54 protein-coding genes and 2 pseudogenes (2 of these 56 running past the window's edge) are annotated in these 55,611 nt (G+C 66.9%); 25 read left to right on the top strand and 31 right to left on the bottom strand.

All coding sequences use genetic code 11. From position 1 onward, the window contains the following. Both IPV08_RS05775 and IPV08_RS05770 read right to left on the bottom strand, forming a co-directional pair. Positions 1–119, bottom strand: the 5' end (the start) of a protein-coding gene (locus tag IPV08_RS05775) for a DUF1993 domain-containing protein (RefSeq protein ID WP_207411115.1). 445 nt of this gene lie to the left of the window's left edge; only the first 119 of its 564 coding nucleotides appear in the window; its start codon is at positions 117–119; the stop codon falls past the left edge of the window. 94 nt (positions 120–213) lie between these two features. Then, complete coding sequence (locus IPV08_RS05770; RefSeq protein WP_207411114.1) at positions 214–1,323, bottom strand: hypothetical protein; 1,110 nt, start codon at positions 1,321–1,323, stop codon at positions 214–216. Positions 1,324–1,534: 211 nt separating this feature from the next. Here IPV08_RS05770 and IPV08_RS05765 point away from each other — a divergent pair, with 211 nt between their 5' ends. Beyond that, on the top strand, positions 1,535–3,865 hold the full coding sequence (locus tag IPV08_RS05765) for a Tex family protein (protein ID WP_207411113.1): 2,331 nt from the start codon (positions 1,535–1,537) through the stop codon (positions 3,863–3,865). A 223-nt stretch (positions 3,866–4,088) separates the two neighbouring features. Here IPV08_RS05765 and IPV08_RS05760 read toward each other — a convergent pair whose 3' ends face one another. The 7 genes from IPV08_RS05760 to IPV08_RS05730 form a co-directional block, all read right to left on the bottom strand. Next, positions 4,089–5,435: an L-serine ammonia-lyase gene (locus IPV08_RS05760; protein WP_207411112.1), complete on the bottom strand. Its 1,347-nt coding sequence runs from the start codon at positions 5,433–5,435 to the stop codon at positions 4,089–4,091. 297 nt (positions 5,436–5,732) lie between these two features. Continuing rightward, positions 5,733–6,290 carry a DUF4337 domain-containing protein gene (locus tag IPV08_RS05755; RefSeq protein ID WP_207411111.1) on the bottom strand — a complete coding sequence of 186 codons (558 nt, stop codon included), beginning with the start codon at positions 6,288–6,290 and terminating at the stop codon, positions 5,733–5,735. A gap of 102 nt (positions 6,291–6,392) precedes the next feature. Next, entirely contained in the window at positions 6,393–7,439 is a 1,047-nt protein-coding gene (locus tag IPV08_RS05750; protein ID WP_056422852.1) for a sulfate/molybdate ABC transporter ATP-binding protein, read from the bottom strand. Positions 7,440–7,443: 4 nt separating this feature from the next. Further along, positions 7,444–8,358: a sulfate ABC transporter permease subunit CysW gene (gene cysW / locus IPV08_RS05745; protein ID WP_210348228.1), complete on the bottom strand. Its 915-nt coding sequence runs from the start codon at positions 8,356–8,358 to the stop codon at positions 7,444–7,446. After that, positions 8,351–9,208: a sulfate ABC transporter permease subunit CysT gene (gene cysT / locus IPV08_RS05740; RefSeq protein WP_056423334.1), complete on the bottom strand. Its 858-nt coding sequence runs from the start codon at positions 9,206–9,208 to the stop codon at positions 8,351–8,353. Before cysT ends, cysW begins: the two co-directional genes overlap by 8 nt. A 320-nt stretch (positions 9,209–9,528) precedes the next feature. Beyond that, positions 9,529–10,551: a sulfate ABC transporter substrate-binding protein gene (locus IPV08_RS05735; RefSeq protein ID WP_348646085.1), complete on the bottom strand. Its 1,023-nt coding sequence runs from the start codon at positions 10,549–10,551 to the stop codon at positions 9,529–9,531. A gap of 788 nt (positions 10,552–11,339) precedes the next feature. After that, entirely contained in the window at positions 11,340–11,528 is a 189-nt protein-coding gene (locus IPV08_RS05730; protein ID WP_244478192.1) for a NepR family anti-sigma factor, read from the bottom strand. Between the two features lie 395 nt (positions 11,529–11,923). On the opposite strand from IPV08_RS05730, the gene IPV08_RS05725 reads away from it, so the two are divergent. Beyond that, on the top strand, positions 11,924–12,145 hold the full coding sequence (locus tag IPV08_RS05725) for a hypothetical protein (protein ID WP_018045985.1): 222 nt from the start codon (positions 11,924–11,926) through the stop codon (positions 12,143–12,145). A 301-nt stretch (positions 12,146–12,446) separates the two neighbouring features. Here IPV08_RS05725 and IPV08_RS05720 read toward each other — a convergent pair whose 3' ends face one another. Then, a complete protein-coding gene (locus IPV08_RS05720; protein ID WP_056422839.1) occupies positions 12,447–12,842 on the bottom strand; it encodes a hypothetical protein in 396 nt (131 codons plus the stop codon). Between the two features lie 72 nt (positions 12,843–12,914). After that, positions 12,915–13,370, bottom strand: coding sequence for a helix-turn-helix domain-containing protein (locus IPV08_RS05715; protein ID WP_056422836.1), 456 nt, complete (start codon positions 13,368–13,370; stop codon positions 12,915–12,917). A 68-nt stretch (positions 13,371–13,438) separates the two neighbouring features. Here IPV08_RS05715 and IPV08_RS05710 point away from each other — a divergent pair, with 68 nt between their 5' ends. Then, the gene (locus IPV08_RS05710) at positions 13,439–14,224 is read left to right on the top strand and encodes a cation transporter (protein ID WP_207411110.1); all 786 of its coding nucleotides are present in this window, start codon (positions 13,439–13,441) and stop codon (positions 14,222–14,224) included. Between the two features lie 198 nt (positions 14,225–14,422). Here the strand turns inward: IPV08_RS05710 and IPV08_RS05705 are convergent, their stop codons facing one another. From IPV08_RS05705 to zapE, 3 genes are all read right to left on the bottom strand, one after another. Next, complete coding sequence (locus tag IPV08_RS05705; RefSeq protein WP_207411109.1) at positions 14,423–16,774, bottom strand: molybdopterin cofactor-binding domain-containing protein; 2,352 nt, start codon at positions 16,772–16,774, stop codon at positions 14,423–14,425. Beyond that, a complete protein-coding gene (locus IPV08_RS05700; protein WP_056422827.1) occupies positions 16,771–17,250 on the bottom strand; it encodes a (2Fe-2S)-binding protein in 480 nt (159 codons plus the stop codon). Before IPV08_RS05700 ends, IPV08_RS05705 begins: the two co-directional genes overlap by 4 nt. Positions 17,251–17,724: 474 nt before the next feature. Beyond that, positions 17,725–18,870: a cell division protein ZapE gene (zapE, locus tag IPV08_RS05695; protein WP_210348227.1), complete on the bottom strand. Its 1,146-nt coding sequence runs from the start codon at positions 18,868–18,870 to the stop codon at positions 17,725–17,727. Between the two features lie 88 nt (positions 18,871–18,958). Between zapE and IPV08_RS24910 the strand changes: the two genes are divergently transcribed. The 4 genes from IPV08_RS24910 (at position 18,959) to IPV08_RS05680 (ending at position 20,538) form a co-directional block, all read left to right on the top strand. Next, positions 18,959–19,087 (top strand): hypothetical protein, encoded by a 129-nt coding sequence (locus IPV08_RS24910; RefSeq protein WP_280136528.1) that lies wholly within the window; start codon positions 18,959–18,961, stop codon positions 19,085–19,087. Positions 19,088–19,202: 115 nt separating this feature from the next. Continuing rightward, positions 19,203–19,793: a GNAT family N-acetyltransferase gene (locus IPV08_RS05690; RefSeq protein WP_207411107.1), complete on the top strand. Its 591-nt coding sequence runs from the start codon at positions 19,203–19,205 to the stop codon at positions 19,791–19,793. A gap of 111 nt (positions 19,794–19,904) precedes the next feature. Beyond that, a complete protein-coding gene (locus IPV08_RS05685) occupies positions 19,905–20,198 on the top strand; it encodes a hypothetical protein (protein WP_207411106.1) in 294 nt (97 codons plus the stop codon). Between the two features lie 121 nt (positions 20,199–20,319). After that, positions 20,320–20,538: a hypothetical protein gene (locus tag IPV08_RS05680; protein ID WP_056422815.1), complete on the top strand. Its 219-nt coding sequence runs from the start codon at positions 20,320–20,322 to the stop codon at positions 20,536–20,538. A gap of 12 nt (positions 20,539–20,550) precedes the next feature. Here the strand turns inward: IPV08_RS05680 and IPV08_RS05675 are convergent, their stop codons facing one another. From IPV08_RS05675 to IPV08_RS05665, 3 genes are all read right to left on the bottom strand, one after another. Continuing rightward, positions 20,551–21,237, bottom strand: a complete 687-nt coding sequence (locus IPV08_RS05675) for a spermidine synthase (RefSeq protein WP_207411105.1) — start codon at positions 21,235–21,237, stop codon at positions 20,551–20,553. Positions 21,238–21,350: 113 nt separating this feature from the next. Beyond that, entirely contained in the window at positions 21,351–23,024 is a 1,674-nt protein-coding gene (locus IPV08_RS05670) for a formate--tetrahydrofolate ligase (RefSeq protein WP_207411104.1), read from the bottom strand. 237 nt (positions 23,025–23,261) lie between these two features. Beyond that, entirely contained in the window at positions 23,262–23,483 is a 222-nt protein-coding gene (locus IPV08_RS05665; RefSeq protein ID WP_056422806.1) for a heavy-metal-associated domain-containing protein, read from the bottom strand. A gap of 285 nt (positions 23,484–23,768) precedes the next feature. On the opposite strand from IPV08_RS05665, the gene IPV08_RS05660 reads away from it, so the two are divergent. Together IPV08_RS05660 and IPV08_RS05655 are read left to right on the top strand one after the other, a co-directional pair. After that, complete coding sequence (locus IPV08_RS05660; protein WP_207411103.1) at positions 23,769–25,250, top strand: EAL domain-containing protein; 1,482 nt, start codon at positions 23,769–23,771, stop codon at positions 25,248–25,250. Positions 25,251–25,353: 103 nt separating this feature from the next. Continuing rightward, entirely contained in the window at positions 25,354–26,268 is a 915-nt protein-coding gene (locus IPV08_RS05655) for a TIGR01459 family HAD-type hydrolase (protein WP_207411102.1), read from the top strand. Between the two features lie 43 nt (positions 26,269–26,311). Here the strand turns inward: IPV08_RS05655 and IPV08_RS05650 are convergent, their stop codons facing one another. Together IPV08_RS05650 and IPV08_RS05645 are read right to left on the bottom strand one after the other, a co-directional pair. Beyond that, positions 26,312–26,845: a protein phosphatase CheZ gene (locus IPV08_RS05650; protein WP_056422799.1), complete on the bottom strand. Its 534-nt coding sequence runs from the start codon at positions 26,843–26,845 to the stop codon at positions 26,312–26,314. Positions 26,846–26,900: 55 nt separating this feature from the next. Further along, positions 26,901–27,284 carry a response regulator gene (locus tag IPV08_RS05645; RefSeq protein WP_018046001.1) on the bottom strand — a complete coding sequence of 128 codons (384 nt, stop codon included), beginning with the start codon at positions 27,282–27,284 and terminating at the stop codon, positions 26,901–26,903. A 277-nt stretch (positions 27,285–27,561) separates the two neighbouring features. Between IPV08_RS05645 and IPV08_RS05640 the strand changes: the two genes are divergently transcribed. After that, positions 27,562–28,575: a bifunctional riboflavin kinase/FAD synthetase gene (locus IPV08_RS05640; RefSeq protein WP_207411101.1), complete on the top strand. Its 1,014-nt coding sequence runs from the start codon at positions 27,562–27,564 to the stop codon at positions 28,573–28,575. 37 nt (positions 28,576–28,612) lie between these two features. Here the strand turns inward: IPV08_RS05640 and IPV08_RS05635 are convergent, their stop codons facing one another. The 3 genes from IPV08_RS05635 to IPV08_RS05625 form a co-directional block, all read right to left on the bottom strand. After that, positions 28,613–29,383 (bottom strand): anti-sigma factor, encoded by a 771-nt coding sequence (locus IPV08_RS05635; RefSeq protein ID WP_056422795.1) that lies wholly within the window; start codon positions 29,381–29,383, stop codon positions 28,613–28,615. 90 nt (positions 29,384–29,473) lie between these two features. Then, positions 29,474–30,115 (bottom strand): sigma-70 family RNA polymerase sigma factor, encoded by a 642-nt coding sequence (locus IPV08_RS05630; RefSeq protein WP_207411100.1) that lies wholly within the window; start codon positions 30,113–30,115, stop codon positions 29,474–29,476. A gap of 49 nt (positions 30,116–30,164) precedes the next feature. Beyond that, positions 30,165–31,274, bottom strand: a complete 1,110-nt coding sequence (locus IPV08_RS05625) for a patatin-like phospholipase family protein (protein ID WP_246747814.1) — start codon at positions 31,272–31,274, stop codon at positions 30,165–30,167. Positions 31,275–31,699: 425 nt separating this feature from the next. Here IPV08_RS05625 and ispG point away from each other — a divergent pair, with 425 nt between their 5' ends. Together ispG and IPV08_RS05615 are read left to right on the top strand one after the other, a co-directional pair. Beyond that, positions 31,700–33,013, top strand: coding sequence for a flavodoxin-dependent (E)-4-hydroxy-3-methylbut-2-enyl-diphosphate synthase (gene ispG / locus IPV08_RS05620; protein WP_207411099.1), 1,314 nt, complete (start codon positions 31,700–31,702; stop codon positions 33,011–33,013). Between the two features lie 359 nt (positions 33,014–33,372). Continuing rightward, on the top strand, positions 33,373–35,310 hold the full coding sequence (locus tag IPV08_RS05615) for a potassium transporter Kup (RefSeq protein WP_207411098.1): 1,938 nt from the start codon (positions 33,373–33,375) through the stop codon (positions 35,308–35,310). Between the two features lie 433 nt (positions 35,311–35,743). Here IPV08_RS05615 and IPV08_RS24470 read toward each other — a convergent pair. The 6 genes and pseudogenes from IPV08_RS24470 to IPV08_RS05590 form a co-directional block, all read right to left on the bottom strand. Continuing rightward, positions 35,744–36,193, bottom strand: a pseudogene (locus IPV08_RS24470) (cell wall hydrolase); the annotation flags it as partial. A 202-nt stretch (positions 36,194–36,395) separates the two neighbouring features. After that, positions 36,396–37,235, bottom strand: coding sequence for an aldo/keto reductase (locus tag IPV08_RS05605; RefSeq protein ID WP_207411096.1), 840 nt, complete (start codon positions 37,233–37,235; stop codon positions 36,396–36,398). A gap of 59 nt (positions 37,236–37,294) precedes the next feature. Next, positions 37,295–40,192: a preprotein translocase subunit SecA gene (secA, locus tag IPV08_RS05600; protein ID WP_056422778.1), complete on the bottom strand. Its 2,898-nt coding sequence runs from the start codon at positions 40,190–40,192 to the stop codon at positions 37,295–37,297. A 158-nt stretch (positions 40,193–40,350) separates the two neighbouring features. Beyond that, positions 40,351–40,587: an aspartate dehydrogenase domain-containing protein gene (locus tag IPV08_RS25045; RefSeq protein WP_348646084.1), complete on the bottom strand. Its 237-nt coding sequence runs from the start codon at positions 40,585–40,587 to the stop codon at positions 40,351–40,353. Between the two features lie 26 nt (positions 40,588–40,613). Then, positions 40,614–41,101 (bottom strand): annotated as a pseudogene (locus IPV08_RS25040) (aspartate dehydrogenase); the annotation flags it as partial. Between the two features lie 212 nt (positions 41,102–41,313). Next, entirely contained in the window at positions 41,314–41,658 is a 345-nt protein-coding gene (locus IPV08_RS05590) for a hypothetical protein (RefSeq protein ID WP_207411095.1), read from the bottom strand. Positions 41,659–41,890: 232 nt separating this feature from the next. Here IPV08_RS05590 and IPV08_RS05585 point away from each other — a divergent pair, with 232 nt between their 5' ends. Then, positions 41,891–42,823 (top strand): peptidylprolyl isomerase, encoded by a 933-nt coding sequence (locus IPV08_RS05585; protein WP_207411094.1) that lies wholly within the window; start codon positions 41,891–41,893, stop codon positions 42,821–42,823. A 96-nt stretch (positions 42,824–42,919) separates the two neighbouring features. On the opposite strand, the gene phbB is transcribed toward IPV08_RS05585, so the two are convergent. Both phbB and IPV08_RS05575 read right to left on the bottom strand, forming a co-directional pair. Next, positions 42,920–43,648 carry an acetoacetyl-CoA reductase gene (gene phbB / locus IPV08_RS05580; RefSeq protein WP_056422767.1) on the bottom strand — a complete coding sequence of 243 codons (729 nt, stop codon included), beginning with the start codon at positions 43,646–43,648 and terminating at the stop codon, positions 42,920–42,922. 204 nt (positions 43,649–43,852) lie between these two features. Further along, positions 43,853–45,034, bottom strand: a complete 1,182-nt coding sequence (locus IPV08_RS05575; protein ID WP_056422764.1) for an acetyl-CoA C-acetyltransferase — start codon at positions 45,032–45,034, stop codon at positions 43,853–43,855. Between the two features lie 338 nt (positions 45,035–45,372). Here IPV08_RS05575 and phaR point away from each other — a divergent pair, with 338 nt between their 5' ends. Then, positions 45,373–45,987: a polyhydroxyalkanoate synthesis repressor PhaR gene (gene phaR / locus IPV08_RS05570; RefSeq protein ID WP_056423315.1), complete on the top strand. Its 615-nt coding sequence runs from the start codon at positions 45,373–45,375 to the stop codon at positions 45,985–45,987. A 113-nt stretch (positions 45,988–46,100) separates the two neighbouring features. Next, positions 46,101–46,376, top strand: a complete 276-nt coding sequence (locus IPV08_RS05565; RefSeq protein ID WP_207411093.1) for a hypothetical protein — start codon at positions 46,101–46,103, stop codon at positions 46,374–46,376. A 110-nt stretch (positions 46,377–46,486) separates the two neighbouring features. On the opposite strand, the gene rpmF is transcribed toward IPV08_RS05565, so the two are convergent. After that, positions 46,487–46,675, bottom strand: a complete 189-nt coding sequence (gene rpmF / locus IPV08_RS05560) for a 50S ribosomal protein L32 (protein WP_018046018.1) — start codon at positions 46,673–46,675, stop codon at positions 46,487–46,489. A gap of 330 nt (positions 46,676–47,005) precedes the next feature. Here rpmF and IPV08_RS05555 point away from each other — a divergent pair, with 330 nt between their 5' ends. The 10 genes from IPV08_RS05555 to IPV08_RS05510 all read left to right on the top strand — a co-directional run. Next, positions 47,006–47,395: a helix-hairpin-helix domain-containing protein gene (locus IPV08_RS05555; RefSeq protein WP_207411092.1), complete on the top strand. Its 390-nt coding sequence runs from the start codon at positions 47,006–47,008 to the stop codon at positions 47,393–47,395. Between the two features lie 107 nt (positions 47,396–47,502). Continuing rightward, positions 47,503–48,129 carry a ribonuclease D gene (locus IPV08_RS05550; RefSeq protein ID WP_207411091.1) on the top strand — a complete coding sequence of 209 codons (627 nt, stop codon included), beginning with the start codon at positions 47,503–47,505 and terminating at the stop codon, positions 48,127–48,129. A 281-nt stretch (positions 48,130–48,410) separates the two neighbouring features. Next, the gene (locus tag IPV08_RS05545) at positions 48,411–49,175 is read left to right on the top strand and encodes a hypothetical protein (protein ID WP_056422751.1); all 765 of its coding nucleotides are present in this window, start codon (positions 48,411–48,413) and stop codon (positions 49,173–49,175) included. Next, positions 49,172–49,912 (top strand): LptA/OstA family protein, encoded by a 741-nt coding sequence (locus IPV08_RS05540; RefSeq protein ID WP_207411090.1) that lies wholly within the window; start codon positions 49,172–49,174, stop codon positions 49,910–49,912. The genes IPV08_RS05545 and IPV08_RS05540 overlap by 4 nt, the downstream gene beginning before the upstream one ends. 47 nt (positions 49,913–49,959) lie before the next feature. Further along, on the top strand, positions 49,960–50,802 hold the full coding sequence (gene lptB, locus IPV08_RS05535) for an LPS export ABC transporter ATP-binding protein (protein WP_056423310.1): 843 nt from the start codon (positions 49,960–49,962) through the stop codon (positions 50,800–50,802). Between the two features lie 516 nt (positions 50,803–51,318). Beyond that, complete coding sequence (gene rpoN / locus IPV08_RS05530; RefSeq protein WP_207411089.1) at positions 51,319–52,866, top strand: RNA polymerase factor sigma-54; 1,548 nt, start codon at positions 51,319–51,321, stop codon at positions 52,864–52,866. 136 nt (positions 52,867–53,002) lie between these two features. Beyond that, the gene (gene raiA / locus IPV08_RS05525; protein ID WP_056422745.1) at positions 53,003–53,614 is read left to right on the top strand and encodes a ribosome-associated translation inhibitor RaiA; all 612 of its coding nucleotides are present in this window, start codon (positions 53,003–53,005) and stop codon (positions 53,612–53,614) included. A gap of 219 nt (positions 53,615–53,833) precedes the next feature. Further along, on the top strand, positions 53,834–54,301 hold the full coding sequence (gene ptsN / locus IPV08_RS05520; RefSeq protein ID WP_056423307.1) for a PTS IIA-like nitrogen regulatory protein PtsN: 468 nt from the start codon (positions 53,834–53,836) through the stop codon (positions 54,299–54,301). Then, complete coding sequence (locus tag IPV08_RS05515; RefSeq protein ID WP_056422741.1) at positions 54,298–54,639, top strand: hypothetical protein; 342 nt, start codon at positions 54,298–54,300, stop codon at positions 54,637–54,639. Before ptsN ends, IPV08_RS05515 begins: the two co-directional genes overlap by 4 nt. A 79-nt stretch (positions 54,640–54,718) precedes the next feature. Next, positions 54,719–55,611, top strand: the 5' portion of a protein-coding gene (locus IPV08_RS05510; RefSeq protein ID WP_207411088.1) for a Wadjet anti-phage system protein JetA family protein. 532 nt of this gene lie beyond the right edge of the window; only the first 893 of its 1,425 coding nucleotides appear in the window; its start codon is at positions 54,719–54,721; its stop codon lies beyond the right edge, outside the window.

Genomic DNA, 55,611 nt, shown 5'->3' with positions numbered 1-55,611 from the left:
CGCGCCGAAAGCAGACCATTGGCCGGATCCGCCATCTGATGCTCTGCCTTGTCCAGCAGCCCGGCCAGCGTCCGCAACATGTTCCTGTAGGTCGGTACCAGAAGGTTAGTCAGCGACATAATCAGTCTCGCGGCGACGGCTACTTCAAGGCCTACCCTATTTCCGCGAGAGCGAACACCATGAGTCGAGGCCCACTTTTTCCCATTCCGACCCCTACGGCCCCACCCGCTTCCGCACCACCATCTCCCCTCGAAACAAGAACTTCTGCGCGCGCTTGCCCGTGTCCACCTCCGTGGTGAAGACGTTGCCCCGACTGTCCACGGCGAGGTTGTGGACCCAGTGGAAGTCGCCGGCCATGCGGCCGTTGCGGCCGAAGGCGCCGAGCACTTCGCCGGTGTCGCGCTTGAGGGTGCGGACCTCGTTGTTGGCGCCGTCCGCATTGAGGAGGTAGGTCTGGTCGGGGTCGGGCCAGAGCGCCAGTTCCCAGACCGAGCCGTTGGCGCGGGTGGTCTTCTCCACGAAGAACTCCTTCACGAAGCTGCCGTCGCGGCGGAACACCTGGACCCGGTCGTTGGCCCGGTCGCAGACATAGACCAGCCCGTCGCGGGCGATCTGGACGCAATGGACCGGGTTGCGGAATTGCTGGGCCGGGGCGGCGGCCGGGTCGTAGGCGGGCAGGGTCTCGTCGGTGGGCGGCTTGCCGTAGGCGCCCCACATCCGCTTGAACGCTCCGGTCTCGGCATCGAACACGATGACCCGGTGGTTGAAGTAACCGTCGGCGACGAAGAGCTCGTTGGTCTCGGGGTCCACCTGCATGGCGGCGGGCCGTCCGAGGCGGGTCGTGTCGAGGCTGTTGGTCTGGGGACCCTGCTTGCCGATCTGCAGGACGAATTTCCCCTCCGGCGTGAATTTCAGGATCAGCCCGTCCTGCTCGCCATTGCCGGCGAGCCAGACGAAGCCCTTGTGATCGATATGGATGCCGTGCTCGTTCTGCGGCCAGTCATAGCCTTCGCCCGGCCCGCCCCATGACCTGACGAGGGTGCCCGCCTGGTCGAAGACGAGCACGGGCGGAGCGGGGTGGCAGCATTTGGTACGCGGCGGGTTGAGACTCGCGGCCTTCTCGTCATCGGTGAGGGAGCGCGGGCGCTGCACCACCCAGATCCGGTCCTCGGCATCCACCGCGACGCCGGACGCCTGACCCATGATCCAGTTGTCCGGCAAGGGTTTAGGCCAAGTCGGATCGACCTGGAAGGTCGGGGGCTCTGCTGCGGCCACGCCTGCGAAGGCGACGGCGAGCACGGCCAGACCAAGCCTGAGCCTCATGGCATTTCTCTCCCAAACCCGTTTTTTGTTGAAGTAAGTCTCCGCCGGGCGTGGACCTTTGTCCATCGGCCGCACCTGACCGATCGGTATCGACACGCGGCATTTGTCACCAGGATCGGCCTTCGAGAATCCACCGGATCACCCCTCCGGTTTGACCGCTCTCCGGCCCGGCCTGTAGACACCGCGGCCCCTTCACGCGCGCGAGGATTCCATGGCCGCCATCACTGCAACCATCGCGGCGGAGCTCAAGGTCGCCGAGCGGCAGGTCGCTGCCGCCGTCGAACTCCTTGATGGCGGGTCGACGGTGCCGTTCATCGCGCGCTACCGCAAGGAGGTCACCGGCGGCCTCGACGATTCCCAGCTCCGCGATCTGGAGGAGCGCCTCGCCTATCTGCGCGACCTGGAGGCGCGCCGCGCCGCCATCCTCGAGAGCATCGACGGCCAGGGGAAGCTCGACCCGGCCTTGAAGGCCCGTATCCTCGGTGCCGACACCAAGGCGCGGCTCGAAGATCTCTACCTGCCGTTCAAGGTGAAGCGCCGCACCAAGGCGCAAGCCGCCCGCGAGGCCGGGCTCGGCCCCCTCGCCGAGGCGCTGCTCGCCCATCCCGAACGCGCGCCGGAACAGGCTGCCGCCGCCTTCGTCGATGCGGGCAAGGGCATCGCCGACGTGGATGCCGCCCTGGAAGGCGCCCGCACGATTTTGATCGAGCGGTTCGGCGAAGACCCGGAACTGGTGGGCGCCTTGCGCGACACGGTCTGGCAGCGCGGCCGGATGACCTCCAGCGTCAAGAAGGGCAAGGAAGCGGCCGGCGAGAAGTTCGCCGACTATTTCGACTTCTCCGAACCACTCACGCGCCTGCCCTCGCACCGCATCCTGGCCCTGTACCGGGGCGAGAAGGAGGACATCCTCGACCTCGACATCACCGACGCCCCCGGCGACGTGGCCGAGAAGGGCGTGCCCTCCTGGCAGGAACTGCGCATCGCCCGCGCCTTCCGCATCGGCGATCATGGCCGGCCGGGGGACCGCTTCCTGATGGAGACCGTGCGCCGGACCTGGCGCACCAAGCTGAAACCCGCCCTCGACACCGACCTGCGCGGACGCCTGAAACAGGTGGCCGAGACCGGGGCCGTGAGTGTCTTTGCCGGAAACCTGCGCGACCTGCTGCTTGCCGCCCCCGCCGGTGCCCGGCCGACTCTCGGCCTCGATCCCGGCTTCCGCACGGGGGTGAAGGTCGCGGTGGTGGATGCCACCGGCAAGGTCGCGGCCACCGACGTGATCTACCCGCACGAGCCCCGCCGCGACTGGAACGGCGCGCTCGTCGCGCTGGCCAAGCTCTGCCGCGCCCATAAGGTCGAGCTCATTGCCATCGGCAACGGCACCGCCTCGCGGGAGACCGACAAGCTCGCCGCCGAACTCATCGCCAAGCAGCCGGAACTGCACCTCACTAAGGTGATGGTGTCGGAGGCCGGCGCCTCGGTCTACTCGGCCTCTGCCTACGCCAGCGCCGAATTGCCGGGCCTCGACGTGACCCTGCGCGGGGCTGTCTCCATCGCCCGGCGCCTGCAGGACCCGCTCGCCGAACTGGTGAAGATCGAGCCGAAGGCCATCGGCGTCGGTCAGTATCAGCACGATCTCGGCGAGGGTCAGCTTTCCAAAGCCCTCGATGCGGTGGTGGAGGATTGCGTGAACGGCGTCGGCGTCGACGTGAACATTGCCTCCGCGCCCCTGCTCGCCCGCGTCTCCGGTCTCTCCGAGCGGGTGGCGGCCAACATCGTGACGACGCGGGACGAGAAGGGTCCGTTCCGCACCCGCGCAAGCCTCAAGAAGGTCGCGGGCCTCGGGCCCAAGGCCTATGAACTCGCCGCCGGCTTCCTGCGCATCCGCGATGGCGACGATCCCCTCGATGCGTCGGGCGTGCATCCGGAAGCCTATCCGGTGGTGCGCCGCATCCTCGCCGCCGCCGGACAGCCCATCCAGGCCGTCATCGGCAACGGCCCCATCCTGAAGAGCCTCGACCCGAAGCGCTTCACCGACGAGACCTTCGGCCTGCCCACGGTCACCGACATTCTGTCGGAATTGGAAAAGCCCGGCCGCGATCCGCGACCGGCCTTCAAGACCGCGACCTTCCAAGAGGGCGTCGAGAAGATTTCGGACCTCCGACCCGGCATGCGCCTCGAAGGCGTCGTCACCAATGTCGCCGCCTTCGGCGCCTTCGTCGATATCGGGGTCCACCAGGACGGTCTCGTCCACATCTCGGTCCTGGCCGACCGGTTCGTGAAGGATCCGCGCGAGGTGGTGAAGCCCGGCGACGTGGTGCAGGTGCGCGTCGTCGAGGTGGATGCCAACCGCAAGCGCATCGCGCTCAGCATGCGCTCGGAGGAAGCGGGTGCGCCGCGCGGCGGGCGGCCGGAGGAACGCTCCTCTTCACGGCCACAGCAGAGACCCGCGCCGGCCCCGGCGCCACGCGGCCCGGCCCCCGACGGTGCGTTCGCCGAGGCCCTGCGCCGGGCGGCGGAGGGCAAGGACCGGGGACGCCGCTGACGGTCGCGCGCATTCCCCCTCTCCCCGTGCGCGGGGAGAGGATCGCGGACACCTTGCCGTGACTGCGATGAGCGGAGGCGAAGCCGGAGCGAGGGTGAGGGGGACTCTTCGGATGAGGCTCCTTCGGACGCGCCCCCTCACCCTCGGCTGCCGCCTCGCCGCGCCGACGACGGGGTCGTCGCGGCCCTCTCCCCGCAAGCGGGGCGAGGGGATGCGCCCTCCCTCAGCACGCCGCCACGTTCACCGCCAGGCCGCCGAGCGAGGTCTCCTTGTACTTCGCCTGCATGTCGTTGCCGGTCTGGCGCATGGTCTCGATGACTTCGTCCAGGCTGACCCGATGGATGCCGTCGCCGCGTAGTGCCAGGGAGGCGGCCACCACCGCCTTGTTGGCGCCGAAGGCATTGCGCTCGATGCAGGGGATCTGGACGAGGCCGCCGATCGGGTCACAGGTCATGCCGAGATGATGCTCCATGGCGATCTCGGCCGCGTTCTCGATCTGCAGGGTCGAGCCGCCGAGCAGCGCGGCGAGGCCGGCCGCCGCCATGGCCGCCGCCGAGCCGACCTCCCCCTGGCAGCCGACTTCCGCGCCGGAAATCGAGGCGCGGCTCTTGATGAGACCACCGATGGCTGCCGCCACCAGCAGGAATTCGCGGCCGCGCTCGTCCGACCAGCCGGGGCAGAAGTCGCGGGCGTAGCGCAACACAGCTGGGACGATCCCGGCCGCGCCGTTGGTGGGGGCTGTCACCACCCGGCCGCCGGCAGCGTTCTCCTCGTTCACCGCGAGGGCGAACAGGCTGATCCAGTCCATGATCTCGTGGGCCGGCCGGGCGTTGAGGTGGCGGTTGGCCTCCAGATCCTCGAACAGCTTCTTGGCCCGCCGCCGCACCTTGAGGCCGCCGGGCAGTTCGCCGGTCTGGCGCAGACCCCGGTCGATACAGGCGAACATCGCGTCGCGAATTGCGTCCAGCCCCTCGTCGATGGCCTCGCGGCTGCGGCTCGCGCCCTCGTTGGCGCGCTGGACCTGCGCGATGGAAAAACCGGTGCGCAGGCATGTCGCCAGCAGATCGGCGGCGCTGGCATAGGGCAGCGGAAACGTCATTGCCTCGCCCACCGCCGCCGCTTCCTCGCCGACCACGAAGCCGCCGCCGATGGAATAGCAGGTGACCGTGTCGAGCACGCCGCCATGCTCGTCGAGGGCGCGGAACCGCATGCCGTTGGTATGGACCGGTAGCACCTCGGTGAAGTTGAAGACGAGATCGGTCTCGAGGGCGAAAGCCGGTCCACCGAGGCCGAGCCTGCCCGTCCGCTTCGCTTCGGCCACGTATTCGTCGACCCGGTCGGGGTCGATCCCGGCGGGGCTATGGCCGAGCAGGCCGAGAAGAATGGCGACATCGGTCCCGTGCCCACGCCCGGTCCAGGCGAGGGAGCCGAAGATCTCGGCGCGGATGCGCGCGAGGCCGGGACGCCGCCGCGTCCGCTCGCGGAAATCGAGGGCCGCCACCATCGGCCCCACTGTATGCGAGCTCGACGGGCCGATCCCGATCTTGAACAGGTCGAAAGCGCTGATCATCGGTCCCGGTCCGCCTCATCCGCAGCGTCGCGCCACCATGCGGCAGTGCGATCGCTCATCAGACAGACCGTGATCTGAAGATCGCGCCCCGTCTTCGCAAGTGCGCCGTCCGACCTGCGAAATCCGGGCCGGACACGGTCCGCCCCGACGGGCCGCGTGGCGGGGGCGATGCTCCGGTTCATATCAGGCCTCACTGAACCTGACCCATAGACCAGGGTCGGTGAGGTCCTACGGACGACCGCCGCCGCGCCGTCGCGCGGGCAGACCTCGATGAGTCCGGCTCATCGAGGTCCGGTATCAGTGGAAGAACGGCAGAAAGTGCGGCGCGTAGAGGCCGAAGCCCAGCATCACGAGGCCGGCCACGCCCAGGAACCCGCCCGCCAGCGTCAGTGCGGCGATGCCGGTGATGACCTGGGCCGAGGCAAGCACGATCCCGATCTGGAAGGCGGCCGAGCCGAATTCGTAATGGTGGTAGCGGTGGAGCGCGAGGTCGCGATGCTCCTGCGAGGCCCGCGCCTTCTCCTGCAGCTCCTTGCGCCCGTCGCCGGTGGCGGGGTCCGATTCCCAGCGCGCCATGGTCTTGGCCCATTCGGCCCGCTTGGCGGCGATGGCCGGTGCGTTGGCCGTCTCCGGCGGGATCAGGGCGAGGGTTTCGTCGGCGGTCTTGAGGATGGTGCCGCGGATGGTGCGGGCCTGGTAATAGGCCCATTGGTTGGAGGATTCGACGTTGGCGCTGAGCGCCTCGGTCTGCGCCCCCTTGGCCAGGGTCTCGGCCAGCGCCAGGAACAGCGCCAGCACCGAAATCAGCAGCGCGACCTTCTTGTTCGAGCCCTCGATGGCTCCGTGACCCGACATGCCGGATGCTCCCTCTCGTGTTCGACGGCGGGAGTCACAGCCGATCCGCCGAGGAAGCGCAACCGTTTCCTCGGCGGTTTCGGGGCCGCATCGTCCGGCTCCTCAATCCTTGAAGACGTAGCCGGCGATGATCTTGAGCCCGACCGGGCGGCCGGCGGCGAGGCGGTGGGTATCGGAGGCCTCCACCACGACGGTCTTGCCTTCGGGGCGGTCCACCTCGATCCGCTGGCGGCCCTGGCTGCGGTATGACGAACGCACATGGCCTTCGAGATGGGCCTGGTCGGGCTCGGCGAATTGCAGCTGCCACGGTCGCGCATAGAGCTTGACCGGGCCGACGAGGCCGGCCGGTGCCTTGACCGGGGTCAGCCGGCCGTTGACCCGCACCTCGCCCCCTTGAACGATCGCCTCGACTTCGATCGTGTCGCCGAGGAACTTGAGCACGGTGGAGGAGACCGGGTTTTCCTGGACCTCGTCCGGGGTGCCGATCTGTTCGAGTCGGCCCTTGGACAGGACGGCGACGCGGTCGGAGAGCTCCAGCGCCTCGTCCTGGTCATGGGTCACGAAGATCGTGGTCTGGCCGGTGCGGTCGTGGATCTCGCGAAGCCAGCGGCGCAGGTCCTTCCTCACCTGGGCGTCGAGGGCGCCGAAGGGCTCGTCCAACAGCAGCACGCGGGGCTCCACGGCCAGGGCGCGCGCGAGCGCGATGCGCTGGCGCTGGCCGCCGGAGAGCTGCGACGGGTAGCGGTCGGCGAAGCCCGAGAGCTTGATGAGGTCGAGGAGATCACCGACCCGGCGTTTGATCTCGGCCTTGGCCGGCCTGTCCGCACGCTTCCGGGCGTTGAGGCCATAGGCGATGTTCTCGGCCACGCTCATATGCTTGAACAGGGCGTAATGCTGGAACACGAAGCCGACGGCCCGCTCCTGCACCGGAACCCGCGTGGCATCGTCGCCGCCGAAGATGATGCGGCCGCGATCGGGAAAATCGAGCCCGGCGATGATGCGCAGCAGCGTGGTCTTGCCCGAGCCCGAGGGGCCGAGCAACGCCAGCAATTCGCCCGCCTGCACGTCGAGGGAGAGGTCGTGCAGCACCGCCGCCGTGTCGAAGGTCTTCGACAGGTTCTCGACCCGGATCGCCGTGGACGAACCCACCGGGTCAGTGACCCCGTGCGCCCGCTGCGATCTCGGCACTGAAGCGCCATTCGAGGAGTGATTTGACGAGGAGGGTGACAAGAGCGAGGCCGGCAAGGAGGGAAGCGACGGCGAAAGAGGCAACGAAGTTGTACTCATTGTAGAGGATCTCCACGTGGAGCGGCAGCGTATTTGTCAATCCGCGGATATGGCCTGAGACCACCGACACCGCGCCGAATTCGCCCATCGCCCGGGCGTTGCAGAGGAGCACGCTGTAGAGCAGGCCCCAGCGGATGTTGGGCAGCGTCACGGTCCAGAACGCGTGCCAGCCGGAGGCGCCGAGGGTCAGCGCCGCTTCTTCTTCGGCAGTTCCCTGTTCCTGCATCAACGGGATCAGCTGGCGGGCGACGAAGGGGAAGGTGACGAAGATCGTGGCGAGCACGATGCCGGGAACGGCGAAGATCACCTGGATGTCGTGAGCGATCAGCCACGGGCCGAGGAGGCCCTGGGCCCCGAAGACGAGTACGTAGATCAGCCCCGAGACCACCGGCGAGACCGAGAACGGCAGGTCGATGAGGGTCACGAGCAGGTTCTTGCCGCGGAACTCGAACTTGGCGATGGCCCAGGAGGCCATGATGCCGAAGACGAGGTTGAACGGCACGGCGATGGCCGCCGTCAGCAGGGTCAGGCGGATCGCAGAGCGCGCATCCGCCTCCGTGAAGGCGGCGAGATAGGCTGACCAGCCTTTCGCGAAGGCCTGGATGAACACCGTCACCAACGGCAGCACCAGGAACAGGGCGAGAAAGACCACCGCGATCCCAATCAACACCACCCGGACGACACGGCCTTCCGTGACCACGCTCCGTGCGCGGGCGGGCGGACCTCCGGCCTGGAGATCGGGATCCCGGACATCCGGGTTTCCGACAACGGCGCTAGACATAACCGAACCTCCTGCGGCTCCAGGCCTGGATCAGGTTGATGGCGAGCAGGGTCAGGAACGAGATCCCGAGCATGATCGTCGCGATGGCGCAGGCGCCCCCATAATCGAATTCCGAGAGCTTGATGACGATGAGGAGCGGGGCGATCTCGGAGACGTAGGGAAGGTTGCCGGCGATGAAGATGATCGAGCCGTATTCACCGACGCCGCGGGCGAAGGCGAGGGCGAAGCCCGTGAGCACGGCCGGGATCAGGGGCGGTAGCACCACCTTCACCAGCGTGTGCCAGCGGCCGGCGCCGAGGGTGGCCGATGCCTCCTCGATCTCCTTGTCGATCTCGACGATCAGGGGCTGCACCGTCCGTACGGCGAAGGGCAGGCCGATGAAGACCATGGCGATGTAGATGCCCACCGGCGTATAGGCGGCCTCGATCCCGAGCTTGGCGAGCTGTTCGCCCACGAGACCGTTGGGGGCATAGAGGGAGGCCAGGGCGATGCCGGCGACGGCGGTCGGCAGGGCGAAGGGCAGATCCACCACCGCGTCCACGATCTTGCGGCCGGGAAACCGGTAGCGGGTGAGAACCCAGGCGATGAGGAAGCCGAAGACCGAGGCGGTCAGCGCCGCGAGGAGCGAAACCCCGAAGCTTACGCGCAGGGCGCTGGCGACGCGCGGATCGGTGGCGACCGCCCAGATTCCCGACAGGCCGAGACCGGAGGCGCGGGCGACGAGAGCGGCCAGGGGCAGCAGCACGATGATGCCGAGGCAGGTCAGGGTATAGCCGAAGGTGATCCCGAAGCCGGGAATCACGCTGGGCTGACGGAAGCGTCGTCTCGGACGCAGAGGGGGCTCTGCCATGGGGTGGTCCTGATAATGGATCGCCTGCTCACACATCGGCGGGTCGGGAAGCGGGCACGGTGTCCGGCTGAGGTCGCCCCCTGCTCCCTGGGCACCCTCCCCGTGACGGCTGCTAGATTCACACACCTGCTCTTCAAGGCAGAGCGCGTCCCTCTCCCCCTTGTGGGGAGAGGCCAGGAGTGGGGGTGGCACCGCCAGCCTCCGCAGCATCAGGGTCGCCCAACCACCCCCACCTCCTACTCCTCCCCGCAAGGGGGAGGAGGGCAGGGTAGCGCGCATACCGCGACATGTGTGCCTATCGTCGGCCGGAGAGAGGCGCGCTACGGCGCCGGCTTGCTCAGCTGGTCGAACAGCCCACCATTGTCGAAGTTCTTCTTCTGGATATCGTCCCAGTTGCCCTGAAGATCCTCGATCTTGAAAAGTTTCAGTTCGGGCAGCTGCGCCAGATGCTCGGGCTTGGCGGCCTCACGCTTGATCGGGCGGTAATGATGCTTGGCGAAGATCGCCTGCGCCGCGTCCGAATAGAGGAACTGGAGATAGGCCTCGGCCTGCTTGCGGGTGCCCTTCTTGTCGACATTGGCATCCACGAGGGCGACCGGCGGCTCGGCGTAGATCGAGGTCGGCGGAACGATCACGTCGAACTTGTCGCGGCCGAACTCTTCGAACACCAGATAGGCTTCGTTCTCCCAGGTCGGCAGCACGTCGCCGAGACCGCGCTGGGCGAAGGTCACGGTGGAGCCGCGCGCGCCGGTATCGAGCACCGGCACCTGCTTGTAGAGCTGGCCGACGAAGGCGTTGGCCTTGTCGGCGTTCTTGCCTTCCTTCTCGTAGGCGTAGCCCCAGGCCGCGAGGAAGTTCCAGCGGCCGCCGGCCGAGGTTTTCGGGTTCGGGGTGATCACCTTCACGTCGGGCTTCACGAGATCGCCCCAATCCTTCACGTCCTTCGGGTTCCCCTTGCGCACGAGGAACACCACGGTCGAGGTGTAGGGCAGGCCTTCATTGGGCAGCTTGGTGCGCCAATCGGCAGGAATCTTCTTCGAGATGCGGCTGATCGCATCGATGTCGGAGGGGATGCCGAGGGTCACCACATCGGCCGGGATGCCGTCGATGACGGTGCGGGCCTGCGAGCCGGAGCCGCCATGGGCCGCGCGGATGGTGACCGTCTCGCCGGTCTTCGCCTTCCACTCCTCAATGAAGGCCGCGTTGATCTCCTTATAGAGTTCCCGCGTCGGGTCGTAGGAGACGTTGAGGAGTTCGGTCTGCGCCTGGGCGCTGCCGGCGGCGAACAGCGCGGACCCGAACCCTGCCGAGACCAGGCCGAGCGAACCGGCGCACAGGGCAATGACACGTCTGCGGTTGGACAGACGGCGGGCATTCGGCGTGGAGGATAGGTTCGAGCTCACAGGTTCGTCTCCGGCTACATCGCGGCTGCGGGACAAAGCCGTCCCGACGCCTCGGTGGCGCTAGGTTTCGTTCGTTTTAAAGAACAATGTCAAGCTTGACCGAGGGGGGGCTCTTTCGTTCTAGATAGGCAATTCTCCTTACGAAAGCGAAGGCGTGAGGAGGAAAACATTTGCTATAGAAATATGTTCTATCTATAGCCGCGAAGGGAGAATATAAAGCCTCGGTCGGCTAGTTCTATAGAACGAACGTTCCGTAACATTTCCGGCGCCAATGTGCGTTGCAGCATCCAGCCCGGTTTCCCGGGTCCGTACGCGCGGAGTGTCTCATAGGTGGGGTCGGTCATGGAGCAGCGATAGCGCGACATTCCGGCCAGACACGACGGAAAACCGGATGCGGGAACCCGCAGCCGGTTATGCTGGCAGAAGGGCTTGCCGAACGCCTGAGAATCAGGAGATCGGGACAGGCTTGGTCTGGAAGGAGCAGTGCCTGCGCAGGCGTCCCTTCGAGGAACGGCTCAGTCGGAGGCGAGGGCGACCAGGGAGAACAGGGTCGCGAGCAGGATGTTTCCGGCGACGACGAGAACGAGGACGGTCATGGGATGGGATTTCGCGGGTTGGCGGAAGACGGGCCGGGCAGGTCCAGCACGTAGCCGCGACCGATAGCACCGCAATTCTGAACGCTGTGTGTCGTCTCGCTCATCCCTCTGACGGATCGCGCCTGTAACGGGTCACCCCTTCCGCCGACCGAGCTTCGACAGCAGGGATTCGATGCGTTCGCCAACCGGTTCGATCAGCGAATCGGCGTAATGGGCCCGCAGGTTCAAACCGAGATGGCGTCGCACGCTCGCCGTGAGCGATACCGGCCTGCCCCGCGGCGTCCGACCGTCCTGCCCGTCATCCGGCTGCATTTTGGTCATGAGGGGAACTCCGCTCATGCCGACTTCCCAAGGAGGGACTGGGTCGGCCCTGACCGGTAGGCTGCCAGGGAATGGTTAAGAACAATTTTATCCATTTCCGTAAAAAGTCTGTAAGGCCAAGCTTCTAGGGCGAGCGCCCCGTTTTCCCTTATCTGTCAATGACATTTTACATTTTTCGAAGCGAAATAAATCCGCCAGCCATACCTCCGGGAGGAAACGGCGCCGGTGCAAAGGGTTGCGTCCGGCCAAGCCCCCCGCCGATCCGCAAACAGGGTTACCGAATGGTTTCCAGCTGTGGACGGCTGCGCCGAAGCGGGGTTACAACGCTCTCGCTCACTGAGTCGGATTCAAGTGTTCGGAGAGCAAAAATCGCATGAAGGGGAGATCTTCAAAGAATGCAGACCATCACCATCACAGTGCGAGAACGTGACACCGTATTAGCGGCGCTGCGTTACTATCAATTCTATCGCCTTCAGGGCCATCCTTTCGATCCTCGGCAAGATCACCTGATCGATGCAATTGCAAGTCACTCAGGTGAAAGTCTAGATCTTGCGGAGATCGACGATCTTTGTGCCGGCATTCAGGGCAACAAACACGCCTTGAGCGCGGCTGCGTAACACCCCCACAGGGGTCCTCGATACGTCGGCGGCGGCCCTTCTGCGCCGCCTAAAGACGGGGATGGGCCGAGCGCCGCACACTCCACGTCTTCGCCAAGACGACGCTGGTCGGGGCGGATGTCCGAAACGGCCTCAAAAAGAAAAACCTTCTCTTTTCACGATTTGCCAGGACATCCTTCACGACCCGCTGGGCCATCGCCCATCCGGCCCACGTGCAGGCCGCAGGCACCGTGCCGGGCTCCCCCGGCCGGTGCGCCGCGACGATGCCCGAAAGCTCGACCGGACCCATCGGCCCTTCGCTTCACGGAGCCTTGGCGAGCTGATTCTTGGCCCGCTCGACCGCCGCGTTGCAGGCCTGGGCGTCGCCCTTGCCGTCGGCGGTGCGCGCCTCGTCCAGGGCGACCTTGGCCTGCATCGCGGCATCGGCGCCTTTTCCCGCCTCAGCGGATTTCTCCGGCGGAGCGGCCGGGGTGGAGGCATTGCCTCCCTGCGCGGTTTCTCCCTGGCCTTCGCGCGCGCCGGCCGCCGCCTTACCCGAGGTCGAGGCGGAGATGGCGCCCGTCGCCTCGTCCTTCACCCGCGTCTCAAGGCGCGCGATCTCTTCCGAACAGGGTGAGGCGAGGGCCGGGCCCGCCGCGAGGCCGACGGTGAAGCCGGCAGCCAGCAACACGGCGAGGGGACGGGATTTCTGAATCATGGGGTATCCTCAAGGGGGCTGTGACGGGACAACCCGTGTCCGGCCCCTTCGGCTCCCCTGACGCGGCGAAGTTTACGCCTCGGCGAACCCTGTCGATCCCGGCCGCCCACCGCCATGGTCGTGGTCGCATTCGCCGTGGTCGGCCAGCACCTGGATGACCCGGCACTCCCCCACCCGCCCGTGCCCGCATTCCGTCACCATGCGCTGCAGCTCCGTACGCAGGGCGATCAGCCGGGTGATGCGCTGCTCCACCTCCGCGAGGTGCCGTCGCGCCAAGCGGTCCACCTCGGCGCAGGATTCCTCCGGTTGCGCGCTCATGGCGAGAAGTTCGCGAATCGCATCCACCTCGAAGCCGAGTTCGCGCGCGTGACGGATGAAGTTGAGCCTTGCCACCTCGGCGTCGCCATAACGGCGCTGCTGCCCGTCGGTACGCGGGGGCGACGGCATCAGCCCGACCTGCTCGTAATAGCGGATCGTCGGCACCTTCACTCCGGCGCGGCGCGACAGGATTCCGATCGAGAACGTCATTTTCCGCTTGATCCTCTAGTCGCTAGAGCTTGTAGGCTTCTGTTTAACGACGAAACGAGGAGAGAGCCATGGCCGAATCCTGCTGCGGCACGAGCCTGAACCAGACTGAAGCCCACACGCACGTGCATTCCCACGATCATGACCATGACACGGCGGGCGCGCACGACCACGCCGTGGCGACGCAGGCTCCGAAGGCCTCGCCGCATGAGGAATCCTGCGGTTGCGGCGGGGGCGTTCCGGTCTTCGACGGGGTGGATCCGCGCTATAAACGGGTGCTGTGGTTCGTCATCGCCCTCAACGGTGCGATGTTCGTCACCGAGATGGCGGCCGGCCAGGCGGCTGGTTCGCAGGCGCTGAAGGCCGACGCCCTCGACTTCCTGGCCGATACCGTCACCTACGGCCTCAGCCTCGCGGTCATCGGTGCGAGCCTTCGCACCCGCTCGTTGGCGGCTCTGGCCAAGGGGGTAAGCCTCAGCCTGATGGCGGTCTGGGTCTTCGGCTCGACGATCCACCAGACGCTCGTTCTCGGCGTGCCGAGCGCGGAATGGATGGGCGGGATCGGCCTGCTGGCTTTGGCCGCCAACGTCGCCTCGGTGCTGCTGCTGATGCGCTACAAGGACGGCGACGCCAATGTCCGCTCCGTCTGGCTGTGCTCGCGCAACGATGCCATCGGCAACATCGTGGTGATGGGCGCGGCGCTCGCCGTCTGGGGCACCACGTCGGCCTGGCCTGACCTCGCGGTCGCCGCCCTCATGGCCGGCATCTTCCTCACCTCTTCGGTCCAGATCCTGAAACAGGCCTGGGGCGAGTATCGCGAGGGGGGCCGGGAGGCGCAGGTCTTGGCGGCCGAGTGAGGGTGGGACCACCTTAATATGACGTGGTCATTCCAGGGCGCCGACGGCGAGCCCGGAATCCAGAGCCATCAAAGGTACAGGACCTTGCGCTGTCGGCGTTTCTAGATCCCGGACTCTGCTGCGCAGCCCCGGGATGACGTCGCTGATCCGGAAAATCTTCGGCCCCTTACAAGAAAGGGGCCGAAGAGTGTTGCGGTCTTACGAGCTCAGCTGGTCGCGGATCGGCAGCTGCCGGATGCGGCGGCCGGTGGCGGCGAAGACCGCGTTGGCGATGGCCGGCGCCACGGGGGGGACGCCCGGTTCACCGACGCCGCCGAGCGGACGGCTGTAGTCGTTGTTCTGGATCAGGTGGACGTGCAGCTCCTTCGGGGCGGCGTCGAGACGGGTGATCTCGTAACCGTCGAAGTTGTTCTGCTGCGCGCGCCCGTCCTTGAAGGTGATTTCGGCCGACAAGGCCAAGCCCATCCCCATGACGACGGCACCCTCCATCTGCGAGCGGATACGCTCCGGGTTGACCTGCGGCCCGCAATCGACGGCGATGTCGATGCGCTTGACCGAGACTTCGCCCTTGGCGCCCACTTCGACCTCGGCGGCGACCGCCGTGTGGGTGACGAAGCTGTAATGCCCGGCAATGCCGAGGCCCCGTCCCTTCGGCAGCTTGCGGCCCCAGCCGATCCCCTTGGCCGCCGCCTCGATGACGCCGCGCAGGCGCGCGGTCTCGATCGGGTAGCGGGCCGGGTCCTCGCCGTAATTCCACACATCGCCGATGGTGGTCGGGTCGATCACCCGGTCGGGGCCGATCAGGGCCAGCAGGTACTCCTTCGGGTCCTTGCCCGCCGCATGCGCCAACTCGGCGACAAACGACTGGATCGCGAAGGCGTGCGGGATGTTCGACACCGAGCGGAACCATCCGATGCGCACATGCGCGTCGGCCGCCGGGTTCTCGAGCCGGATATTCGGCACGGCGAACGGCGTGTTGGTCAGCCCCATCCCGAGCTCGAAGGGCAGCTCGTTCTTGGCGCCGGCGGCGAAGATCGAGCCGATCGTGGGCGCCGCCGAACGGTGGAGCCAGGCCACCGGCATGCCCTTGTCGTCGAGGCCGGCCTCCAGGCGCTCCACCGAGATCGTGTGGTAGTAGCCGTGATGGAGGTCGTCCTCGCGGGTCCAGGTGAGCTTGACCGGCGCACCGTCCACGGCCTGGGAGCACAGGGCCGCCTCGAGCACGTAATCGGGCTTCGACTTGCGGCCGAAGCCGCCGCCGAGCAGCGTCACGTTCACCCGCACCTTGTCGGCGGGCAGGTTGAGCTTCTTGGCCAGGCGGTCATGGGTCGCCTGGGGAGCCTGTGTGCAGGCCCAGGCTTCGCAGAACCCGTCCTTGATCCGCACGGTGGCGGCCGGCGGCTCCATCGGGGCCTGGACGAGATGGGGCACGAAATATTCGGCCTCGATCCGCTGCTTGGCCTTCGCCATAGCGCCGTCGACGTCACCCTGGTTGCGAACGACCTTGCCGGGCGCGCGTGCCGCCTTCTCCAACTCGCCGCGGAAGGCGACCGAATCGTAATGGGCGTTCGGGCCGTCGTCCCAGGTGATCTTCAGGGCGTCGCGGCCCTTCATTGCCGCCCAGGTGTTCTTGGCGATGACGGCGACGCCGCCGATCGGCTGGAACTCGGACGGGATCTCGGGCGTGTCGATCTTGAACACCTTGACCACGCCGGGGACCTTCATGGTCTCGGAATCGTCGTAGCTCGCCACCTTGCCGCCGAAGACCGGCGGGCGGGCAACGAGGGCGTAGAGCATCCCGTCGAGACGGGTATCGAGGCCGTACATGGCCTTGCCGGTGGTGAAGTCTTGGTTGTCGATGAGGCCGATCTTGCCCTTGCCGATGAACTTGAAGGCTTTCGGATCCTTCAGGGTCACGCTCTCGCGAGCGGGCACGGCGAGTTCGGAGGCTGCCGCCGCCACGTCGCCAAAGCCGAGCGTGCGCTTCGACTTGGCATGGGTGAGGACCGAGTTCTCGGCCTTCACTTCCGCTGCAGGCACGCCCCATTGCTTGGCGGCGGCCTGGACCAGCATGGCCTTCGCCGCCGCACCCGCATGGCGCAGATGCGGGAAGAAGTGGCGCAAGCTCCGCGAGCCGTCGGTGTCCTGGTTGCCGAACCGGGCTTCGTCGCCCCAAGCCTGGGCGACCTTGACCTTGGCCCAATCCGCCTCGAGCTCGTCGGCGACGACGAGGGCGACGGAGGTGCGCACGCCCTGGCCCATCTCCGAGCGATGGCAGGTGATGGTGACGGTGCCGTCCGGCGCTATGGCCACGAACACCTTCGGGTCGTCCTGCCAGCCATGCGGCATGGCATCGGCGCCGAATTTCTTCGGCTCGTCCTTCTTGTCCTCGGCACGCGCGGAATCACGCCAGGACAGGGCGAGCACCAGGGCACCCATGCCGCCGAGCATGGCGCGGCGGCTGACATTGGCGAGAGCGCTGGGCGCTTCGGGGGCGGCGGCGGTCGTCTCGGTGGCGAGGTCGGCCATGATCTGTGCGTCGTGAATCACAGGCGCTCTCCCTTGTTGGCGGCCGGCGCGTTTCCGGCGGCCTGATGGATCGCGGCGCGGATGCGCGGATAGGTTCCACACCGGCAGAGGTTGCCGCTCATGGCCTCGTCGATCTGGGCGTCGTTGGGCTTCGGCGTCTCCTTCAGGAAGGAGGCCGCCTGCATCATCTGCCCGCACTGGCAATAGCCGCATTGCGAGACGTTCAGGTCGCGCCAAGCCACCTGGACCGGATGGTTGCCATCGGGCGAAAGCCCCTCGATGGTCACCACCTCCTGGCCTTCGGCTGCGGAGATGGGGGTGACGCAGCCGCGCACGGCAGTGCCGCCGAGATGGATCGTGCAGGCGCCGCACAGGGCCTGGCCGCAACCGAACTTGGTGCCGGTGAGGCCGACTTCGTCACGCAGGAACCACAGCAGCGGCATGTCGGGATCGCCGTCGAAGCTGCGTTCAGCCCCGTTCACGGTGAGTTTGATCATCGGTCTATCCTGTCATCGATCAGGCCACGGACCGGTCGAGATCGGCGGGCTACCGATCCGTTGGGCTCGCGAATACCTTGGAGGTCGTCACTCAGGCGCGGGGCGCGCGCGACATCGTCGCCGTCCCGCATCGAAACGTCCCTGAGGTGCGGCAGCGGATCCGGCACCCCTCGACAGGGAACCGTCGCAGTGCACGAAGCCCCCACGCCCCGTACCTCATAATGAATCCAATTAAACGGTAGGGGTGCTGCGGTGCAACGGCCGGCAGCCACGGGCGTCACTTTCGTGAAGCTCGGCCGAGGATTCGATGTGCTGTTGCGCACAGTACGTATCGGGCGTCTGGGACGCTTTCGAATGTCGCTCGTTGTTTATGCCGGCTCTGCAGACATCGCTCCAGCGGGCCTCGGTGAAGCGCCAAACCTTTCGAATCGCTTCGACATAACGGTGCTTGAACCGTCCGGCACTTCGCCTCGATCAGGTCTCCACGAGGCCGAAGCTGGACCCGCTCGCCTCGGAATCACCGCGCCCATGGGGTAGAGCGAGGTATTCCGATGAGCGCATCTCGATGAGGCGCGAGACCGTGCGGTCGAACTCGAACGCCTCTCGGCCCTCGGTCGCCGTGTAGAGACCGGTCGGCTCGGCGGCGGCCGAGGCGATCAGTTTCACGTGGGCATCGTAGAACGTGTCGATGAGGGTGATGAAGCGCTTGGCCTCGTTGCGGTTCGCCTCGCCCATCACCGGGATGTCCGAGAGGATCACCGTCTTGAAGGAATGGGCGATGGCCATGTAGTCGGCGGCGCCCAGCGGCTGGGCGCAAAGGTCGGCGAAGCCGAACCGGGCGACGCCGGCGGCCTCCTCCGGCACGGCCACCTCGCGGCCTTTCACGCGGATCGTGGCAGGCTTGCCCCGGGCTTTGCCGGTGAGCCCCTTGAAGGCCTGATCGAGGGCGGCGGCGGCCGTCTCGTCGGCAGGCACATGATAGACAGAAGCGCCACCGAGCTTCTCCAGGCGGAAATCCGTCCGGGAATCGAGCTTCAGGATCTCGACCCGGCTCTTCAACTCCGCGACGAAGGGCAGGAACAGCGCGCGGTTGAGCCCGCCTTCATAGAGCCGGTCGGGCTCGACGTTGGACGTCGCGACGACGGTGACGCCGCGCTTGAACAACGCCCCGAACAGCCGGCCGAGGATCATCGCGTCGGCGATGTCGGTCACGGTGAACTCATCGAAACACAGCAGCGTCGCCTCGTCCGCCAGGGCGTCGGCCACCACTGGGATCGGGTCGTCACCCTTGGCCGTGCCCGCTTTGAGGGCCTGCCGGTGGGCATGGATGCGCTCATGCGCATCCGACAGGAAGCCGTGGAAATGAACGCGGCGTTTCTTGCCCGGCGCCGCCTCGTGGAACAGGTCCATCAGCATGGTCTTGCCGCGGCCGACGGAGCCCCAGATGTACAGGCCCTTGGGCGGACCTTCGCTGTCGCCGCTGCGGCCGAACAGCCAGCCGAGCGCGCTGCCCTTCTTCGCCCGACGCCGACGGTCGAGATCCCGGACCAGCCTGTCGAGGGCCTGGACCAGATGGGTCTGAGCCGGGTCGCGCTCGATGGCGCCCGACAAGACCAGCATGTCGTAGCGCGCCGAAACCGGACCGGCAGGAGAATCACCGCCCTGCGAACCGGCGGAGGATGAGGAACCTGAGGGGGGACTCACGGCGATGGCGACCTTGGATACGGGACGGCGCAAGGGCCGCGTGCGCGTCGATGGAACCGGTCCGGCGACAGGCCCGAAGACCGGTCTGCCGCGCGTCGCCGGAGGGATCAAGCACGGCATGCCGGCCGGATGACGTTTTGTTGCATTGCACAAAACCGGCGGCGATGCCATCTCGTGGCCTCCTCGAGGGAGGTCACGCCCGGAGCCAGCGCACATCAGCGCGATGTCATCCGGAGTACGACGGCACAATGCCCGACACCATTTCGACCGGACCGAATGTCCGGCGCCTCTGGCCCAGCGACCGAGCCATGGTCGAGGCCTATTTCCTGCGGCTCGACCCCGATACCAGAGCCAACCGGTTCATGGCCGCCGTGAGCGATGCCGCGGCCGTTGCCTATGCAGCCCGCGCCTTCAAGGTCGAAGGGCTGGTCTTCGGCGGTTTCGTCGAGGGGACCTTGCATGCGCTCGGCGAATTGCGCCCGCTCACCGGCCCCGTGCCGGGGCTGAGCCTCGGCCGCGATGCGGAGGCGGCCTTCGCCGTGGAGCGCGGGTTCCGCCGCAACGGCCTCGGCCATGCCCTCTTTCGGCGGATCGTCTCGGCGGCGCGCAACCGCGGCGTCCGCGATCTTCATGTCCGCTGTCTCAGCTGGAACGGCCCGATGCGCGGGCTCGCCACCAAGCTCGGCGCCGAAGTGACCCTGGCCGATGGCGAAGCGGAGGGGGCGCTCGTCCTCGCCCGTCCGACGCCCGCCTCGCTCTGGCGCGAGGGGATCGACGAGGCGCTGGATTTCACCCTGGCGGTGGCCGCCGCCGCCGAGCCGCTGAAACGAGCGGCGTGAGAGATCAAGCGGATTGGCGGCGAGGTCGCCGGACGCTATCCTGGGTTACTCTCGGGCGTCGCCGTCGGCTTCGCATTCGCCCGGCTCCCTGTTCGAAAAGATCACTCCGCCATGAGATCCGTGCTCGTTGCCTGCATCGTCCTGGCTCCTCTCGCCGTCTCGGCGCAGGAGCGGCCGGCGACCCCCGCCATGCTCTGCGCCGACGCCGCCGCCCTGGTGAACCGCGTCGGGGCCATCGTGATGACGACGGGGCCGATCACCTACGACAGGATCGTCCGCGACGGTGGGTTCTGTCCCCTGCCGGAAGCGCCCAAACCCGCCTACGAGCTCACCCAGGACGTGACGAAATGCTTCGTCGGCTATGTCTGCCGCGACAAGTTCAACGAGGGGAGCACACGCGATTGAGTCCGGTCGCGGCTCAGCGCCACGGCCAAGCTGCCATGTTGAAGCCAAGTCTCCACCCGATGGCCGCCGCACCACGGCGCTAACGAAGCTCCTTCGATCACGATCGGGGAGGGGACTTCTCATGACCATCGGCGAGAATTCGGCACAGGATCGGCGTTCCCGGGAGGGACATGCCACGACGCGCCTGGAGCATTGCGTCGCCCATACGCTGCGGGTGATCGAGGCGGCCCGCATCGAGCGGGAGGATGCGCCGGTGAAGGCGGCCCGTCGCCATCTGGCGGAAATCTACGGCGTCACGCGGCTCAACCGACGCCTGGAGCGCAATCGACATTCGGCGTGAATCCGGCGGCGTTCAGCGCGGCGCACGCCCCGGTTTCATCGCCAGCCAGATCGTATGGCGGGCGCCGCTGGTGACATTGGCCCTGACAGGAACCTCCTCCACGGCGAACCCGCCCCGGCGAAGGCGCTGAGTAAAGGTCCGGTCCGGATGCGCGGACCATACGGCGAGCACGCCGCCGGGCCGCAGGGCCGTCATGGCCGCGCCCAATCCCGCCCCGTCATAGAGCCTGTCATTGGCCGCCCGGGTGAGCCCGTCGGGGCCGTTATCGACGTCGAGGAGGATGGCGTCGTAGGCGGCGGTCGCCGAGCGGATCGCGCCGACGACATCGCCGATCCGCAGGTCCACCCGCGTATCGTCGAGGGCATTCGCCGACAGGGCGCTCAATGGCCCGCGCACCCATTCCCCGACGTTCGACACGAGTTCGGCGACGACGATCGCGGCATCGGGGCGCAACGCATCGAGGGCCGCGCGCAGGGTGAAACCCATGCCGAGACCGCCGATCAGGAAATGCGCGCCCGCGCGGCCCCCGACCCGCTCCGCCGCAAGTGTCGCGAGCGCTTTCTCTGAGCCGCTGAGGCGGCTGTTCATCAACTCGTTATGTCCGAGCTGGATCGAGAATTCGGTGCCGCGCTGAAGCAGCCGCAACTGGCCCTCGTCCCCGGGGATCGGTGCGGTGTCGAGGACGAGCCAGGGAATCATGAGCGGGGCCGGCGGGACTGCATGCTGACCCGGCTATCACAGCTGGGGCGGGGGAGCACGCGATGTCGTGCCGGCGCCCCTCCCCCGACAGAGGAGGGGCCATTGGCATCCGGCTAGAACAGGCCTTCGATCTGCCCGTTGGCATCGAGATGGATGCCCTCCGAGGCGGGGACCTTGGGCAGGCCGGGCATGGTCATGATCTCACCGCAGATCACCACGACGAAGCCGGCGCCGGCCGAGAGCCGCACGTCGCGCACCGAGATGAGGTGGCCCGAGGGAGCGCCCATCAGGTTCGGGTCGGTGGAGAACGAGTACTGCGTCTTGGCCATGCAGACCGGCAGGTTGCCGTAGCCGTCCTTCTCGAACTGGGCGAGCTTGGTGGCGGCCTTCGATTCCACCTGGATGTCGCCCGCGCCGTAGAGCTTGGTGGCGATGGTCTTGACCTTGTCGGTGAGCTTGGTGTCGGTCTCGTAGGCGAAGGTCAGCGGCTTCTGCTCGCCCTCGGCGAGCTTGACCACGGCCTGTGCCAGCTCCTCGGCGCCGGCTCCGCCTTCCGCCCAATGCTTGCAGGTGATGGCCTCGACATCGAGCTTCTCGCGGCACAGCTCCTTGAGCTTGGCGTGTTCCGCGTCGGTATCGGCGTAGAAGTGATTCACGCCGATGACGACGGGCAGGCCGAAGCCGCGCACATTGGCGACATGCCGGGCGAGGTTGGCGAAGCCCTTCTCCAGGGCGTCGAGGTTCTCGGAGCCGAGCTCCTTCTTCGACACGCCGCCATGCATCTTGAGGGCGCGCACCGTGGCGACGATGACCACCGCCGAGGGTTTCAGCCCCGCCTGCCGACACTTGATGTCGATGAACTTCTCGGCACCCAGATCCGCGCCGAAGCCGGCTTCGGTGACCACGTAATCGCCGAGCTTGAGGCCGGCGCGGGTGGCGATCACCGAGTTGCAGCCATGCGCGATGTTGGCGAAGGGACCGCCATGGATCAGGGCGGGGTTGCCCTCCAGGGTCTGGACCAGGTTCGGCTGCAGCGCGTCCTTGAGGAGCACGGTCATCGCGCCGGTAGCCTTGACGTCGGCCAGCGTCACCGGCTTGCGGTCGCGGGTCTCCGCGATGACGATGCGGCCGAGGCGCGCCTCGAGGTCGTCGAGATCACGGGCGAGGCAGAACACAGCCATGACTTCCGATGCCACGGTGATGTCGAACCCGTCCTCGCGCGGGAAGCCGTTGGCGACGCCGCCCAGCGACTGGGTGATCGACCGCAGGGCGCGGTCGTTCATGTCGACGACCCGGCGCCAATGGATGCGGCGCACGTCGATATTGAGCTCGTTGGCCCAGTAGACGTGGTTGTCGATGAGCGCGGCGGCGAGGCTGTGCGCCGAAGTGATGGCGTGGAAATCGCCGGTGAAGTGCAGGTTGATCTGCTCCATCGGCACGACCTGGGCCTTGCCGCCGCCGGCGGCACCCCCCTTCATGCCGAAACACGGGCCGAGCGAGGGCTCGCGCAGACACATCACCGTCTTCTTGCCGATGCGGTTTAGCGCATCGCCGAGGCCGACCGTGGTTGTGGTTTTGCCTTCGCCCGCCGGGGTCGGGCTGATCGCGGTCACGAGGACGAGCTTACCCTCGGGCTTCGATTCCAGCGACTTGATGAAGGCATGGTCGATCTTGGCGATATGCCGGCCGTAATGGTGCAGGGCATCTTCCGGCACGCCGATCTTCTCGGCCACCTGCGTGATCGGCTGCAGGGTAGCCGCGCGGGCGATCTCGATGTCTGAGGGCATTGGTCTCTCCCGGTCTGTCGTCGCGATGGCGTGTCGCGCTTAACGCTTCTTGTGGACGATCGTGGGTTCGCGGCGTCCGGCGGCGACCCGCGAACAATCCATGCTTCACCGTTGCCATCACTGTGAGCGATGGAGCAAGCAAAAGCGCGTCGGAATTTTTCAACGCGTCTGCAAAATTTCATTTGAGAGCGCCGAGGCTCGGGCGGGTCGCCCGCCTAGGCGGTGTGCGGGGCGGAGTCAGCCCGACATCGCCGTCGCCGTGTAGCCGGCCTGGTTCAGCGCCTCGGCGATCGTCAGGCTCTGGGCGTCGGTGGTGATCGCCACGCGGCCATGATCGCGGTCGACGGCGACATGCGCCTCCGGATCGATCCGCAGAATGGCCTTGCGCACCGCCTCAGCGCAGCCGTCGCAGGTCATGCCGTCCACCTGCATCAGCAGGTCTACCCGTCTCGTATCCATCCAACCGCTCCCGTCGCTGGGTCACGTCTCGCACCTCATGTAGAGCCAAATCCCCTCCCGCCGCGAGGGGGGATGGTCCGGGAGGCCTCGGGGGCGCTGCCAAGCTGGCTGAAGCCAAGCTTCGAAGCTCATGCAACACATGGCAAAAAACCGGTTCACGCAGCCCGCGCCCATCTTGTGGGACCTCGCCGCCTCGGCGACAAACGGAGCCTGTCTCGATTTGCGTAAACCGTGAGCGAGGCCCCGTGATCTCCGCTCGATCGTCGTGAGGATAAGAGTATTCCGATGGCCCGGATCGTCGGCCGACGCACGGGCCCGTGGCTCCTGAGTCTCATCGGGTTCGTGGTCCTGGCGCCGCTCGCAGTGATCTCCCCCCTCGGCGGCGCCTTCGGACTGGCGGCCATGAGTGGTCTCGTCGCCATCCTGGCCGCGCGCCGGGCGCGCACGCTCGACCTGCGCTGCGAGAAGCTTTCGGGAGAGCTGGATATCCTGTCCCAACGCCTCGTGCGCCTGGAGACGGTGGCCCGGCTCATCGCCGACCAGCAGATGCGGATCGAGCGCGCCCGTGCCGAGGAGGACGGCCCGGCGGAGGCCAAGTCCCCTAAGGAATCCTCGGTGGATGCCGCCGTGGAGGAGGTTACTGCAGAAATCGGCCTGCTCAGCGGCATCGTCCGCGAACTCGCCGCCGTGGTCGCCACGCAGGATGGAGAGATCGCCCGCCTGAAGGCAACGCCACCGGCCGCTCCCGCTCCGACTCCGATCGCCCGTCGTGACGCCGCAGATGCCTCTATCGTCCCGCCGCCTTCCCCGCCGCCGAGAACCGAGACCGCTGCGGCGCCCTGGGTGCCGCGCGCCTGGCCACCGCAGGAGCGGTCCGAGACGGTCGCGGACCGGGTTCGGCCGGACCGGAGCCGGGATGCGGTCATGGTCGCGGCCTTCGATGGCGGCGGGCTCGAAGTCCATCTCCAACCCATCGTCTCTCTGCCGCAACGCAAGGTCGTGTCCTACGAGGCGCTGGCGCGCCTGCGCCTCGGCGCCGACATTCTCAAGCCGGAACTGTTCCTGCCGGCCCTCGAACGCCATGGGCGAACCACCGAACTCGATCGCCGCATGCTTCCCCTCGTCGCCACGGTGGCCCGCCACCTCAGCGGACGCGGCAGTCAGGCGGCTGTGACGTACGGCCTGTCGCCGCATTCCCTGTTCGAGCCCGGCTTCCTGCGCACGCTGCCGCGGCTGCTCGCCGGTGAATCCGCGCAGTCGGGACGCCTCGTGATCGCACTGCCCCAGTCGAGCTGGCGCAGCCTCGACGCGGAGCAAGCCGGCGCCCTGGCAGAACTGCGCGGTCGCGTGGGCTTCGCCCTGGACCGTCCCGTTGACCTGCGCCTCGACCCCCTGGCCCTGGCCGATCGGGGCGTCAGTCAGGTCAAGGTGCCCGCCGATCTTCTCCTGCGACCCGATCCCCGCCAGGCTATGCCCGATATCGCCCTGGACGATCTCGTCGCCTCCTTGTCCCGGGCCGGCATCCGGCTCGTCGCCGACGCCGTCGAGCGCGAGAGCGACGTTCCCGATCTCATCGACCTCGACGTGCCGCTGGCGCAGGGCTCGGTCTTCGCCCCGGCCCGAGCAGTGCGGGCCGAGATCCTTGCCGCCGCTCCGGTTCAAGCCGCGCCGCCAGAGACGCCACCATCACCTCAGGAACCCGGCGACGATCCCGAACCGCCGCCGCAGCGCCGGCCGTTCCGCGACTTCCTGCGCCGGGCCGGCTGAAGCCCCCTGCTTCGATCCCGATGCGTTGATTTCGGAGTCCGGCGGGCCTAACCGGTCGGCCATCCCGTCATGCCCCGAATTCCTTGCCAGTCAGGCCAGATCCATGAGCGAACCGTTCGCGCGCGCCACAACGCCGGCGCAGATCCCGACCCTGGGCGGTCTTTCAGACGTCGCCGAGCGCTACGACCTCATTCTGTGCGACGTCTGGGGTGTGCTCCATGACGGGACGCGGGCTCATCGGGGAGCGGGCGAGGCGCTGATCCGATTCCGCACCCTGCCCGAAGCCGGTCGCCGACGGCGCGTCATCCTCGTCTCGAATGCCCCACGCCCCTGGGCCGGCGTCCAGACCATCCTCGACGGCTACGGCGTGCCGCGCGAGGCCTATGACGCCATCCTCACCTCCGGCGACCTGACCCGGCGCCTGATCGCGGAGCATCCGGGCGAGCGCATCCACCATCTCGGGCCGGAACGCGACGCGACGATCTTCGATGGCCTCGATATCCGCCTCGTGGCGGCCGGTGAGGCGGAGCGTGTGGTCTGCACCGGCCTGTTCGACGACACGGTCGAGACGGCGGAGGATTACCGGGATACGCTGGCCGGCTTCCGGGCGCGGGACGTGCCGATGATCTGTGCTAATCCCGACCTCGTGGTCGAGCGCAAGAAGAAGTTGATCCCCTGCGCCGGCCTGATCGCGCAAGCCTATGCGGAGATCGGTGGTTCAGTGACCTATGCCGGCAAGCCGTACCGTCCCGTCTACGAGGCGGCGCTCGCCATGGCGGCGGACCTTGATGGCGGCACCGCGCCGGACGTCGCCCGCGTCCTCGCCGTCGGCGACGCCCTGCGTACCGATATCGCGGGGGCGGCGGCCTACGGAATCCCGAACCTGCTGGTGGCGCGCGGCATCCACGCGGAGGAGCTCGGCGTCCTGGCCGAACACGACACGCTCGGCGAGGTGGCCGAATGGCTGGCCCGCCAGGAGGTCCACCCGGATGCCGTCATCGAACGATTGGTCTGGTAGGCTCCCGCGGCTTGATCGTTCCAAAGCCGCGAGGCCCGACTGATCACGCGAACAGAGCGTCGATCTCGTCCTGGGCCGTGGCGGGGCCCTTGATCTGCGGTCCGTTGAGGAGGAGGAGCTCGGCCCGAACCCGGCGCTCCACCTCCGCCGGATCTGTGCCGCTTTCGTCCTTCGCCTTCACTGCGGTGGCGAAGCGCGACAGCCGATTTTCGAGCTGCCGCAGGGATTCGCTGACCTTCGCGATCCGCTGCCCAGTAATGTCCTGGAACGTGCAGGCCTCGAAGATGTCGTTCATCCGTGACTCGACCGAGGCACGGTAGTTCTTGTCGTTGGGCAGGCTGAGGATTTCCTCGGCTGCCGTCATGATCGAGTTCGTCGCGCCGGCCGTCGCCTCGACGACGCTGCCGAGTTCCACATGGGCCATCGGCAGCCGGTCGCGGGTGAGCTCGTTCGCCCGCAGGGCCGCGATCTCCTTCCGGACATGCGCGATGTAGTCGGCGATCTCGACCAGCTCGCGGATCAGCGATGGGCGTGTCGATGCCAGCGTAGGGCCGTTCGTCCGTGCTTTCTCGCCCATGCCTATCGCTCCACGACACTCTGCTTCGTCGAAGAAGGGAAAGCGGGTCTGCGGCTCAAGCGCCGCAGACAGCCTCGATCTTGCTCTTCAGGGTTGCCGCATTGAAGGGCTTGACAATGTAGTTGTTCACGCCGGCCTTCTTGGCCGCGATCACGTTCTCGGTCTTCGATTCGGCGGTGACCATGATGAACGGCGTGGTGCGCAGGGCCTCGTCGGCACGGACATGGCGCAGCAGCTCGTAGCCCGTCATCGGCTCCATGTTCCAATCGGAAATCACGAGGCCGTATTTGCGGTTCTTCAGCCGAGCCAGGGCCGCTGTTCCGTCAGAGGCATCGTCGACTTCTTCGAAGCCGAGCTGCTTGAGCAGGTTGCGGATGATGCGGACCATCGTCTGATAATCGTCCACGACGAGGATCGGCATGCCGAGATCGAGGGCCATGGGTCGGGGTGCTCCGTCGGTGCAGGGCCGGTGCGGCGCGCCGCGGACCGGATCAGTGGCAATATTTCTTGGGGAAGCGCCGCCACGCGCCGCCTCTCGTTCGTGAAAGTACCGCAGCCCGCATTGCGAAGCGGTTAATTGGACAGGGGATCTTGCATCCCGCACTGATCGACCGTCACTTCCCTTGACCCTCCCCCGGCTTTTCGACAGGTTCCGGCGCGAATTCCCCCTTCGGTCGCTCCTTCGGCCGCTGCATTTTCGAGACCGCTTGAACCTGATGGCGCCTGCCGACGACCTTTCCGCGCGTCCCGCAGCCCGCTCCCCGTCGGGGCGGCCTTTCATCATCTGCCGCGAGGACGAGGCGGTGCCGGCATCCCTAGCGGGGGCCATCGCGGCGATCGGGAACTTCGACGGCGTGCACCGGGGCCATGGCGCCCTGGTCGAGGCCGTCCGCGAGGAGGCGGACAAGCGCGGCCTCCCGGCGGTGATGCTGACCTTCGAGCCGCATCCACGCGCTTATTTCGCTCCCGACCTGCCGATGTTCCGGCTGACGGGCCCGGCCGCCAAGGAGATCGTCTTCGCCCGTCTCGGCCTCGACGGCCTGATCGTGCGCCGTTTCGACGCGCTCATGGCGGGGACGACCGCCGCCGGTTTCGTCCACGAACTGCTCAAGCGCGATCTTGGCGTGTCCGGCGTCGTGATCGGCCACGACTTCCATTTCGGGCGCGGGCGGGAGGGAACGCCGGAGGTGCTGGCTCGGCTCTGCGCGGAGGCCTCCCTCGCATGCCGGATCATTCCTGCCGTCTCCATCGGGGAGGGGGAAGCCCCCGTCTCGTCGAGTGCGATCCGGGAAGCCCTGCGGCAGGGCGACATCGTCCTGGCGAACCGGCTGCTCGGCTACCGCTGGTTCGTCTGCGGAGAGGTCCGGCACGGAGACAAGCGCGGCCGTACGTTGGGATATCCCACGGCGAACGTGGCGCTGCCCGATTGTGGCCTCGCCCACGGCATCTACGCCGTCCGAATCGGGCTACCCGATGGATCGGTCCGGGACGGCGTCGCGAGCTACGGGCGGCGCCCGACCTTCGACGACGGCGCTCCCCTGCTCGAAGTCAACCTATTCGGCTTCTCGGGCGATCTCTACGGACAGACCATCGCGGTGGAGTTCCTGGGCTACATCCGCGGCGAGGAACGCTTCTCCGGCGCCGAGGCCCTGATTGCCCGGATGGATGTGGACGCGGCCGAGGCGCGCGTACTCATCGCAAACGACCGCGTTCCGTCGATGATCGGCTGAATTCCGTCGCGGCCTCCGGGTCGCGATATCCGCCGGCTCAGCGCTTGGCGGGATCGATCGAGGCGAGGCGACGCGCCGCCTCTTGCAGCGCGCTCTGGTGGCCGTTGCCGCTGAGCGCATAGACCGAACGGCCCGCCGTCCAGTAGACGGTCTCCCCGTCGCCCGGGCTCGCCACCTCGCCGGTGAAGGCCGCCTCGCTGGTGCCCCGCGCTGCGAACAGCGAGACTTCGCCGAGATCGGGGGCGTCGATCATGACCTCGACCCCGGCCCCGTGACGGGCGGGTACGATCTGGACATCGCGCACCGACCAATCTCCCGGCAGGTCCGGCAGGACGATGCCGGTGGCACTCGAGATGCCGGCCTTGTCGTAGCTCGGCGAGGCGGGCGAGCCGAGGCGGGCGCGGATGTGGGCCACTTCCCTGGCCTGGCGCGCATCGGCGACCAGGGCCGGGTCGACCGGCGCGGCGAAGGTGTCGGGCACGCCGAACACGCCCGTATCCGAATGCGCGATCCAGCCGGCGCCCACGAGGAGCACGATCACCGCCGCACGCTTCAGCCGCTCACCGGCACGCCGCCATGCCATGGATCGATCGAGGCGGCGGGCCGCCGCGCGGTTGCGCTCCGGACCCGGCCCGGGCAGCTGCGCGAAAGCCTGACGCAGGGCGTCCCTGTCATGCATCTCGGCCATCACCCGCGCGGCAGCCGCCGGCGTTTGGGCGAGATAGGATTCCACCTCGAGCCGGCGCATGACGTCGAGCTGTCCGTCGACGAAGGCGGCGAGGTCACTGTCGGTGATCGGGTCGATCATGACGGTCGGTATCCAGTTCAACGATCGAAAGCGGTGACGCTTTCATGCAGTCCTGACACTCGTCACCGAGTGCCCTCGAATTCGGTGCGGTTACGGACCGCCCATGGCCTTGGATGCGAGGCGGATGTCCTGCCTCGTATCCTGGCCGTTCCAGTCGCTGACGAGGCGCAGATGTGGCCGCTCGGGCTTTCCCGAACCCGGTCCGGGTAAGGAGCCGGAACGGCTTCGGCCGCTGCTGGCCTCGCCTTCCTCGAAAGCGCGCAGGGCCGCGCGGCCACGCCCGAGTCGCGACATCAGAGTGCCGATGGGAATACCGAGCACCGCCGCCGCGTCGGCATAGGCCATGCCCTCGAGGGTCACGAGATGGAGCGCGGCGCGCTGCTCTTCGGGCAAGGTGAGGAAGGCCTGGCGGATCTGGGCGAGGCGCACCTGCCCTTCCTGGGAGGGCGGTACGCTCTCGTCGCTCATCTGGACGAGGGATTCGGCGTGGCGGGCTTCCACCCGCTTGCGGCGCTGGTCGTCGATGAAGACGTTGTGCAGGACCGTCATCATCCAGGTCCGCAGGTTGGTGTTCGGCCTCACGGAGAGGCCGGATTCCAACGCGCGGACGAGGGTGTCGTGGACGAGATCGTCGGCTTTCAGCGTGTCGCGCGTCAACGAGCGCGCATAGCGTCGCAAGGGGACCAGAAGGTCGACGATGGAGGAGGCGGTCTGAGTCGGTTCGGCCGTCATGAATCAGTTAACGCGCGAGCCCGGCCGGCTAATCCGACCGGGCGGCACCCTATTGATAGGTCGCCTTGAGATTCAGCGTGCAGGTCCGTCCGATCCCCTCGTAATGCTCGGCGAGCCAGGCTTGCGCCGCCGCGCGGCCCTTGTCGCGGAGGCCTTCGAACACGCCGAGCCGCGCATCCATCCGGGAGGACGCCTTGTAATCGTCGAGGGCGCCGGTCCCGTCGATGCGATGGACCAGCATGCGGTGGTAGTCGTTGCGGCCGAGCACCCCGTCCTCGATCAGGCCGTCGACGAAATCGATGGCGCGCAATTCACGCATCAGGTTGGCGTTGAAGGTGATCTCGTTGAGCCGGTCCTGGATCTCTTCGCGCGAACGCGGGGTCTCACGGCGCTCTACCGGGTTGATCTGGACCAGCACCACGTCGCGCGTCTGGGCACCGTGGAAGAGTGGGTAGATCGGCGGATTGCCGAGATAGCCGCCATCCCAATAGGGCACGCCGTCGATCTCCACCGCCTGGAACACCGTGGGCAGGCACGCCGAGGCCATCAGGTGATCGATGCTCAAGGTATCCCGCTCGAAGACGGCCAGCTTGCCCGTCCAGACATTGGTGGCCGAGACATAGATCCCGGCGGTCTCCGCCGCCCGGAGGCGTTCGAAATCCACGTGCTTGGCCAGGGCCTTGCGCAGCGGGTTTACGTTGAGCGGGTTGGAGACGTATGGGCTGGTCTTGAGCGCCCGGGTCCAGAAGTCCAGGATCGGGTTCTGGCTCCAGAGGTCGAACAGCTGGTCGAAGAGCCCACGCTGGGCCGGCCACAAATCGCCGTCGAGGCTCGCCTCGCGCCAGAACCGGTCGAGAGCGGCGCGGGCGCCCTCCGGCCCTCCGGTGATCCATCCGTCGACCATCACGACCGCGTTCATCGCGCCGGCGCTGGCACCCGTGACGGCCTCGAAGGCGAGACGGCCATCCTCGATCAGGGCATCCAGCACGCCCCAGGTGAAGGCGCCATGGGCGCCGCCGCCCTGCAGGGCCAGGGCCACGGTCTTCTCGGCTTTCGGACCGGCGAGGCTGACGGCTGGACGCGAGACGGGCCGCGACTGGGCCACTTCCCTATCGGTAGAGGGCGAATCGACCGGGGAGGAAGGTTCGGATTCGAGCATTGTCAGCTCCACGTGGCGGGTTTGCACAGGCGCATCGAGAGGGTGCACATGGGCATGCTGCAATGCAGCATCAAAGGTCGCAGGGCAGCAAACCGGTGGCTGCATGGATCGGTTCCGCTTGGGATGCCCCTGTGACTCACATGTCGCACTGCGCCAATTCCCTCGACATCGCCCATGGGATAAGACATGTCACCCGACGCTGGGCCAAAGTGTCGTGCGCGGTCCGTCCTGCCCCGTGGTTCTCCCATGCGGTCAGCGGGCTTGACGCACGCGACGCCCCATCTCAGCTAACCGGCAGAGCCCTCTGTCACCGGGCTCTTCACCCGATCTTCGCAAAGGATCGGTAGAATTCGATACCAGACGACCATGGCCGGGCGCTCGCTCCAGGGCAGGCCAGGCCATAGGTAAGGTCAGCGATGGACGCCATGATGGAAGCCACCCCAGCCGATTCGTTCGGCCCCGGCATCTCGATTACCGGCCCGGAGATCGCCGGTCCCGCGCCGCGCCACCGCACGGTGGGCGTGACTGTCGGCGAGGGCGAGGGAGCGGTCACCGTCGGCGGTGGAGCTCCGGTCGTCGTCCAGTCGATGACCAATACCGACACGGCGGATATCGACGCCACCGTGGCGCAGGTCGCCGCCCTGTCGCGGGCGGGCTCCGAACTCGTGCGCATCACGGTCGACCGCGACGAGGCCGCCGCCGCCGTCCCGAAGATCCGTGACCGTCTCGCCCGCATCGGCGTTCACGTGCCGCTGGTGGGCGATTTCCACTATATCGGCCACAAGCTCCTCTCCGATCATCCGGCCTGTGCCGAGGCACTGGCCAAGTACCGGATCAATCCGGGCAATGTCGGTTTCAAGGAGAAGAAGGACACGCAGTTCTCGACCATCGTCGAGCAGGCGGTCCGCTACGGCAAGACCATTCGCATCGGCGCCAATTGGGGTTCCCTCGACGAGGCGCTGCTCACCCATCTGATGGACGAGAACGCCCGGTCCGCGCGTCCCATCGATGCCCGCGCCGTGATGCGCGAGGCCATGGTGCGCTCGGCATTGTCCTCGGCCCAGCGCGCCGAAGAGCTCGGTCTTCCCAAGGACCGGATCATTCTTTCGGCCAAGGTCTCGGCGGTGCAGGATCTGATCGCGGTCTACCGCGAAGTCGCCCGGCGCTCGGATTACGCGATCCATCTCGGCCTCACCGAAGCCGGCATGGGCTCGAAGGGGCTGGTGGCGGCCTCGGCGGCCATCGGCGTGCTTCTGCAGGAAGGCATCGGCGACACGATCCGTTATTCGCTGACGCCCGAGCCCGGCGGTGACCGGACCGTCGAGGTCAAGGCATCTCAGGAACTCCTGCAAACGATGGGCTTCCGCACCTTCGTGCCGATGGTCGCTGCCTGCCCTGGTTGCGGCCGCACCACCTCGACGACGTTCCAGGAACTCGCCCGCGACATCCAGAACTGGATCGTCACCTCGATGCCGGAATGGAAGAAGACCTATCCGGGCGTCGAAGGTCTGAACGTCGCGGTGATGGGCTGCATCGTCAACGGCCCCGGCGAATCGAAGCATGCCGATATCGGCATCTCGCTTCCCGGCACCGGAGAGACCCCCACCGCTCCGGTCTTCATCGACGGCAAGAAGGCGATGACCCTGCGCGGTGCCACGCTCGCCAAGGATTTCGAGACGGTGGTGATCGATTACATCGAGCGCCGTTTCGGCCAGGGTGCCCGCACCGCCGCCGAGTGAGATCCTCCGTCGTGAGGATTAGCGTCCCGCGTCGTGCAGCCGCGGGACGCATTCGCTCGACCTACCGCGGGAGAGGGTTTCTTCGTCACGGGTTCGTCGTTCTCGACCCCCTGCCCGCGTGATACGGATCTGGCATGCTTCGCGCAGGTCTCCTCCCCAGAGGTGTCCTGCGGAGATGCGCGCTCACTGATTTGGGTCGCCGGGCTGGCAGCGAGTTGCCGGGGCGAGGCGGGAGACAGGGCCTCCACGATCCGGATGGTCGCTAGGTCGGTCGCCAAGGTCCCTCGGTCGAAGTCCAGCGTAAAGCCAAGCCTCCTCGTTCGATTCCCTTTCCCGTCGCAGAAGCCTGATCACAGCGCATGACGCAAACCGCCACCCCGAGCGTACCCGGCGCTCAGCCCGACCCCGCGGCTCGTCCCGAGACAGGGCCAAGCGAGCATGGGCATGGGAAGACGAGCTTCTGGACGCTGGTCGTCGGCTCGGTCGGCGTCGTCTACGGCGATATCGGCACCAGCCCGCTCTACGCGTTCCGCGAGGCGCTCGGCCCGGCGAGGGCCGACGGCATCTTGCTGACCGAAGAAGTTCTCGGCACGACGTCGCTGATCCTCTGGGCGCTGCTGCTGATTGTCACGATCAAGTACGTCGTCATCCTGCTGCGTATGGACAATAACGGCGAGGGCGGCATCCTCTCGCTGATGGCATTGGCCCGCAAGGCGCTCGGCGGTTCGCGCATCGTGTTCATGCTCGGGTTGCTCGGCGCATCCCTGTTCTACGGCGACGCCGTCATCACGCCGGCCATCTCCGTGCTCTCGGCGGTGGAGGGGCTGAAGCTCGTCACCCCGGCCTTCGAGCATTACGTCCTGCCGATCACGGTGGCGATCATCTTCGCCCTGTTCATGGTGCAGAGCCGGGGCACCAGCAAGGTGGCGGCCTTCTTCGGCCCGATCATGGTGGTGTGGTTCCTGGCGCTGGGGCTCGCGGCGCTGCCGCACATCGTTTCGCGCCCGGAGGTCTTCCAGGCCTTCAATCCCTGGTACGCGCTGCACTACCTCCTCGGCCACGGTACCGGGGCCCTGGTGGCGCTGGGCGCGGTGTTCCTGGCGGTGACCGGCGCCGAGGCGCTGTTCGCCGATCTCGGGCATTTCGGACGCCGGCCGATCCAAGTGGCCTGGCTCGGCCTCGTGGCCCCGTGCCTGACCCTGAACTATCTCGGCCAGACGGCGCTGGTCCTCAACGCGCCGGACACGACCGACCCGTTCTACCAGCTCGTGCCCGAATGGGGTCTTCTGCCCATGGTGATCCTGGCGACCATCGCCACCGTCACCGCGAGCCAGGCCGTCATCACCGGTGCGTTCTCGCTGTCGCGCCAGGCGATCCAGCTCGGGCTGCTGCCGCGCCTCGAAATCCGCCACACGTCGGAATCGCATTCGGGCCAGATCTTCCTGCCGCAGGTGAACATTCTGCTGCTGATCGGCGTGGTGGTGCTGGCCGTGCTGTTCCGCTCCTCCTCGGCGCTGGCCTCCGCCTACGGCATCGCCGTGACGGGGACGATGCTGCTCACCGCGAGCATGGGCTTCATCGTGCTCTGGAAGTCGTGGAAATGGTCGCCGATCGCCGCCGCCGCCGCGATCATGCCGTTCATCGTCATCGAGTTCCTGTTCCTGCTCTCGAACATGCTCAAGGTGTTCGAGGGCGGCTACGTGCCCCTCGTGCTGGCCGGGATGCTCATCATCGTGATGTGGACCTGGGTGCGGGGTGTGAACATCCTGTTCAACAAGACCCGCAAGACAGACGTACCGCTGCTCGAACTCGTCGGCATGCTGGAGAAGAGCCCGCCCCACCATGTGCGCGGCACGGCGGTGTTCCTCACCAGCGACCCGTCGATCGCTCCGGCGGCCCTGCTGCACAACCTCAAGCACAACAAGGTGCTGCACGAGAAGAACGTCATCCTGACGGTGGAGACCGTGGACACGCCGCGCTCCAGCGATGCGGACCGCATCCGCATGGAACCGATCGGCCCGCACTTCTCGAAGATCGTGATGAAGTTCGGCTACATGGAAACGCCGAACATCCCGCGGACGCTGACGCTCCTGAAGAAGCAAGGCTTCAAGTTCGACATCATGGCGACGTCGTTCTTCCTATCGCGCCGCTCGATCCGCCCGGCAGCGCATTCCGGCATGCCGCTCTGGCAGGACCGGATCTTCATCACGCTGGCCAAGAACGCCAACGACGCCACCGACTTCTTCCAGATCCCCACCGGCCGCGTCGTGGAAGTGGGGACTCAGGTCACCGTCTGAACCGGCCGGGTCACGGCCTCGGCAGGTTGATGATGGGCGGCGGCGGAGGCGCCTCGGGGGCGAGGGCTGCCAGCGTCGCCGGGCTTTTGCCGGCCGAGCCTCTGGCAGCCGGACCCTGGGCATGAGCAACCCGTGTTGTCGTCGCCGGCTTCGGTGAGGTTTTGGAATGCGCTCCCTGGCTCACGGCGGCATGGGAGGTGGCGACGGCGCGACCCGGTTCAGCCTGGACTGCCAGGACCGCTGGAGCGGGCTGGGTGCCAGTCACCTCCGGTACGGCGGCGGCCACCGTTGCCACGGGAACGCTGGTGGGAGCCGAATTCGCGACGGCCTGGACCGATGCGGACGGGGCCGCCTCGGGGGCGGCGAGCGTCGGTGCGGCCGCATAGGCCAGGGCGGCCGGCGGGCGGGCCTGCTCTACGGCGCCGGGCTTGCGCTTCTCGTAGAAGGCGTTGCCGCCGGCCACCGCAACGTAATGCATGTTGTTGTAGTGGAACGTGCGGCCCGCCGTGTGGAAGTACATGGCGCGGCCGACCTTGGGATGGCGCTGGCCGGCCAGGACCGCGTCGGCCGCGTCCGCGACCTTGGTCAGGTCCTTCTCCGCCATGGGCTTGGTGAGTACGCCGGTGGCGAACTGCCGGGGCTGGCCGACGACGGCGCAGATGCCGCTATTCGGAAAGGCGGCGGCTTCGAGGCGGTTCATCACCACCGTGCCGACGGCGAGCAGGCCCTCGGAGTCGCTGCGGTTCGATTCGAAATACATGGCGCGGCCGAGGCAGTCGCGCTCTTGGTCGCTCACCGCCATGGGTTTGGCCGCGAGGCCCGGGCCGCCGAGGGAGCCGGTCGTGGTGGGGGAATTGCAGGCACCGAGGCCCATCGTCGTCATCAGCAGGACTCCGTAAAGTCCCGTCGTCGCCGATCGGGGATACCCCATGCCGTCTCGCTCCCGTCCGTTTCTCGAACGGTCTAGCTCGACGGCAAATGTGGTTTCTTTTCGGACACGGTTCGAATGACCGGGGCTTCTCCCCGCCGCTGTGGTCCTGAGGTCACGCCCGGCCTTCGTCGCCGATGCGGAACGGATGCCTACGTCAGAGCATGGGCAGGTGCTTCGGCTTGCGCCCACGGGGAAAGGCGGCGTCGAGACGCTGCCGGTGGTTCTCCGTCAGGATCAGGTCACCGGCCGCGGCATTCTCCTCCACATGGGCGATTCGCGAAGCTTTCGGGATCGCCAGGAGGGACGGCGACTGGGTCAGCGCCGCGAGCGCGACCTGCCGCTCCTTCGCCCCCGTTTCGGCGGCAATCTCCCCGAGGACGCGCCCGCCGGCCGAGTCCGGACCCGGAAAATCGTCGTGGCCGAAGGGGCTGTAGGCGACCAATGCGACGCCATGCGCCGCGCACCAGGGAAGGACGGCGTGTTCGATCGCCCGTTCCCCGAGATGGTAGAGAACCTGGTTGCAGGCGATGCGGCCCTCGCCGGCCACGGCGAGCGCGTCATCGAGGTCGGAAACGTCGAAGTTGCTGACTCCCCAGGAGAGCAGTTTGCCCTGCCGGATCAACCCCTCGAAGGCACCGATGGTCTCTTCCAGCGGGGTCCCACCCCGCCAGTGCAGGAGGTAGCTGTCGAGCCGGTCCGTCTTCAGGCGAGCCAACGAGCGTTCGCAGGCGGTGACGACGGATCGGGCCGAGGCATGGTTCGGCAACACCTTCGAGACGAGGAACACCTCGTCGCGCCGCCCCTCGATCGCCTCGGCCACGACGAGTTCGGCCTCGCCATACATCTCGGCGGTGTCGATATGGCTCATTCCGAGATCGAGGCCACGCCGCAGGGCGGCGACGGCGTCGGGCCGGTGTGCCTCGTCGAGGTACCACGTGCCCTGTCCGATGACGGAGACGGGGCGTCCGGTCTGCCCGAAGGTCGTCTGCCGCATGCGGATCTCCCCTTCGAATAGCCCACGGCCGGATGCAGGTCCGGCCGTGCGGGCCCGCCTCAGGCCGTCAGAGTGCCGTGGCAGTGCTTGTACTTCTTGCCAGAGCCGCAGGGGCAGGGCTCGTTGCGCCCGACGCGGCCCCAGGTCGTGGCGTCGTTCGGGTCACGCTCGATGACCGCCGTGTCCGGGGAGAGCGCCTGCGCTGCATAGCCGTAGGCCGGGCCGCCGCCGCCATCGCTGCCCGTGCCGCGCCCGGCATAATCCATCTCGTTCTCGCCGGTGACGGGATCGAGATGCTGGGCGAACATGGAGGGCAGTTCCGGGCTGGCGAAAGGGTTCGCCCCCTGCGGCTCCTGCTCCTGATAGGTGATCTCTATGCGGGCGAGCTGCTGGGTCACCTGCTCGCGCAGGCTGCCGACGAGACCGTTGAAGAGCTCGAACGCCTCGGACTTGTACTCGTTGAGCGGGTCGCGCTGGGCGAAGCCGCGCCAGCCGATCACCTGGCGCAGGTGGTCGAGGGTGACGAGATGCTCGCGCCAGAGATGGTCGAGGGTCTGAAGCAGAACCTGCTTCTCGACATAGGTCATGACCTCGGGCGTGTTCTTCTCCGTGCGGGCGGCATAGGCCTCGTCGGAGGCGGTGCGCAGGCGGTCGCGCATCTCCTCGTCGGCGATGCCCTCTTCCTTGGCCCAATCCTCCACCGGCACGTCGAGGTTCAGCACCTCGGCGACGCGCAGGCGCAGGCCTTCGATGTCCCATTGTTCGGCATAGGCGTTCTCGGGCACGTGGATGGCGACGAGATCGTCCACGACGCCGTGGCGCATCTCGTCCACGGTGTCGCGCACGCTGTCCTGGCCCATGAAGTCGCGGCGCTGCTCGAACACGACCTTGCGCTGGTCGTTCATGACGTTGTCGTATTTGAGCACGTTCTTGCGCATGTCGAAGTTGCGCGCCTCGACCTTCTGCTGCGCCTTCTCGATCGCCTTGTTGATCCAGGGATGGATGATCGCCTCCCCCTTCTCAAGGCCGAGGCGGGTGAGCATCCCGTCCATGCGGTCGGAGCCGAAGATCCGCATCAGGTCGTCCTGAAGGGACAGGTAGAATTTCGAGCGGCCGGGATCGCCCTGGCGGCCGGAGCGGCCGCGCAGCTGGTTGTCGATGCGGCGCGATTCGTGGCGTTCGGTGCCGATGATGTAGAGGCCGCCGGGGAGGGCCTTCTTGCGGCCGGCCGCGAGGTCGGCGGGCTCGCCCGAGGCCAGAACCTTGGCGCGGTTCTCCTCGATCTCGGCCTTGATCGCCGCGGCTTTCGCGTCGCGCTCGGCGCCTTCGGGCACGCCCGCGAGTTCCTTCTCGAGACGCATCTCCAAGTTGCCGCCGAGTTTGATGTCGGTGCCGCGCCCGGCCATGTTGGTGGCGATGGTAATGGCGCCCGGCACGCCGGCCTCGGCCACGATATAGGCCTCCTGCTCGTGGAAGCGGGCGTTCAGCACGGCGAAGGTCTTGGTCACGCGGCCTTCGCGGGCGGCGGCGTAGACGTCGGTGAGCGCGTTCAGGTCGGAATAGTCGAGCTGGCGGAAGCCGGCCTTGGTCAGCATCTCGGCGAGGTGCTGCGACTTCTCGATGGAGCCGGTGCCGACCAGGATCGGCTGATGGCGCGCATGCGCCTTCTCGATCTCGGCGATGATGCCGTCGTACTTCTCGCCCACCGTCCGGTAGACCTCGTCGTCCTCGTCGACGCGCTCGACCTCCTTGTTGGTCGGGATGTCGACGACTTCGAGCTTGTAGATCTCGGCGAATTCATCGGCCTCGGTGGAGGCGGTGCCGGTCATGCCGGCGAGCTTGGAATAGAGCCGGAAGTAGTTCTGGAAGGTGATCGAGGCGAGCGTCTGGTTCTCGGGCTGGATTGTCACCCGCTCCTTGGCTTCGAGCGCCTGATGCAGGCCTTCCGAGTAGCGTCGGCCCTGCATCATGCGGCCGGTGAACTCGTCGATGATCACCACTTCGTCGTTCTTGACGATGTAGTCCTTGTCCAGGGTGAACAGGGTGTGGGCGCGAAGCGCCTGGTTCACGTGGTGGACGAGGCTGACGTTGTGGGCGTCGTAGAGGTCACCCTCCTTCAGCAGATCGGCGCCGCGAAGCAGATCCTCGATGAACTCGTTGCCGCTCTCGGTGAGCGAGACCGAGCGTTGTTTCTCGTCGAGGTCGTAATGCTCCTTCTCGAGATGGGGCATCAGCGCGTCGACGGAGACGTAGAGCTCCGAGCGGTCGTCCACGGGGCCGGAGATGATGAGCGGCGTGCGCGCCTCGTCGATCAGGATCGAATCGACCTCGTCGACGATCGCGAAATTGTGCCCGCGCTGCGACAGCTGCGAAAGCTCGTACTTCATATTGTCGCGCAGGTAGTCGAAGCCGAACTCGTTGTTGGTGCCGTAGGTGATGTCGCAGGCATAGGCGTCCCGGCGCTGCTCGTCATCGAGGCCGTGGACGATGGTGCCGACGGTGAGGCCGAGGAAGCGATAGACCCGGCCCATCCATTCCGCATCGCGTGAGGCGAGGTAGTCGTTCACCGTGACCACGTGCACGCCGAGGCCCGACAGGGCGTTCAGGTAGACCGGCAGCGTCGCCACCAGGGTCTTGCCTTCGCCGGTGCGCATCTCGGCGATGCCGCTCTCGTGAAGGACCATGCCGCCGATGAGCTGCACGTCGAAATGGCGCTGGCCGAGGGCGCGCTTGGCCCCTTCGCGCACGGTGGCGAAGGCGGGAACGAGGATATCGTCGAGGGTCTTCCCGGCAGCGAGCTCGGCCTTCAGCATGTCCGTCCGGGCACGCAGGGCCTCGTCCGACAGGGCGGAGATCTCCGGCTCCAGGGCATTGATCTCGGCGACGCGGGGGCGATAGCCCTTGACGCGGCGATCGTTGGACGAGCCGAATATCTTCTTAGCGAGGGCGCCGAGCATCGTGAACCTGCGGTCGATCGAAATATCAGAAGGCGTGAGTTGGCCGGGCTTATAGAGGTAAATATTGTACGGCGCATCCGAAAGGGCGGACTGCCTTCAACTCCGAAAGCCGGTGAGCGCGCGGCCGACATGCTCGTCACCGGACGGCAGTCGATCTGCTAAAGCGCCAAAGCGGCTCTTTGGTTCTCGATGATGCGGACCAGAGCCAGGGCCGTGAGCTCCGAGGATTTCGGATTGGCCGGCAGGGCCTGGTTCTCGATGCTCATGTCGAGGGTCCCGAAAGCGCCCATCGCCTGGAGGCGGTGTCCATTGCCGGTGGCGCGGGGATCCGCCACCAGGGCGATCCGCGTCCTGTCGAGGCCGATGCCGGCGAGCGCCGTGAATGACAGCGACATTGGCGTTGGCCGGGAACAGCCGGGCTGCCTCCCGCGCCGTCCCTTCGAAGAAGGTCGTGGCCTCCGTCAGGCCATCGAGATCGATCCACTCTTCCGCCGAGGTGCCAATCCAGGCCACGGGCGGCTTGACGATGCGATGCATCACCCAGTCCAACGGCAGGATCGAGGCCGCAGCGAGGGCGTCGACGGCGGCGAGTGCGCCGGTGGGTACGAGGATCTGGCTTCCACGCGCCTCCGCGGCGGCGACGAGCCTGTCAAGAAGACCGGCCTCGCAGAAGGCGCTGGTCGACGAGACGGCGAAGCTCTCGGCGTGACGGAGCGCCACGAGGCCCCAGGGTTCCACCGCCGCCCGTCCGGCCGCTTCGATCACCATGTCGGGCTCGACCCCGGCTAGGGCAGCCGGTTCGGGGAGCCAGCGGATCCAGGCGGGAAGGTCGGCCTCATCGGGCCTCACTCGCGTCCCGACGCCGGCCAGGACGACGTCGCTGCCCCGAGCGTCGAGAAGGTGCGTCACCCGGCGCGCGATGGCTCCCCAGCCCACCAGGGCGATACGAAGCGGCCGACGGCGATCCGGCCGCGCCGCCGAAAGATTAGAGAGTAGAGACAAGGGCCGGTATCCCCACGACTGGCGAAGGCTGACGCGGCTCAACGCCCTGCTGCGCGATCTCAAGAAATCTTCGGTCGCGGGCCTGTCAAGCTTCCTGCCGGCCGCTGGACATACAGGCGTCAGTTGATCTCACAGAAACCCATGCCCGTGCCGACGACGCGCTTGTCGGCGCACCATGTCGCGGCCGTGCGGATCTCCCTCGCCGCCGGCGCGGGGACCGGGAGGACGGGGCGCAAGGTCACGGCCCGTCCCGCTACGGTATCGTTCTCTGGCGCATGTGCACTGGAGCGGATGGGCCGCGACGCGCCGATTCCAGCACCCAGGGCAGCCGATCGGGCGGGAGTGATAGAGGGAGCCGGACGGGAGACCGAAACGGAGCGTCCGCCCTTGAAGCGGGCCTGCGCCGTCGTGATCGAGGCGGACAGGATGAGACAAGCGGTGGTGATGATGACGCTGGTCCGCATGCCGCTCTCCCAGGAAGTCCGGAAAGGATGGCGCATGCGGGCTTAAGACCGCTTTATCGTGATCGGTCGGATTCGCCCGAAACCCCACATGCGCTTGTCTTCCGCCCTTGCCCGCGCCACCTCTCGCCCACAGATGCCCGCGGCGTCCCGCCGCTCGCTGTTGCCACGTCTCCAACCTGGCCGGACAGAGCCTCATGGACGTGGCATCCACCTGTTCGAGGAATCCCCATTGATGACGACGCCTCTCCTTCTCCGGCGCTCGGGCGCCATGGCGCTGGCCGTTGCGCTGCCCTTCGCCTCTGTGGCCTTGCCGCTGCAGGCCTTGGCGCAGACGCCGCCTGCCCCGGCTGCGGCTGCGGCTGCGGCGGCTGCGGCGGCTGCCCCGGCCGCCCCGGCGCTGCCGCCCGAGACGGTGGTGGCCAAGGTGAACGGCTCGCCGGTCACCGCGGGCGACCTCGCCATCGCGGCCGAAGACCCGGCGCTCTCGCTGCCCGGCGTCGACGAGGCCCAGAAGAAGAACCTGCTCATCGATTACATGGTCGACCTCAAGGTCGGCGCGCAGGCCGCCGAGGCGGCCAAGGTCGGCGACTCGCCCGAGTTCCAGCGCAAGCTCGCTTATTTCAAGAGCAAGCTCCTCCTCGACGAATATCTGGAGCGCGAGGCCAAGAAGGCGGTGACGCCGGAGGCCGCCAAGGCGCTCTACGACCAGACCCTCACCACGATGAAGCCCGAGGAAGAGGCGCATGCCCGTCACATCCTCGTCGACAATGAAGAAGAGGCGAAGAAGATCTCGGCCCGGATCAAGGGTGGCGAGGACTTCTCCAAGATCGCAGCGGAAGTCTCGAAGGATCCGGGCTCGAAGACCGAGGGCGGCGATCTCGGCTGGTTCACCAAGGAGCGCATGGTCGCCCCCTTCGCGGAGGCCGCCTTCAAGCTCCCGGTCGGTCAGGTCTCCGACCCGATCAAGACGCAGTTCGGCTGGCACGTGATCAAGGTCGAGGAGCGGCGCACCAAGCCGGTGCCGACCTTCGCCGAGATGAAGGAACAGGTGGACCAGTACCTCACCCGCAAGTCGCAGCAGGACCTCATCCTGAAGCTGCGCGAGAGCGCCAAGATCGAGCGCACCGATGCGGCCACGCCCGCCGCCGCACCCAAAGCCCCCTGACGTTCGGCTTCCCGAATCCGGACGGTCTGCGAAAACGAAGAAGGCCTGCCCCGTCGCCGGGGCAGGCCTTCGTCTCGTCGATGCCGCGAGGAGGCGTCAGGCGATGTACTGGGCGCCGTTGATCGTCAGGGTCGAGCCGGTGATGAAGCCCGAATCTTCCGCCGCGAGATATTCCACCGCGCGGGCGATCTCCTCGGCCTCGCCGAGGCGGCCCACGGGGATGGTCGAGATGATCTTGTTGCGGATATCTTCCGGCACCGCCATCACCATGTCGGTGGCGATGTAGCCCGGCGCGATCACGTTGACGGTAATGCCCTTCGAGGCGCTTTCCTGGGCCAGCGCCTTGGCGAAGCCGATCACGCCGGCCTTGGCGGCCGAGTAGTTGGTCTGGCCGGCCTGGCCCTTCTGGCCGTTGATCGACGAGATCAGGATGATGCGGCCGAAATTGCGGGCGCGCATGCCCTCGATGACGGGGCGGGTGCAGGTGAACATCGAATCGAGGTTGGTCTTGATGACCGCCTGCCACTTCTCGAAGGTCATCTTGTGGAACGCGCCGTCGCGGGTGATTCCGGCATTGTTCACGAGGATGTCGATGGGGCCGACTTCGGCTTCGACGGCCTTGATGCCGGCTTCGCAGGCGGCGGCGTCGCCGACGTCGAACTTGAAGACCGGGATGCCGGTCTCGGCCTTGAAGGCGTTGGCGGCCTCGTCGTTGCCGCCGTAATTCGCGGCGACCTTGTAGCCCTTGGCCTTGAGGCCCGCCGAGATGGCGGCACCGATGCCGCGCGTTCCGCCGGTGACGAGGGCGATGCGTTCCTGAGCCATGGCTTCCTCCAATTTTCTTGACGTCTGATGGATCGTGACGTGCAATTTCTTGCACATGAGCGGCACTGCCGGGGCTTAGCGCACCCGTGTCCTTCCGCCCATTCCATTTAAATTTGCTGCGCCCTCAAGAATTCTCCTGGACGATGTCCAAGGTTTTTGTCGGGGGCGCAGCCGTTATACTGTATTCAATCGTGCCGGAACGCTTCAGGTGCGCTCAATGCACATGGCCACGCCCATTCCGCCGCCGATGCAGAGGGTGGCGAGACCCTTCTTGGCATCGCGACGCTTGAGCTCATGCAGCAGCGTGACGAGGACGCGGGCGCCGGACGCGCCGATCGGGTGGCCGATGGCGATGGCGCCGCCATTGACGTTCACCTTGTCGGTGTCCCAACCCATGTCCTTGTTCACGGCCAGCGCCTGGGCGGCGAAGGCCTCGTTGGCCTCGATCAGATCGAGGTCGGAGGGCTTCCAGCCGGCCTTGTCCAGCGCCTTGCGCGAGGCCGGGATCGGGCCGGTGCCCATCACCTTCGGGTCGACGCCGGCGGTGGCCCAGGACACGATCCGGGCCAGCGGCGTGATGCCCCGGCGCTCGGCTTCCGAGGCCGACATCAGCACGATGGCGGCAGCGCCGTCGTTGAGGCCGGACGCGTTGGCGGCCGTCACGGTGCCGTCCTTCGAGAAGGCGGGCTTGAGCTTGGCCATCGCCTCCACGGTGGCGCCGTCACGGATGTACTCGTCGGTGTCCACGATGGTGTCGCCCTTCCGACCCGGGACGGTGACGGGGACGATCTCGTCCTTGAAGCGGCCTTCCTTGCGGGCGGCCTCGGCCTTGTTCTGCGACTTCGTCGCGAACTCGTCCTGCTGCTCGCGGGTGAGCTGGAAGGCCTGGGCCACGTTCTCGGCGGTGGTGCCCATGTGGTAGCCGTTGAAGGCGTCCCAGAGGCCGTCCTTGATCATCGTGTCGACGAGCTTCACGTCGCCCATCTTCTGGCCGCCGCGCAGGTATTGCGCGTGGGGGGAGAGCGACATCGATTCCTGACCGCCGGCCACGATGACCGTCGCGTCGCCATTGGCGATCTGCTGCATGCCGAGGGCGACGGTGCGCAGGCCCGAGCCGCAGACCTGGTTGACGCCCCAGGCGGTGGCCTTCTCGGGGATGCCGGCCTTGATGGCGGCCTGGCGGGCCGGGTTCTGGCCGGCGCCGGCGGTGAGGACCTGGCCGAAGATCACTTCGTCCACGTCGTCGGGGGAGACGCCGGCGCGATCCAGGGCGGCCTTGATCGCAATGGCGCCGAGCTCATGGGCCGGGACGGTGTTGAAGGCACCTCCGAACGAACCCACGGCGGTGCGCGCCGCTCCGACGATGACGATGTCTTCCGCTGCCATTGAAGTTCTCCTCTGGGTAGCCCGCGCGACGTTGAAGCCCTCCGATGGGCATGCGCACTTAAGGCCAACTGAAGCGATGAAAGCGCTGGGCAAGGTGAAGTCAAGCGCGTGCGGAAGCTCGGCGAGGGAGTCGGCGAGTGACCTGCCGGTCTTTGTTACCGAAGGCGTCGCGCGGCGTGTGGCACTATTCTGCGGGGATCAGGGCCAAATTGCTGTTTTCGTCGGCGGGCGAAAGCCTTAAGGTCCGCTTACGCGCAGTGATAAATGATACCCGGACGGCGCATCGGGCCTCGAAGGGATTGGGCGCTGGAATGAATGTGTCGGGAAAGGCCACGAGGATGGCGGAGAACGGTAAGTCGCAGCAAACCGTTATCAAGAAATACGCGAACCGGCGTCTGTACCATACCGGAACCTCGACCTACGTCACCCTCGAAGACCTCTCGACGATGGTGCAGAACGGGGAGGATTTCCTCGTCTATGATGCCCGTTCCGGCGACGACATCACCCGCTCCGTCCTGACCCAGATCATCTTCGAGCAGGAGAACAAGGCGGGCGAGGACAACCTGCTGCCGGTGGCCTTCCTTCGCCAGCTCATCCGCTTCTATGGCGACAGCATGCGGACCATGGTGCCGAGCTTCCTCGAATTCTCCATGGCGAATTTCGCCCGCGACCAGGACGGCCTGCGCGAGAAGATGAACCAGAGCTTCGCCCCCTCGGTGTTCCAGAGCGCCATGGAGGAGCAGGTGCGGGCCAATATGAGCTTCTTCGGCGATGCCATGAAGATGTTCACCACCTTCGGCACCGGTCCGCTCTCCGGCATGAAGACCTCCGCATCGGCGCCGACGCCGACCCAGCCATCGAGCGCGGCTCCCGCGCCCGACAGCGACCTCGACGAGTTGAAGCGGCAGATGGCGGAGATGCGGAACCGTCTGGAAGATCTCGCCAAGAAGTAGCTCGGCGGCGCAAATAACCAATCGCCGATTTCGTCCTGAAGGAATGCTGACGAAACGTTAACGTCGGCCCGCGCGTTGCGCTTTTCTGCCCATCACAGGCGGAAAGGCGATAAGTGTCACAGAACGGCACGGGAAATCGCCCCAAAACGGGACAGTCGGTCCCCGAGGGGGATCGAGAGACGGCGCGGACGCTCGTAGTCGTCGATGGCGGCGAGGCAGTCTCACGCAGGTCGAGCGCTACCTATGGCAGGCCGAACGCCGAGTTTCTGACCCAGCTTCTCATCAGCGGCGACCCGGCCATGCGTGCCTCCCGCACGGAGCGTATGCGCTCCGCCACGGCGCGCTACGCCGAGACGACGCGGATCGGCACGGGCCGGCGTCGCGCCTGACGTATCGGGACAGGCGACGCAAAAAACCGCCCGAAGGCGGTTTTCGCAAGACAGCGTTTCATGACGTCGTTTCGTCCCGGTCCTTATCGAACCGATGACGGAGCGAAGAATCAGGCCTCGGCCGACTTCACCTTGAGGACCTGGCGGCCGCGGTACATGCCGGTCTTCAGATCGATGTGGTGGGGACGACGCAGCTCGCCCGAATCCTTGTCGGCGACATAGGTCGGGGCCTTGAGGGCGTCGGCGGACCGGCGCATGCCGCGCCGCGAGGGGGAGGTCTTTCGCTTCGGAACGGCCATGGGGTAGTCCTGCTACGGCAAAAAGGGTGCACGGGCGCCGCCCCGCGAGGGAAGAGGCAACCTCGGCACCGTGTTCAAACGGAGATTCGATGGCGAGTGTATAGCGATACATCGGCCGTCTGGCTAGAGCCGCCCGAGGCCGGACGTCCGGAAAAAGGAACCGCCGATCCTGCGGGGAGGCTGCCGGTCCGGACTCGCCGGAAGGTTCACCGGTCTGTGAAGTCCCGTTAAGCGCCGGTTCAACCGCCGCGCTTCACTTTGCAGATACGGTGACGCCTCGTCGAAGACTGCGCCGCCACATCCCGGGAGATTGCCGTGACTTCATCTCGCATGACCACATCTCTGCTCCGCACTCTGGCCGTGCTCGGCTGCCTCGCGGCGGCTCCCGCCCTTGCCCAGGCGCCGAGCCCGTCGACGCCCTCGACGTCCACCCCTCCCACCGTTGCACCGAAGGCGCCGACAGCTCCGGCCGCCCCGGCCAAGCCCACGGCGGACAAGCCCGTCGCTCCCGTCACGCCAGCGGCCAAGGTCGATCTCATCGACCTGAACAGCGCCTCGGTGGCGGAACTCGAAGCCCTGCCCGGTATCGGTGCGGCGCGCTCCGCCGCGATCGTCAAGGGCCGGCCCTATCACGGCAAGGATCAGCTCGTGTCGAAGAAGATCCTCACACAGGGCGTCTATGACGGGATCAAGGACAAGGTCATCGCCAAGCAGAAGTAGCCGCCCGGCTCGATGACCCGGCGCTCGTCCGGCGCCGGGTTGTTCGCGGGCAGGCGCGGTGTTACGCGGCCGGGGTAGCGATTGCCCCGCCAGAAGACACAGAACCGATGCCTCCTCAGCCCATCATCCGCGTCCATCGCGGCGATCTCCCGGCCGATTACGTGCCGGGCGCGGCCATCGCCATCGATACCGAGACGTTGGGTCTCAATCCGCATCGTGATCGGCTCTGCGTCGTCCAGATCTCGCGCGGCGACGGCAGTGCCGATGTCGTTCAGATCGTGCCTGGCTCGAGCCCGCCCGAAATACTCAAGCGCGTGCTGGCCGATCCGGCTGTGACGAAGATCTTCCATTTCGCCCGGTTCGACCTCGCCGTGCTGTTCAGGGCCCTCGGCGTGATGCCGGCCCCCGTCTACTGCACCAAGGTCGCCTCCAAGCTCGCCCGCACCTATACCGACCGGCACGGCCTCAAGGATGTGGTCCGCGAACTCGTGGGCGTCGACCTGTCGAAGCAGCAGCAATCCTCGGATTGGGGCGCCGAGTCCCTGAGCCAGGCGCAGGTGGAGTATGCGGCCTCCGATGTGCTGCATCTGCATGCGGCGCGTGCCCGCCTCGACGCGATGCTCGCCCGCGAAGGGCGCATGGATCTCGCGCGGAACTGTTTCGACTTCCTGCCGACCCGCTCCCTCCTCGATCTCGAAGGCTGGGCCGAGACCGACATCTTCGCCCACACCTGATCGGGCACGCGCATGCCGCAGGAGGGTGTGCAGGGGACGGTGCGGCGGCGCACATCGATCGTGCCCCTGCGACCCCGTGCGGTTGATGATTCCTCAATGCTCCGCCCATAAGGTTGTTGCACGGCCACAACTTCGCCATCGGCCGCGCGCATCCGGCGCTCGACATGGTTGACGCTGGCAGGCACGGCTCAGCACATGATTGACGGGATGTGGCATGTTGCAGGGTGCAACGTGCCGGTGTCTCATCGGATCGGTCAGGCGAAGCGGCTCGGATCATCACCATGCACGGGGTCGACGCCATCCACGCGACGGGGACGACGGGATCGGGAGCCGATGCGCGCCGCAACCGCGCTCATAAGCGGGCTCGCAACCACAGTACGCAGGTTCGCTACCTGCGCCGCCTCATTCCTCTCTCTGCCGGTGCGGCGATTCTCGCCCTCGTCGTGGGGACGCTGTTCAACCCCTTCGGCACCGTCCTGCCGGCCGTCACCATGGGGCCGGTCACCCTGTCGGGCACCAAGGTCAAGATGGAGAACCCGCGTCTGTCCGGTTTCCGGAAGGACGATCGGGGCTACGAGGTCATCGCCACGGCCGCCTTCCAGGACGTGCGCAAGCCGACCCTGATCGAACTGCAGGCGATGAAAGGCCATCTCGTCACCGACGATTCCGGCGGGCTCGCCCATATGGAAGCCGCCTCGGGCCTGTTCGATTCGGCACGCGAGACCCTGGTTCTCGAACGCGACATCAAGCTCTGGACCGACAAGGGCGAGGATATCCGTCTCCTCACCGCCGCCATTGATTTCAAGGCCGGGACGGTGAAGTCCGACCAGGCCGTCGCTGTGACGCTTCCCACCGGGACGGTGGCCTCCGACGGCCTCGACATGGTCGATAACGGCCGCGTCATCTCCTTCATCGGCAACGTCCACGCGGTGTTCCACGGATCGGACAAGGCCGAGGGCGCCGGCTCCGAGAGCAAGCCAGACGTGAAATCGCCGCGCATCCTCACCTCCGCCGCCGAACCGCAGGATGGGGAGGCACGCCGGTGAACCGTTCCACGCTGGTCTCCACCCTCGCCCTCTGCGGCCTCCTCGCGGCGGGGAATGCGGTGGCGCAGATTCCGTCCGGCACGTCTCCGGCGCCTGCTGCGAAGGCGAACAAGCCGACCGCTCCCGGAAGCACCTTCGGCGCGAGCGGCGGCAAGGACCCCGTGAAGATCGACGCGGACCGGCTCGACGTGTTCGACCGGGAGAACAAGGCGATCTTCGCCGGCAACGTCGTGGCCGTGCAGGGCGACAGCACCATCCGCTGCTCGACGATGACGGTGCATTACAAGCGCGGCAAGGATGCCAAGCCCGGGGCACCCGCGCCTGCCGCCGATGGCGCCAAATCTCCAGCCGGTATGGCCGAGAACGGTATCCAGAAGGTGGAATGTGCCGGCCCCGTCACCGTGGTGCAGAACGATCAGGTCGCCACCGGCGACAATGCGGTGTTCGACCAAGAGGCCAAGCGCATCGTGCTCACCGGCAATGTCGTGCTGAGCCAGTGCCAGAACGTCACCCGCGGCAGCCGCCTCGTCTACGACATGAATACCGGCCGGGCGAACATGGACCCGATGGCCGGCGGCCGCGTCTCCGCGATGTTCGTGCCGCAGAAGGAGGAAGCCGCCAAGGGCGGGGCCAAGGGCTGCGCCCAGCCGGCGAGCGCTGCGGGCAAGCCGGCACCCAAGCCCTCCGAAGCCAGCGCGGACAAGCCTACCGCGAAACCGAGAGCGCAGGCCAATTGACCTCCGCTCTGCCGCTGGCCTCGGTGCCAGACCCGATCAGCCCGCGAATCGCCGGGTCCGTCTCAGACGGAGCCGGGCGTGCGCCGTCGCTCCTGTCGCGCCTCTTCGGCCGCGGTAAGGGACGGCCGGCGGCCGGGGAGACGGGCCTGTCCGGGAATGGCGGCGGTCCGGGCATCCTCCACGTCGAGGGCCTCCGCAAAAGCTATGGCGCGCGTACCGTGGTCCACGAGGCTGGGCTGACCGTGCGCAACGGAGAGGCCGTGGGCCTGCTCGGCCCCAATGGCGCGGGCAAGACCACGATCTTCTACATGATCACCGGACTGGTCTCGGCCGATCGCGGCTCGATCAGTCTCGACGGCCTGCCGATCACCCACCTGCCGATGTATCAGCGGGCCCGTCTCGGCATCGGCTATCTGCCGCAGGAAGCGTCGATCTTTCGCGGCCTGTCGGTGGAGGACAATATCCGCGCGGTGCTCGAAGTGGTAGAGCCGAACCGCAAGGAGCGCGAGCGCAAGCTCGATTCGCTGCTCGAGGAATTCGACATCGCGCGCCTGCGCAAATCACCCTCGATCGCGCTTTCGGGCGGGGAGCGCCGCCGTTGCGAGATCGCCCGCGCGCTGGCGACCTCTCCGAGCTTCATGCTTCTCGACGAGCCCTTCGCCGGCATCGACCCCATCGCGGTGGGCGACATCCAGGATCTGGTGAAGCACCTGAAGCAACGCGGGATCGGCGTTCTCATCACCGACCATAACGTGCGCGAGACGCTGGGCCTCATCGACCGCGCCTATATCGCCCATTCCGGCCGCATCCTCACCGAGGGTACGCCTGCCGAGATCGTCGCCAATGAGGATGCGCGGCGTCTCTATCTCGGCGAGGATTTCCGCCTTTAGGTCCTCGCTGGCTAGTAGGGTCCAAGGACCGCGAAGCTTCGCGCGACTCGCACGACCTGATTCATTCCAGATGTGACATGCGGTGAGACTAGGCGACCGCGATGCTGCGTTGCCGCCTCGCGGATGGCCCGAGGCGACGGATGCATCCCGGCCTCAGCCGGTGCCCTTCCACCCACTGCCTATTTTGTCGCCAAACTTCATACCTTCTCTGGATTGCATGCGTTTTGTGCATGTTGTTTCAGCGAGCCGGCAATGTCGCTCGCGAGGCGATGGCTTTTTGACGTGGAATATCAGAGCGTTGGGTTTGGCCGGGCCGGACGGAGGATGCTCTGAGTCATCCGCTTCGATGTTGCGCTGCGGCAAGTCCAAGGGAATCACGCACTTCGCGCTTTGACGGCAGGGCGAGATGGCGATAGACATATGCGAAGAGAAAAAGAAGCAATATTCATGCCGAGTGGCGTAGGGGTTCTGTGCCTGCCCTCGGCTGGGCTCACCTGAAGGCGTCGGGGCAACACCATGAGTTTGCTGCAGCGACTGGAAATGCGTCAGGGCCAAGCCCTGGTGATGACGCCACAGCTTCTCCAGGCGATCAAGCTTCTTCAGCTCTCCCAGATCGACCTCGCCACCTATGTCGACGCCGAACTCGAGCGAAACCCGCTGTTGGAGCGCGTCGAAGGCGATGCGGACGGTGAGCGCGTAGGCACGGAGCCGGCCGTGGACGCCTCGGGTGACGGGGAGGGGGATTTCGATTCGTCCGAGCCGGACAACTGGATGGCGACCGAGCTCACCGCCAGCGGTGCCGAGATGGAGAGCGTCCTCGACACCCGCCTCGACAACGTCTTTTCCGACGAGAATCCCAGCCATGCCCGCGAGGCCGCGTCCGGCGACATGCTGTCTCTGACACCTGCGCCCTACGGCAATACCGGCGGCAGCTTCGATGGAGAGGCGCCGGATTTCGAGGCGACCCTGACCTCGGAAGTCTCTCTCCGCGAGCATCTCAGCGCGCAGCTCGATCTCGCTACGCGCGACCCGGGCGACCGGCTGATCGCCGGCTTCCTCATCGATGCGGTGGACGATGCCGGCTACATGCGCGAATCCATCGACGAGGTGGCCGAGCGCCTCGGCGCCAGCCTCGATTCGGTGGCGCGGATGCTGAAGCTGATCCAGACCTTCGATCCGCCGGGAATCGCCGCCCGCGATCTCGCCGAATGCCTGAGCCTGCAACTGCGCGAACGGGACCGGTTCGATCCGGCGATGCAGGCGCTGGTCTCCCGCCTCGACCTCGTGGCCAAGCGCGATTTTCCGAGCCTGCGCCGTCTCTGCGGCGTCGACGACGAGGATCTCGTGGACATGCTGGCCGAGCTGCGCCGTCTCGATCCCAAGCCCGGCCGGGCCTTCGGCTCGCGCGCCGTGGAGGTCCTGATCCCCGATGTGTTCGTGCGGGCGGCCTCCGACGGGTCCTGGCTCGTGGAACTCAACGCCGAGGCGCTGCCCCGCGTGCTGGTGAACCAGAGCTACTATGCCCGCGTCTCACGCGGCGCCTCGGCCGAGGGCGACAAGGCGTTCCTGTCCGAATGCCTGCAGACCGCCAACTGGCTCACCCGAAGCCTGGAGCAGCGGGCGCGGACCATCCTCAAGGTCGCCTCCGAGATCGTGCGCCAGCAGGATGCGTTCTTCGTCAACGGGGTGGCCCATCTGCGGCCCCTCAACCTCAAGACCGTCGCCGAGGCCATCGGCATGCATGAATCCACCGTCTCGCGGGTCACCTCCAACAAGTCGATCGGCACCAGCCGCGGCACGCTGGAGATGAAGTACTTCTTCACTGCCGCCATTCCGGGGGCCGCGGGCACGGCCTCGCATTCCTCCGAAGCCGTGCGCCACCGGATCAAGCAGCTCGTGGACGGCGAGGCGGCCGGCGACGTGCTCTCGGATGACGCGCTGGTGCAGAAGCTCCGCGACGAGGGCATCGACATCGCCCGGCGCACGGTGGCGAAATACCGGGAATCGTTGCGTATCCCGTCCTCGATCGAGCGTCGCCGCGAGCATTTCGCCTACGCCCGCTGAGGCGCGGTCCGCGAAGCGCGGAGCCGATCCCGCAACTGCGTGCGGCGCACCCCGCGGAGCCGGCTTTCCATTCCGTTGACTTCTCTCCCCGACGCTCCTTTACTCACCTGCCGAACGTCGAAAAACCGGAGGATACATGGGGTCATTGCGTGTCACAGGCCATGGCCTGGACCTTGGCGAAGCCCTTCGCGGGCGCGTCGAAGAGCGAATGGCCGGGACCTTGTCGAAGTATCTCGACAGCCACATGAACGGCACCTGCTCCGGCCATGTGACGCTTCGACGGGACGGCACGGCCTACCGCACGGATTGCGTGCTCCACCTCGTTTCCGGCCTCACCCTCGAAGCCTCGGGCGCCTCGCATGACCCGCATTCGAGTTTCGAGCAGACCGCCGACAAGCTCGAGAAGCGCCTGAAGCGCTACAAGCACCGCCTCAAGGATCATGGCGCTGCCCTGCACGAGGGAGCGACGGTCCAGGCGGCCTATGCGGTGTTCCAATCGCCGAGCGAGTTGGACGGGGACGACCTCGAGGACGAGGCGGATCAGGAAGACGAGGCGCATCCTCCCGTGGTGGCCGAGAGCACCAAGACGCTGAAGCGTCATTCGGTGAGCGAGGCAGTGACGGCCCTCGACCTCACCGGTGCCCCGGTGATCGTGTTCGTTCATGCTGGCACCGGACGGATCAACGTCGTATACCGCCGCAGTGACGGAGCGATCGGGTGGGTGGACCCACCCGACGCGGCGTCCTGATCGATCGGCCCGGAGCGGAGATTCTTCTTCGGAGAAAGCCGGTCCGTGACGAGAGGCCGAATTGCCGTCCGGGATGCGTGATCCCGGCTGGCTATCCGGCCTAAGGGCCGTTAGTCGACCATCGGCCGTTTCCGGGTGCGTGGGAACCACGCATCCGTAGCGCTATTTCAAATGAGCGGCGTCCATTTGGCCGTCGCCGATGGGGCGACTGTCCTTATCATGCCAGTTCTGGAATTCCTCAGTCCAGATTCCGTGGTGACCTCTCTGCGCGCTCGCGCGAAGAAGCAGATCCTCCAGGAATTGAGCGCCCATGCGGTGCGCCAGCTTCCCGCGCTCGACGAGCGCGAGGTGTTCGAAACCCTGCTTCAGCGTGAGCGCCTGGGGTCTACCGGCATCGGCGACGGTGTCGCGATTCCCCACGGCAAGCTTCCGGGGCTCGACCGCCTGTTCGGCCTCGTCGCCCGCCTGGAGCGTCCGGTAGATTTCGAGTCGCTGGATGGCCAACCCATCGATATCGCCTTCCTCCTGCTCGCTCCGGAAGGGGCAGGGGCCGAGCACCTCAAGGCGCTCGCCCAAGTGGCGCGGCTGCTGCGGGAGCCGGGCATGCTGGAGCGGATCCGCGCGGCGCGGGATTCCAGCGCGCTCTATTCTCTGCTGACCCAGACGACGAAATCCGAAGCGGCATGAAACGCGTGAATTTGGATAAGTGCCGGTCTTCGGCCGCTGCCGCCGTCGCGTGTGCCATCCTGTGGGGCGCGCCCGCCCATGCCGATGTCGCGTGCGCGCGCGACGTCCTCGTCGCCAATTCGATGCAGCGCCAAGCCATCGACCAGCTCGAACAGGCCGATGGTGACGATGCCAACCGGTGCCGCGTCTGGCGCCGGCACGTGGAGACCATGCGCCGGGTCTCGAGCGTCTACGGCCGTTGCCTCTCCGGAGCGGAGCGGGCCGCCAAGCTCAACGAAGTGCAGACCTCGGAGAAGGATTTCTCGGGGCTCATCCGGACTCGCTGCCGCGGTCTTTGAAGACACGACCACGCACAGGCGGTTGATGCCCGCCGATTGACTCAGGGGCGAGGCATCGGTTGTCCTCGTCCACACCGCCATGCTTTTCGCCCGCCTCTCCGACGACCTGTTCAAGCCGCTCGCCTCGCCGAGCCGGGCGTTCAACGCGGCCCTGCTGCTGCATCTGCATGCGCGCGTCTTCGCAGAGACAACCGAACCTCTGCGCAAGAGCGAGTTGCTCGCCTCCATCGGCGATTTCTCCGCCGACTGGTCCCAGGGCGAGATCGCCGACGACGATGCCACGCCGGCCGATCCGATCGAGCGCCGCTCTGCGGTCTATCGGCGTCTCCTGGAGGCCGGCTGGCTCGTGGAGCGGCGCGAGCGCTACGTGCCGGTGGTCGATTTCGACCCCGATGCCCGCCACGTCATCGAGGAACTGGCGCGTATCGATCGGGGCGAGACCCGCTCCTATGGCGGCGCCGTGCTCGAAGTGCTGGGCAGTCTCGAGAGTGCCGTGGCCAACCCGGCCGAGCGTTCGGAGGCCCTCGTCAACGCCGCCAAGGCGTCCCGCGCCTTCCTCGGACACCTGCGCAGCCTCGCGGGCTCCATGCGCAAGATCGAGGAGCGCATCCTGCGCGAGGAGGACCAGGGTACGGCCTTCCGGCTCTATTTCGAGGAGTTCGTCGCGCGCCACCTCGTCAGTGACTACCGTACCCTGCACACGCGCCTGAACCCGTTCCGCTTCCGCTCCGGCATCGTGCGGGAGGCCGGACGAGCGCTGCGCGACCCCCTCACCATCCGGGCCCTCGCCGAAGCGGGACTGCGTGAGGGGCGGGCCGCCGACCTTCCCCTCGCCGAGCGGGCGGTGCGGCGCGACCTCGCTGAGATCCTGTCGATCTTCGAGGGGCTCGACCGGCATCTCGACAGCGTCGCCGACATCGTCGCCCGGCTGGAGCGCCGGATCGCCGCGTCCCTGCGCTACACGGATCACCG

It is taken from the genome of Methylobacterium sp. SD274, from assembly GCF_017355285.1.
Classification (GTDB): Bacteria; Pseudomonadota; Alphaproteobacteria; order Rhizobiales; family Beijerinckiaceae; genus Methylobacterium.
The sequence above is the reverse complement of the archived record's forward strand: the minus strand, read 5'-3'. Positions and strand labels throughout refer to the sequence as shown.

What these genes read in the sequence shown, in the direction of transcription:
- IPV08_RS05770 (WP_207411114.1), bottom strand. Translation starts at nt 1,323, where the DNA reads ATGAGGCTCAGGCTTGGTCTGGCCGTGCTCGCCGTCGCCTTCGCAGGC.
- IPV08_RS05765 (WP_207411113.1), top strand. Translation starts at nt 1,535, where the DNA reads ATGGCCGCCATCACTGCAACCATCGCGGCGGAGCTCAAGGTCGCCGAG.
- IPV08_RS05760 (WP_207411112.1), bottom strand. Translation starts at nt 5,435, where the DNA reads ATGATCAGCGCTTTCGACCTGTTCAAGATCGGGATCGGCCCGTCGAGC.
- IPV08_RS05755 (WP_207411111.1), bottom strand. Translation starts at nt 6,290, where the DNA reads ATGTCGGGTCACGGAGCCATCGAGGGCTCGAACAAGAAGGTCGCGCTG.
- cysW (WP_210348228.1), bottom strand. Translation starts at nt 8,358, where the DNA reads ATGTCTAGCGCCGTTGTCGGAAACCCGGATGTCCGGGATCCCGATCTC.
- cysT (WP_056423334.1), bottom strand. Translation starts at nt 9,208, where the DNA reads ATGGCAGAGCCCCCTCTGCGTCCGAGACGACGCTTCCGTCAGCCCAGC.
- IPV08_RS05730 (WP_244478192.1), bottom strand. Translation starts at nt 11,528, where the DNA reads ATGACCAAAATGCAGCCGGATGACGGGCAGGACGGTCGGACGCCGCGG.
- IPV08_RS05725 (WP_018045985.1), top strand. Translation starts at nt 11,924, where the DNA reads ATGCAGACCATCACCATCACAGTGCGAGAACGTGACACCGTATTAGCG.
- IPV08_RS05720 (WP_056422839.1), bottom strand. Translation starts at nt 12,842, where the DNA reads ATGATTCAGAAATCCCGTCCCCTCGCCGTGTTGCTGGCTGCCGGCTTC.
- IPV08_RS05715 (WP_056422836.1), bottom strand. Translation starts at nt 13,370, where the DNA reads ATGACGTTCTCGATCGGAATCCTGTCGCGCCGCGCCGGAGTGAAGGTG.
- IPV08_RS05710 (WP_207411110.1), top strand. Translation starts at nt 13,439, where the DNA reads ATGGCCGAATCCTGCTGCGGCACGAGCCTGAACCAGACTGAAGCCCAC.
- IPV08_RS05700 (WP_056422827.1), bottom strand. Translation starts at nt 17,250, where the DNA reads ATGATCAAACTCACCGTGAACGGGGCTGAACGCAGCTTCGACGGCGAT.
- zapE (WP_210348227.1), bottom strand. Translation starts at nt 18,870, where the DNA reads ATGCTGGTCTTGTCGGGCGCCATCGAGCGCGACCCGGCTCAGACCCAT.
- IPV08_RS24910 (WP_280136528.1), top strand. Translation starts at nt 18,959, where the DNA reads ATGGCGACCTTGGATACGGGACGGCGCAAGGGCCGCGTGCGCGTCGAT.
- IPV08_RS05690 (WP_207411107.1), top strand. Translation starts at nt 19,203, where the DNA reads ATGCCCGACACCATTTCGACCGGACCGAATGTCCGGCGCCTCTGGCCC.
- IPV08_RS05685 (WP_207411106.1), top strand. Translation starts at nt 19,905, where the DNA reads ATGAGATCCGTGCTCGTTGCCTGCATCGTCCTGGCTCCTCTCGCCGTC.
- IPV08_RS05680 (WP_056422815.1), top strand. Translation starts at nt 20,320, where the DNA reads ATGACCATCGGCGAGAATTCGGCACAGGATCGGCGTTCCCGGGAGGGA.
- IPV08_RS05675 (WP_207411105.1), bottom strand. Translation starts at nt 21,237, where the DNA reads ATGATTCCCTGGCTCGTCCTCGACACCGCACCGATCCCCGGGGACGAG.
- IPV08_RS05670 (WP_207411104.1), bottom strand. Translation starts at nt 23,024, where the DNA reads ATGCCCTCAGACATCGAGATCGCCCGCGCGGCTACCCTGCAGCCGATC.
- IPV08_RS05665 (WP_056422806.1), bottom strand. Translation starts at nt 23,483, where the DNA reads ATGGATACGAGACGGGTAGACCTGCTGATGCAGGTGGACGGCATGACC.
- IPV08_RS05660 (WP_207411103.1), top strand. Translation starts at nt 23,769, where the DNA reads ATGGCCCGGATCGTCGGCCGACGCACGGGCCCGTGGCTCCTGAGTCTC.
- IPV08_RS05655 (WP_207411102.1), top strand. Translation starts at nt 25,354, where the DNA reads ATGAGCGAACCGTTCGCGCGCGCCACAACGCCGGCGCAGATCCCGACC.
- IPV08_RS05650 (WP_056422799.1), bottom strand. Translation starts at nt 26,845, where the DNA reads ATGGGCGAGAAAGCACGGACGAACGGCCCTACGCTGGCATCGACACGC.
- IPV08_RS05645 (WP_018046001.1), bottom strand. Translation starts at nt 27,284, where the DNA reads ATGGCCCTCGATCTCGGCATGCCGATCCTCGTCGTGGACGATTATCAG.
- IPV08_RS05640 (WP_207411101.1), top strand. Translation starts at nt 27,562, where the DNA reads ATGGCGCCTGCCGACGACCTTTCCGCGCGTCCCGCAGCCCGCTCCCCG.
- IPV08_RS05635 (WP_056422795.1), bottom strand. Translation starts at nt 29,383, where the DNA reads ATGATCGACCCGATCACCGACAGTGACCTCGCCGCCTTCGTCGACGGA.
- IPV08_RS05630 (WP_207411100.1), bottom strand. Translation starts at nt 30,115, where the DNA reads ATGACGGCCGAACCGACTCAGACCGCCTCCTCCATCGTCGACCTTCTG.
- IPV08_RS05625 (WP_246747814.1), bottom strand. Translation starts at nt 31,274, where the DNA reads ATGCTCGAATCCGAACCTTCCTCCCCGGTCGATTCGCCCTCTACCGAT.
- ispG (WP_207411099.1), top strand. Translation starts at nt 31,700, where the DNA reads ATGATGGAAGCCACCCCAGCCGATTCGTTCGGCCCCGGCATCTCGATT.
- IPV08_RS05615 (WP_207411098.1), top strand. Translation starts at nt 33,373, where the DNA reads ATGACGCAAACCGCCACCCCGAGCGTACCCGGCGCTCAGCCCGACCCC.
- IPV08_RS05605 (WP_207411096.1), bottom strand. Translation starts at nt 37,235, where the DNA reads ATGCGGCAGACGACCTTCGGGCAGACCGGACGCCCCGTCTCCGTCATC.
- secA (WP_056422778.1), bottom strand. Translation starts at nt 40,192, where the DNA reads ATGCTCGGCGCCCTCGCTAAGAAGATATTCGGCTCGTCCAACGATCGC.
- IPV08_RS25045 (WP_348646084.1), bottom strand. Translation starts at nt 40,587, where the DNA reads ATGTCGCTGTCATTCACGGCGCTCGCCGGCATCGGCCTCGACAGGACG.
- IPV08_RS05590 (WP_207411095.1), bottom strand. Translation starts at nt 41,658, where the DNA reads ATGCGGACCAGCGTCATCATCACCACCGCTTGTCTCATCCTGTCCGCC.
- IPV08_RS05585 (WP_207411094.1), top strand. Translation starts at nt 41,891, where the DNA reads ATGACGACGCCTCTCCTTCTCCGGCGCTCGGGCGCCATGGCGCTGGCC.
- phbB (WP_056422767.1), bottom strand. Translation starts at nt 43,648, where the DNA reads ATGGCTCAGGAACGCATCGCCCTCGTCACCGGCGGAACGCGCGGCATC.
- IPV08_RS05575 (WP_056422764.1), bottom strand. Translation starts at nt 45,034, where the DNA reads ATGGCAGCGGAAGACATCGTCATCGTCGGAGCGGCGCGCACCGCCGTG.
- phaR (WP_056423315.1), top strand. Translation starts at nt 45,373, where the DNA reads ATGGCGGAGAACGGTAAGTCGCAGCAAACCGTTATCAAGAAATACGCG.
- rpmF (WP_018046018.1), bottom strand. Translation starts at nt 46,675, where the DNA reads ATGGCCGTTCCGAAGCGAAAGACCTCCCCCTCGCGGCGCGGCATGCGC.
- IPV08_RS05555 (WP_207411092.1), top strand. Translation starts at nt 47,006, where the DNA reads ATGACCACATCTCTGCTCCGCACTCTGGCCGTGCTCGGCTGCCTCGCG.
- IPV08_RS05550 (WP_207411091.1), top strand. Translation starts at nt 47,503, where the DNA reads ATGCCTCCTCAGCCCATCATCCGCGTCCATCGCGGCGATCTCCCGGCC.
- IPV08_RS05545 (WP_056422751.1), top strand. Translation starts at nt 48,411, where the DNA reads ATGCACGGGGTCGACGCCATCCACGCGACGGGGACGACGGGATCGGGA.
- rpoN (WP_207411089.1), top strand. Translation starts at nt 51,319, where the DNA reads ATGAGTTTGCTGCAGCGACTGGAAATGCGTCAGGGCCAAGCCCTGGTG.
- raiA (WP_056422745.1), top strand. Translation starts at nt 53,003, where the DNA reads ATGGGGTCATTGCGTGTCACAGGCCATGGCCTGGACCTTGGCGAAGCC.
- ptsN (WP_056423307.1), top strand. Translation starts at nt 53,834, where the DNA reads ATGCCAGTTCTGGAATTCCTCAGTCCAGATTCCGTGGTGACCTCTCTG.
- IPV08_RS05515 (WP_056422741.1), top strand. Translation starts at nt 54,298, where the DNA reads ATGAAACGCGTGAATTTGGATAAGTGCCGGTCTTCGGCCGCTGCCGCC.